At 63.5% G+C, this 56,402-nt stretch carries 56 protein-coding genes (2 of these 56 cut by a window edge); 31 read left to right on the forward strand and 25 right to left on the reverse strand.

Going from position 1 to position 56,402, the window contains the following annotated elements; all coding sequences use genetic code 11:
- Both IEV82_RS10380 and proS read right to left on the reverse strand, forming a co-directional pair.
- A protein-coding gene (locus IEV82_RS10380; RefSeq protein WP_188481962.1) for a serine hydrolase domain-containing protein crosses the window boundary here: on the reverse strand, nucleotides 1-298 show its 5' end (the start). 641 nt of this gene lie to the left of the window's left edge; 298 of the gene's 939 nt are visible here — the first part of the coding sequence; it begins with the start codon at nucleotides 296-298; its stop codon lies off the left edge, out of view.
- Nucleotides 299-347: 49 nt separating this feature from the next.
- The gene (proS, locus tag IEV82_RS10385) at nucleotides 348-1,691 is read right to left on the reverse strand and encodes a proline--tRNA ligase (protein ID WP_188481963.1); all 1,344 of its coding nucleotides are present in this window, start codon (nucleotides 1,689-1,691) and stop codon (nucleotides 348-350) included.
- Between the two features lie 234 nt (nucleotides 1,692-1,925).
- Between proS and IEV82_RS10390 the strand changes: the two genes are divergently transcribed.
- The 5 genes from IEV82_RS10390 to IEV82_RS10410 all read left to right on the forward strand — a co-directional run bounded on the left by IEV82_RS10390 (nucleotide 1,926) and on the right by IEV82_RS10410 (nucleotide 8,585).
- A complete protein-coding gene (locus IEV82_RS10390) occupies nucleotides 1,926-3,398 on the forward strand; it encodes a sensor histidine kinase (RefSeq protein ID WP_188481964.1) in 1,473 nt (490 codons plus the stop codon).
- 57 nt (nucleotides 3,399-3,455) lie between these two features.
- The gene (locus IEV82_RS10395) at nucleotides 3,456-4,406 is read left to right on the forward strand and encodes an ADP-ribosylglycohydrolase family protein (RefSeq protein ID WP_188481965.1); all 951 of its coding nucleotides are present in this window, start codon (nucleotides 3,456-3,458) and stop codon (nucleotides 4,404-4,406) included.
- A 167-nt stretch (nucleotides 4,407-4,573) separates the two neighbouring features.
- Nucleotides 4,574-5,641, forward strand: a complete 1,068-nt coding sequence (locus IEV82_RS10400; protein ID WP_188481966.1) for an AI-2E family transporter — start codon at nucleotides 4,574-4,576, stop codon at nucleotides 5,639-5,641.
- Complete coding sequence (locus IEV82_RS10405) at nucleotides 5,642-6,337, forward strand: P-loop NTPase family protein (RefSeq protein ID WP_188481967.1); 696 nt, start codon at nucleotides 5,642-5,644, stop codon at nucleotides 6,335-6,337. It abuts the gene before it with no gap.
- A gap of 67 nt (nucleotides 6,338-6,404) precedes the next feature.
- On the forward strand, nucleotides 6,405-8,585 hold the full coding sequence (locus IEV82_RS10410; protein WP_188481968.1) for an RNA degradosome polyphosphate kinase: 2,181 nt from the start codon (nucleotides 6,405-6,407) through the stop codon (nucleotides 8,583-8,585).
- A 3-nt stretch (nucleotides 8,586-8,588) separates the two neighbouring features.
- On the opposite strand, the gene IEV82_RS10415 is transcribed toward IEV82_RS10410, so the two are convergent.
- Entirely contained in the window at nucleotides 8,589-9,506 is a 918-nt protein-coding gene (locus IEV82_RS10415) for a ketopantoate reductase family protein (protein ID WP_188481969.1), read from the reverse strand.
- A gap of 188 nt (nucleotides 9,507-9,694) precedes the next feature.
- Between IEV82_RS10415 and IEV82_RS10420 the strand changes: the two genes are divergently transcribed.
- Nucleotides 9,695-11,242 carry a Ppx/GppA family phosphatase gene (locus IEV82_RS10420; protein ID WP_188481970.1) on the forward strand — a complete coding sequence of 516 codons (1,548 nt, stop codon included), beginning with the start codon at nucleotides 9,695-9,697 and terminating at the stop codon, nucleotides 11,240-11,242.
- A 51-nt stretch (nucleotides 11,243-11,293) separates the two neighbouring features.
- Here IEV82_RS10420 and IEV82_RS10425 read toward each other — a convergent pair whose 3' ends face one another.
- Nucleotides 11,294-12,592, reverse strand: coding sequence for a DUF3422 family protein (locus tag IEV82_RS10425; RefSeq protein WP_188481971.1), 1,299 nt, complete (start codon nucleotides 12,590-12,592; stop codon nucleotides 11,294-11,296).
- A 24-nt stretch (nucleotides 12,593-12,616) separates the two neighbouring features.
- Nucleotides 12,617-12,820 (reverse strand): hypothetical protein, encoded by a 204-nt coding sequence (locus tag IEV82_RS10430; RefSeq protein WP_188481972.1) that lies wholly within the window; start codon nucleotides 12,818-12,820, stop codon nucleotides 12,617-12,619.
- Nucleotides 12,821-12,879: 59 nt separating this feature from the next.
- Between IEV82_RS10430 and IEV82_RS10435 the strand changes: the two genes are divergently transcribed.
- Nucleotides 12,880-13,425 (forward strand): flavodoxin domain-containing protein, encoded by a 546-nt coding sequence (locus IEV82_RS10435; protein WP_188481973.1) that lies wholly within the window; start codon nucleotides 12,880-12,882, stop codon nucleotides 13,423-13,425.
- Nucleotides 13,426-13,497: 72 nt separating this feature from the next.
- Complete coding sequence (locus IEV82_RS10440; protein ID WP_188481974.1) at nucleotides 13,498-13,701, forward strand: YgaP family membrane protein; 204 nt, start codon at nucleotides 13,498-13,500, stop codon at nucleotides 13,699-13,701.
- 82 nt (nucleotides 13,702-13,783) lie between these two features.
- Here IEV82_RS10440 and IEV82_RS10445 read toward each other — a convergent pair whose 3' ends face one another.
- The 7 genes from IEV82_RS10445 to purD form a co-directional block, all read right to left on the reverse strand.
- Entirely contained in the window at nucleotides 13,784-15,280 is a 1,497-nt protein-coding gene (locus IEV82_RS10445) for an NAD(P)(+) transhydrogenase (Re/Si-specific) subunit beta (RefSeq protein WP_188481975.1), read from the reverse strand.
- Nucleotides 15,281-15,293: 13 nt separating this feature from the next.
- Complete coding sequence (locus IEV82_RS10450) at nucleotides 15,294-16,865, reverse strand: Re/Si-specific NAD(P)(+) transhydrogenase subunit alpha (protein WP_188481976.1); 1,572 nt, start codon at nucleotides 16,863-16,865, stop codon at nucleotides 15,294-15,296.
- Between the two features lie 137 nt (nucleotides 16,866-17,002).
- Complete coding sequence (locus IEV82_RS10455; RefSeq protein ID WP_188481977.1) at nucleotides 17,003-17,455, reverse strand: methyltransferase family protein; 453 nt, start codon at nucleotides 17,453-17,455, stop codon at nucleotides 17,003-17,005.
- A gap of 79 nt (nucleotides 17,456-17,534) precedes the next feature.
- A complete protein-coding gene (locus IEV82_RS10460) occupies nucleotides 17,535-17,732 on the reverse strand; it encodes a hypothetical protein (protein ID WP_188481978.1) in 198 nt (65 codons plus the stop codon).
- A 143-nt stretch (nucleotides 17,733-17,875) separates the two neighbouring features.
- Entirely contained in the window at nucleotides 17,876-18,793 is a 918-nt protein-coding gene (locus tag IEV82_RS10465) for a DMT family transporter (protein ID WP_229747753.1), read from the reverse strand.
- Nucleotides 18,794-18,856: 63 nt separating this feature from the next.
- A complete protein-coding gene (locus IEV82_RS10470; protein WP_188481979.1) occupies nucleotides 18,857-19,450 on the reverse strand; it encodes a LysE/ArgO family amino acid transporter in 594 nt (197 codons plus the stop codon).
- A complete protein-coding gene (purD, locus tag IEV82_RS10475) occupies nucleotides 19,443-20,711 on the reverse strand; it encodes a phosphoribosylamine--glycine ligase (RefSeq protein ID WP_188481980.1) in 1,269 nt (422 codons plus the stop codon). The genes IEV82_RS10470 and purD overlap by 8 nt, the downstream gene beginning before the upstream one ends.
- A 75-nt stretch (nucleotides 20,712-20,786) precedes the next feature.
- Between purD and xseA the strand changes: the two genes are divergently transcribed.
- From xseA to IEV82_RS10495, 4 genes are all read left to right on the forward strand, one after another.
- On the forward strand, nucleotides 20,787-22,337 hold the full coding sequence (gene xseA / locus IEV82_RS10480; protein ID WP_188481981.1) for an exodeoxyribonuclease VII large subunit: 1,551 nt from the start codon (nucleotides 20,787-20,789) through the stop codon (nucleotides 22,335-22,337).
- 97 nt (nucleotides 22,338-22,434) lie between these two features.
- Nucleotides 22,435-23,247, forward strand: coding sequence for a TIGR00282 family metallophosphoesterase (locus tag IEV82_RS10485; protein WP_188481982.1), 813 nt, complete (start codon nucleotides 22,435-22,437; stop codon nucleotides 23,245-23,247).
- Nucleotides 23,248-23,257: 10 nt separating this feature from the next.
- Complete coding sequence (locus IEV82_RS10490; protein WP_188481983.1) at nucleotides 23,258-24,181, forward strand: DMT family transporter; 924 nt, start codon at nucleotides 23,258-23,260, stop codon at nucleotides 24,179-24,181.
- 87 nt (nucleotides 24,182-24,268) lie between these two features.
- Nucleotides 24,269-25,984 (forward strand): SLC13 family permease, encoded by a 1,716-nt coding sequence (locus tag IEV82_RS10495; protein ID WP_188482142.1) that lies wholly within the window; start codon nucleotides 24,269-24,271, stop codon nucleotides 25,982-25,984.
- 46 nt (nucleotides 25,985-26,030) lie between these two features.
- Here IEV82_RS10495 and IEV82_RS10500 read toward each other — a convergent pair whose 3' ends face one another.
- Nucleotides 26,031-26,768 carry a glutamine amidotransferase gene (locus IEV82_RS10500; RefSeq protein ID WP_188482143.1) on the reverse strand — a complete coding sequence of 246 codons (738 nt, stop codon included), beginning with the start codon at nucleotides 26,766-26,768 and terminating at the stop codon, nucleotides 26,031-26,033.
- Between the two features lie 122 nt (nucleotides 26,769-26,890).
- Here IEV82_RS10500 and IEV82_RS10505 point away from each other — a divergent pair, with 122 nt between their 5' ends.
- Nucleotides 26,891-27,631: a YebC/PmpR family DNA-binding transcriptional regulator gene (locus IEV82_RS10505; RefSeq protein ID WP_188481984.1), complete on the forward strand. Its 741-nt coding sequence runs from the start codon at nucleotides 26,891-26,893 to the stop codon at nucleotides 27,629-27,631.
- 78 nt (nucleotides 27,632-27,709) lie between these two features.
- Here the strand turns inward: IEV82_RS10505 and IEV82_RS10510 are convergent, their stop codons facing one another.
- Both IEV82_RS10510 and IEV82_RS10515 read right to left on the reverse strand, forming a co-directional pair.
- Nucleotides 27,710-28,447, reverse strand: a complete 738-nt coding sequence (locus IEV82_RS10510) for an FG-GAP repeat domain-containing protein (RefSeq protein ID WP_188481985.1) — start codon at nucleotides 28,445-28,447, stop codon at nucleotides 27,710-27,712.
- A gap of 13 nt (nucleotides 28,448-28,460) precedes the next feature.
- A complete protein-coding gene (locus IEV82_RS10515) occupies nucleotides 28,461-28,784 on the reverse strand; it encodes a 2Fe-2S iron-sulfur cluster-binding protein (protein WP_188481986.1) in 324 nt (107 codons plus the stop codon).
- A gap of 227 nt (nucleotides 28,785-29,011) precedes the next feature.
- On the opposite strand from IEV82_RS10515, the gene IEV82_RS10520 reads away from it, so the two are divergent.
- The 3 genes from IEV82_RS10520 to prpE all read left to right on the forward strand — a co-directional run bounded on the left by IEV82_RS10520 (nucleotide 29,012) and on the right by prpE (nucleotide 32,114).
- Nucleotides 29,012-29,431 carry an OB-fold nucleic acid binding domain-containing protein gene (locus IEV82_RS10520; protein ID WP_188481987.1) on the forward strand — a complete coding sequence of 140 codons (420 nt, stop codon included), beginning with the start codon at nucleotides 29,012-29,014 and terminating at the stop codon, nucleotides 29,429-29,431.
- Nucleotides 29,432-29,473: 42 nt separating this feature from the next.
- On the forward strand, nucleotides 29,474-29,989 hold the full coding sequence (locus IEV82_RS10525; protein WP_188481988.1) for a peptidoglycan-binding domain-containing protein: 516 nt from the start codon (nucleotides 29,474-29,476) through the stop codon (nucleotides 29,987-29,989).
- 232 nt (nucleotides 29,990-30,221) lie between these two features.
- Nucleotides 30,222-32,114, forward strand: coding sequence for a propionate-CoA ligase PrpE (prpE, locus tag IEV82_RS10530; protein WP_188481989.1), 1,893 nt, complete (start codon nucleotides 30,222-30,224; stop codon nucleotides 32,112-32,114).
- A gap of 178 nt (nucleotides 32,115-32,292) precedes the next feature.
- On the opposite strand, the gene IEV82_RS10535 is transcribed toward prpE, so the two are convergent.
- The 7 genes from IEV82_RS10535 to IEV82_RS10565 form a co-directional block, all read right to left on the reverse strand.
- Nucleotides 32,293-33,687, reverse strand: a complete 1,395-nt coding sequence (locus IEV82_RS10535) for a Do family serine endopeptidase (RefSeq protein WP_373285206.1) — start codon at nucleotides 33,685-33,687, stop codon at nucleotides 32,293-32,295.
- A gap of 226 nt (nucleotides 33,688-33,913) precedes the next feature.
- Nucleotides 33,914-34,105 carry a DUF2065 domain-containing protein gene (locus tag IEV82_RS10540; protein WP_229747754.1) on the reverse strand — a complete coding sequence of 64 codons (192 nt, stop codon included), beginning with the start codon at nucleotides 34,103-34,105 and terminating at the stop codon, nucleotides 33,914-33,916.
- Complete coding sequence (gene hflC / locus IEV82_RS10545) at nucleotides 34,102-35,133, reverse strand: protease modulator HflC (protein ID WP_188481990.1); 1,032 nt, start codon at nucleotides 35,131-35,133, stop codon at nucleotides 34,102-34,104. The genes IEV82_RS10540 and hflC overlap by 4 nt, the downstream gene beginning before the upstream one ends.
- A complete protein-coding gene (gene hflK, locus IEV82_RS10550; protein WP_188481991.1) occupies nucleotides 35,133-36,317 on the reverse strand; it encodes an FtsH protease activity modulator HflK in 1,185 nt (394 codons plus the stop codon). The genes hflC and hflK overlap by 1 nt, the downstream gene beginning before the upstream one ends.
- Before the next feature lie 68 nt (nucleotides 36,318-36,385).
- On the reverse strand, nucleotides 36,386-37,825 hold the full coding sequence (locus IEV82_RS10555) for an FAD-dependent oxidoreductase (RefSeq protein WP_188481992.1): 1,440 nt from the start codon (nucleotides 37,823-37,825) through the stop codon (nucleotides 36,386-36,388).
- Between the two features lie 127 nt (nucleotides 37,826-37,952).
- The gene (gene rpiA / locus IEV82_RS10560) at nucleotides 37,953-38,735 is read right to left on the reverse strand and encodes a ribose-5-phosphate isomerase RpiA (RefSeq protein WP_188481993.1); all 783 of its coding nucleotides are present in this window, start codon (nucleotides 38,733-38,735) and stop codon (nucleotides 37,953-37,955) included.
- A gap of 123 nt (nucleotides 38,736-38,858) precedes the next feature.
- A complete protein-coding gene (locus tag IEV82_RS10565) occupies nucleotides 38,859-39,035 on the reverse strand; it encodes a hypothetical protein (protein ID WP_188481994.1) in 177 nt (58 codons plus the stop codon).
- 164 nt (nucleotides 39,036-39,199) lie between these two features.
- Here IEV82_RS10565 and IEV82_RS10570 point away from each other — a divergent pair, with 164 nt between their 5' ends.
- The 3 genes from IEV82_RS10570 to IEV82_RS10580 all read left to right on the forward strand — a co-directional run bounded on the left by IEV82_RS10570 (nucleotide 39,200) and on the right by IEV82_RS10580 (nucleotide 42,330).
- The gene (locus tag IEV82_RS10570; protein WP_308420422.1) at nucleotides 39,200-39,910 is read left to right on the forward strand and encodes a glutathione S-transferase family protein; all 711 of its coding nucleotides are present in this window, start codon (nucleotides 39,200-39,202) and stop codon (nucleotides 39,908-39,910) included.
- Nucleotides 39,911-39,912: 2 nt separating this feature from the next.
- Nucleotides 39,913-41,286, forward strand: a complete 1,374-nt coding sequence (locus IEV82_RS10575; RefSeq protein WP_188481995.1) for an L-serine ammonia-lyase — start codon at nucleotides 39,913-39,915, stop codon at nucleotides 41,284-41,286.
- 99 nt (nucleotides 41,287-41,385) lie between these two features.
- Entirely contained in the window at nucleotides 41,386-42,330 is a 945-nt protein-coding gene (locus IEV82_RS10580) for a DMT family transporter (RefSeq protein WP_188481996.1), read from the forward strand.
- Here IEV82_RS10580 and IEV82_RS10585 read toward each other — a convergent pair.
- The gene (locus IEV82_RS10585) at nucleotides 42,254-42,937 is read right to left on the reverse strand and encodes a thiamine diphosphokinase (protein WP_188481997.1); all 684 of its coding nucleotides are present in this window, start codon (nucleotides 42,935-42,937) and stop codon (nucleotides 42,254-42,256) included. The genes IEV82_RS10580 and IEV82_RS10585 overlap by 77 nt on opposite strands.
- A 139-nt stretch (nucleotides 42,938-43,076) precedes the next feature.
- Between IEV82_RS10585 and IEV82_RS10590 the strand changes: the two genes are divergently transcribed.
- On the forward strand, nucleotides 43,077-45,389 hold the full coding sequence (locus IEV82_RS10590) for a hypothetical protein (protein ID WP_188481998.1): 2,313 nt from the start codon (nucleotides 43,077-43,079) through the stop codon (nucleotides 45,387-45,389).
- A gap of 84 nt (nucleotides 45,390-45,473) precedes the next feature.
- Here IEV82_RS10590 and IEV82_RS10595 read toward each other — a convergent pair whose 3' ends face one another.
- Both IEV82_RS10595 and IEV82_RS10600 read right to left on the reverse strand, forming a co-directional pair.
- Nucleotides 45,474-45,695, reverse strand: a complete 222-nt coding sequence (locus IEV82_RS10595) for a DUF2842 domain-containing protein (protein WP_188481999.1) — start codon at nucleotides 45,693-45,695, stop codon at nucleotides 45,474-45,476.
- A 16-nt stretch (nucleotides 45,696-45,711) separates the two neighbouring features.
- A complete protein-coding gene (locus IEV82_RS10600) occupies nucleotides 45,712-47,007 on the reverse strand; it encodes an adenylosuccinate synthase (protein WP_188482000.1) in 1,296 nt (431 codons plus the stop codon).
- Between the two features lie 246 nt (nucleotides 47,008-47,253).
- On the opposite strand from IEV82_RS10600, the gene IEV82_RS10605 reads away from it, so the two are divergent.
- The 11 genes from IEV82_RS10605 to IEV82_RS10655 all read left to right on the forward strand — a co-directional run.
- Nucleotides 47,254-47,649 (forward strand): DUF6524 family protein, encoded by a 396-nt coding sequence (locus IEV82_RS10605; RefSeq protein WP_188482147.1) that lies wholly within the window; start codon nucleotides 47,254-47,256, stop codon nucleotides 47,647-47,649.
- A gap of 132 nt (nucleotides 47,650-47,781) precedes the next feature.
- Nucleotides 47,782-48,159: a preprotein translocase subunit SecG gene (gene secG, locus IEV82_RS10610; RefSeq protein WP_188482001.1), complete on the forward strand. Its 378-nt coding sequence runs from the start codon at nucleotides 47,782-47,784 to the stop codon at nucleotides 48,157-48,159.
- A 225-nt stretch (nucleotides 48,160-48,384) separates the two neighbouring features.
- Nucleotides 48,385-50,028, forward strand: coding sequence for a CTP synthase (gene pyrG / locus IEV82_RS10615; protein ID WP_188482002.1), 1,644 nt, complete (start codon nucleotides 48,385-48,387; stop codon nucleotides 50,026-50,028).
- A 7-nt stretch (nucleotides 50,029-50,035) separates the two neighbouring features.
- Nucleotides 50,036-50,755 (forward strand): DUF4145 domain-containing protein, encoded by a 720-nt coding sequence (locus IEV82_RS10620; RefSeq protein WP_188482003.1) that lies wholly within the window; start codon nucleotides 50,036-50,038, stop codon nucleotides 50,753-50,755.
- A gap of 278 nt (nucleotides 50,756-51,033) precedes the next feature.
- Nucleotides 51,034-51,801 carry a 23S rRNA (adenine(2030)-N(6))-methyltransferase RlmJ gene (locus IEV82_RS10625; RefSeq protein ID WP_188482004.1) on the forward strand — a complete coding sequence of 256 codons (768 nt, stop codon included), beginning with the start codon at nucleotides 51,034-51,036 and terminating at the stop codon, nucleotides 51,799-51,801.
- Between the two features lie 67 nt (nucleotides 51,802-51,868).
- The gene (locus tag IEV82_RS10630) at nucleotides 51,869-52,306 is read left to right on the forward strand and encodes a tellurite resistance TerB family protein (RefSeq protein ID WP_188482005.1); all 438 of its coding nucleotides are present in this window, start codon (nucleotides 51,869-51,871) and stop codon (nucleotides 52,304-52,306) included.
- A complete protein-coding gene (locus IEV82_RS10635) occupies nucleotides 52,303-53,040 on the forward strand; it encodes a phosphate/phosphite/phosphonate ABC transporter substrate-binding protein (protein ID WP_188482006.1) in 738 nt (245 codons plus the stop codon). The genes IEV82_RS10630 and IEV82_RS10635 overlap by 4 nt, the downstream gene beginning before the upstream one ends.
- Nucleotides 53,041-53,156: 116 nt before the next feature.
- Nucleotides 53,157-53,930 (forward strand): ABC transporter ATP-binding protein, encoded by a 774-nt coding sequence (locus IEV82_RS10640; protein ID WP_188482007.1) that lies wholly within the window; start codon nucleotides 53,157-53,159, stop codon nucleotides 53,928-53,930.
- Nucleotides 53,931-53,958: 28 nt separating this feature from the next.
- A complete protein-coding gene (locus tag IEV82_RS10645; RefSeq protein WP_188482008.1) occupies nucleotides 53,959-54,687 on the forward strand; it encodes a transporter substrate-binding domain-containing protein in 729 nt (242 codons plus the stop codon).
- A 79-nt stretch (nucleotides 54,688-54,766) separates the two neighbouring features.
- Entirely contained in the window at nucleotides 54,767-55,648 is an 882-nt protein-coding gene (locus IEV82_RS10650; RefSeq protein ID WP_188482148.1) for an ABC transporter permease, read from the forward strand.
- 91 nt (nucleotides 55,649-55,739) lie between these two features.
- Nucleotides 55,740-56,402 carry the 5' portion of an ABC transporter permease gene (locus IEV82_RS10655; RefSeq protein ID WP_188482149.1) on the forward strand. Its footprint extends 144 nt past the window's final position, so 663 of the gene's 807 nt are visible here — the first part of the coding sequence; its start codon is at nucleotides 55,740-55,742; its stop codon lies beyond the right edge, outside the window.

Raw genomic sequence — 56,402 nt, forward strand, 5'->3', positions numbered from 1 at the left:
GAGTGGCAGGCGGCGCATCCTCGCCAAGCACCTCGACCAGCGTGGTGTCCCAGCTCAGAGCCCCCGCATCGACAAGGCTCAGGATACAAAGCGCGGTGATCGCTTTCGAGTTGGAGGCAAGGTCAAACGGCGCGTCTGCATTGCTGGTCGCGTCGGGTGCGCCATCGGCAAGGATCGCGATCGCGGTCTGCTCGGCGCCTTCGTCTCGCGCCCAGTCCTCGAACAGGGCGATCGGATCAGCGGCCGCGACATGCGCGGCCGAAGAGAGGCCAAAGAAAAGTGCCAGAAGGCGGTTCATGCCCTCTGGCTAGCAAATCGCAAAGGTTCCGCGCAAGGGCAGCCCGGCGTCAGGCGACCGCCTTGCCGTAGATCGCGGCGACCTTGGCGATGGCCTGTTCCGGCGGCAGTTCCTCGCTTTCGCCCGTGCGACGCGAGGTGAGTTCGACAACCCCGTTCTTGAGCCCGCGCGGACCGACGGTGATGCGCCACGGCAGGCCGATCAGGTCCATCGTGGCAAATTTGCCACCTGCCCGTTCGTTTCGGTCGTCGTAAAGCGGCTCGAGACCCAAGGCGGTCAGGCTGGCATGAAGCGCATCACAGGCCGCGTCCGCCTCTGCGTCGCCCTGCTTGAGGTTGACGATTCCGCAATGGAACGGGGTCACGCCTTCGGGCCAGATGATGCCGTTATCGTCATGGCTGGCCTCGATGATCGCGCCCAGAAGGCGGCTGACGCCGATGCCGTGGCTGCCCATGTGCACCGGCACCTTGTTGCCTTCAGAGTCGGCCACGGTCGCGCCCATTGCGTCGGAATACTTGGTGCCGAAATAGAAGATCTGACCCACCTCGATGCCGCGCGCGGTGCGGCGGCGCTCTTCGGGGACCTTGGCGAACTCGGCCTCGTCATGGGTTTCATCCGTGCGGGCATAGCGCGAGGTGAATTCCTCGAGCACCGCCTGGCACTGGGCCTTGTCGTCATAGTCGATGGCGCGGTCACCAAATTTCAGATCGGTGATCTGGGCATCATAGAACACCTCGGATTCGCCGGTTTCGGCGAGCACGAGGAATTCATGGGTGTCATCGCCACCGATGGGACCGCTGTCCGCACGCATCGGGATCGCCTGAAGGCCCATGCGCTCATACGTGCGCAGGTAGCTGACCAGATGGCGGTTGTAGGCGTGCAGCGCGTCTTCCTTGGTCAGGTCGAAATTGTAGCCGTCCTTCATCAGGAACTCGCGACCCCGCATCACGCCAAAGCGCGGGCGGATCTCGTCACGGAATTTCCACTGGATGTGGTAAAGCGTCAGCGGCAGGTCCTTGTAGCTGCCGACATGGCTGCGGAAGATATCGGTGATCAGCTCTTCATTGGTGGGACCATAGAGCATATCGCGCCCGTGGCGGTCGGTGATGCGCAGCATTTCCTGGCCGTAATCGTCATAGCGCCCGGATTCGCGCCAAAGATCGGCCGATTGCAGCGTCGGCATCAGCATCGGGATGTGACCCGCGCGAATTTGCTCCTCGTGCACGATCTGTTCGATGTTGCGCAGCACCTTGTAACCCAGCGGCAGCCAGGAATAGATACCCGCGCTGGCCTGCTTGATCATGCCGGCGCGCAGCATCAGCCGGTGGCTGACGATCTGGGCCTCGGAGGGGGTCTCTTTCAGAACGGGCAGGAAATAGCGGGACAGGCGCATCTTGGTTCTCACATATGGCGTTTGCGCTGTCCTAGCCGGTTGCACCGCCCCGGACAAGGGCGGCGCGGTGGGATGTGGCGGGACTAGCGGGTCGTCTGCATGGGACCGGCACGGACGCAGCACGATACGGATGCACTCCGTGCAATCCTCCGCTCAAAGGGACTGGCAGGTGTGGACTTTGCCTCCGAATTCGCTCTACCTAGGGTCGAAACGGATTTCAGAGTGTGGCACGACATGACCAGTGACATTCAGGTGTCCGAACGGCCAGAGACCCTTGTCGAGATACTTTCCCTCGGGTTCGACGCAGTGCCCTTTGCTGCACTGTTCTACCTCCCCGATGACACGCTGACCCTGCTGTGGCGCAATGCGGCGCATGAGGTCATGTCTGACTCGGTTGGGGTTTCGGTTGCAGGACAGGGCATGTTCGAGGCCTTCCCCCCCAGCACCGAGGCCGATGGCGCGGATGCGGTGAACTTCATCCGCGAGGCCACCGACGCCATCCTGCGCACGGGCGAGCCGCAGGAGGTGGGACCGGCGCGGTTCGACCTCCTGAACGACGACGGCGTCTATGTCGAACACCATTGGCAGATGCATTTCGCGCCGGTGCGCAAGGAGGGTCGGATCATCGCGATCCTGCAGACCGCGCGCGATGTCACCGAAGCCACCCTGACCGCGCGGCTGGCCCAGAGCCACCGGCGGGCTGCGGCGTCGACCGCGTCGGTGGCCTATTTCAGCTATGATCCCAAAACCGACCTCTTCCTGCGCCACGAGGCGATCGACGCAATGTTCGGCTATGCTCCGGGCGAAGCGGGTCCCCTTGGCGAACCGTTCTTCGCGCGCGTCCACCCCGACGATGTCGACGCGGTCCATGCCGAGGTGGCGCGGGTGCTGGCTGCCCCTTTGGGCGAGGCGGCGTCGTTCGACTACCGTGTGCCGCTGCCGACCGGCGAAGAGCGGTTCATCCGCATTCGCGGCGAGATGGCCACCGATCCGGTGGACCGGCGCGCGAAACTGGTCGGCACCTTTGTCGACCTGACGGATATCGAGACCGCGCGCCGCGACTTGGAACAGGCGGTGAAGGTGCGCGAGGCGCTGGTGGTCGAAGCCAATCACCGGATCAAGAACAGCCTTCAGATCGCGGTGTCGCTGCTGCGCCTTCAGTCCAGCAAGCTGATGGTGGCGGGTGGACCTGCTGCCGAAGCGGCGCGCGAGGCGCTGCGGGCGGTGGAATCGCGTGTCCTTGCGGTGGCGGACGTCCATGCGGCGATCCAGATCGACGACGACGTGGCGCAGATCGACCTCGTGACCCTGTTCGACCGGCTGGTGCTCTCGACCCGCAAGAGCGCCGAACTGTCCCCTGCGGCGATGGTGTTCACCCATCCCGGTGACGCGATCCGGCTCAAGAGTGACCACGCCATGGCGCTGAGCCTGATGCTCAACGAATTGCTGACCAACGCGATCAAGTACGGCGCTCCGAGCGAGGACTCGCCGGTGACGCTGGAGGTGGAGGTCATGCACGGCGATGCGCTGCAGATCACCGTGTCCAATGCCGACCTGAACGCGACGTTCCCCGATAGGGACAGCCCGGCGTCGGGAACAGGCGAACGGCTGGTGCAGCAGTTTGCCACCCAACTCGACGCAGACGTGACCCGCGAGAGGGACGGCACACGGGTGGTGGCCCGTGTCAGGGTACCCCTCGGGGCATAGCTCGCCGTTGGAACCGGGCTCTCCGGTGCCACGTTGTGATGATCCAGGAGATCAAAGATGACCAAGACACCGACCTCTGCCCTGCTGCTGGGCGCGCTGGTGGCGGATGCCGCCAGCCTTGGACTGCATTGGCTGTATGATCCCGACCGGATCGCCAAGATCGCCGCCGAGCGCAATGGCTCCGCCGCCTTTGCCCCGGTGAACCCCGCCTTTTTCGACGGCGCGAAGGGTTATTTTGCCCATGGCGCGCGGCAGGCCGGGATGCTGACGCAATATGGCGAGGCGCTCTACCTAACCATGCGCTGCATGATCGACAGTGGCGGGACCTTCGACGCCGACGCACAGCGCAGCGCCTTTGCCGCGCATTTCGGCGCGGGCGGTGCCTATACCGGCTATATCGACCGTCCGACGCGGGGCGCGCTGGAGCGGATCGCCAACGAAAAACTGCCCTCGGGGATCGACGACGATCAGAACCCGGCGCTGACCCGCCTGCCCGCCATTGTCGCGACCAGCCACGGCGCGCCGGAATTACTCCAGACCGCCACAGAAGCGATGCAGATCACCAATGTGAACGAGGTGGCCGAGGCGTATAACGCTGTTTTCGCCGACCTGCTGCGCCGTGTGGTGACGGGAACGCCAGTGCAGGACGCTCTCGACGCCGCCGCCGACACCGCCAGTGGCGACGTGCGGGACGCGCTGAAGGATGCGCTGACCACCTCCGAGACCGACACGACCGTTTACGCGGGCGAGGTTGGGCGCGCCTGCCATCTGCCCACGGCGGGCCCGGTGATGTTCCATGTGCTGCGCCATAGCACCAGCTACACCGACGCGGTGGAGCGCAACATCCTCGCAGCCGGAGACAGCGCCGGGCGCTCCCTGATGATCGGCGCGGCACTGGGCGCGGCCCACGGGGTCGCAACGCCAAAGGGCATCCCGCTGGCCTGGATTCTGGAATTGAGCGACGGTGCCGCGATCTGGAAGGCCTGCCGTACGTTGGGCACTGCCTGAGCGCAGTCTGAAAACGCTTGGACCTCAAGACACACTTCAGGCCAGGGTGGCGGATTTTGCGTCGTCGCAAAATCGCGATGCGACGACGCATCATGGCCGGTGCGCCTTCCTCTTGAAACCCCGCAACGGACAGGCGATGTAGGGTCAAGATCACAGGGGCGCATGACATGGCACTTCCCGCGCGGGAACAGGTGAAATATTGGGGCATTGCCGCTGCAGTCCTTGTGGTGGTGCTCTGGTTCCTTGGCGACGTCCTTCTGCCCTTCGTGCTGGGCGGCGCGATTGCCTATTTCCTCGATCCGGTTGCCGACCGTCTGGAACGTCTTGGCTTCAGCCGTGTCATGGCCACTGCGGTTATCACCATTTTTGGGATCGTGGCCTTCGTGGTGCTGCTTCTGCTGGTGATCCCGTCGCTGATCGATCAGGCGCTGGATCTCTTTGACGTGGCACCTACCCTCTTTGGCAATCTGCGGGATTTCCTGATCGAACGGTTTCCTGAAATCATGGACACCGGAAGCCCGCTGCGGCAATCGCTGATCACGGTCGGCGAGACCATACAGTCGCGCGGCGGCGAATTGCTGAACACCGTGCTCAGTTCGGCGGCCGGGATCATCAACATCATCATGCTCTTCGTGATCGTGCCGGTTGTGGCGGTCTATCTGCTGCTGGACTGGGACAACATGGTCGCCCGCGTCGACGAGCTGCTGCCGCGTGATCATGCGCCCACCATCCGCAAGCTGGCCGCCGATATCGACAAGACGCTGGCCAGCTTCATCCGCGGCATGGGCACGGTCTGCATCATCCTCGGCACCTATTACGCCGTGGCGCTGATGGTGATCGGGCTGCAATTCGGTCTCGTGGTCGGGTTCGTCGCGGGGCTTGTGACCTTCATCCCCTACCTGGGCGCGCTGATCGGCGGGGCGCTGGCCATCGGGCTGGCGCTGTTCCAGTTCTGGGGCGACTGGCTGACCATCGGACTTGTGGCGGGCGTGTTCGTTCTGGGTCAGGTGATCGAAGGCAATGTGCTCACGCCCAAGCTGGTGGGATCCTCGGTGGGGCTGCACCCCGTTTGGCTCATCCTCGCGCTGTCAATCTTCGGCACATTGTTCGGCTTTGTCGGCATGCTTGTCGCGGTGCCGGTCGCCGCGTCGATCGGCGTGGTCACCCGCTTTGCGGCAGACCGATATCTTCACAGCCGCCTCTACCGCGGTCTGAGCGACCGGGACACGGAATAGATGGCCCTTCAGATGAAATTCGACATTCCGGCGCGCACCGCGCTGGGGCGCGGGGACTTTTATGTTACCCACAGCAATGCCGTGGCGCTGGGGCTGGTGGACACATGGCCAAACTGGCCCAACAGCAAGATGGTACTGGTCGGCCCTCACGGGTCCGGCAAGACGCATCTTGCGCATGTCTGGTGCACCGACACCGGAGCGCAGATCATCGCGGCACAGGATATCGCCTCTGCGGACGTGCCGTCCCTGGCCGAGAGTCCGATCTGCGTCGAGGACGTGGAACAGATCGCGGGCGACACCGCTGCCGAAGAGGCGCTGTTCCACCTGCACAACCTGTTGCTGGCCAATGGCCATTCGATGCTGCTGACCGCCCCCCGGCCCCCGTCGGCATGGGCGATCCGCCTGCCCGATCTGGCCAGCCGCATGGAGGGCACGACAGTGGCAAAGATGGCCACGCCGGACGATATCCTGCTGTCAGCCGTTCTGGCCAAGCTGTTCGCCGACCGCCAGATCGTGCCGATGCCGGATGTGATTCCCTATCTCGTGCGCTGGATGCCGCGAACTTTCGAGGCGGCAGGTCAGGTCGTTGCGCATCTGGACACCGAGGCACTGGGAACCCCCAAGGGTGTGACGCGCATGCTGGCCCGGACAGCGCTGGCCGACCTTGAATTCCACGAAGAAACGGCGTCAAACTAGTGGTTTAGGGTGATGCCCCGAGGCAAGGTGTCACCAAACTGTCACGCGCCACCGCTAAAGGACCCCCATGAACAGCGCCGATTTCCTCAACGCCCCCCTGCCCGACCCGACGGTTCTTGCCGATCTGGACATGACCGGCCCCGGTCGTTTCTTCAACCGCGAGATGTCGTGGCTGGGCTTCAACTGGCGTGTACTTGAAGAGGCCGAGAATCCGCGCGTGCCTCTGCTCGAACGGCTGCGTTTCGTCTCGATCTCGGCTGCCAATCTTGACGAATTCTACACCGTGCGCGTGGCCGGTCTGCGCGAACTGGCGCAGGCGGGCAACGTGACACCCGCCGATGACGGTCTGACCCCGGCGGAACAGCTGGTGCTGATCAACGAGGACGCGCGCAAGCTGATGGCGTCGCAGCAGCGCGTGCTGGCCGATCTGCGCAGCAAGATGGAGGCCGAGGGCATTTCCATCGTCTCGCGGGAGGGGCTGAGCGACCCGGATCTGGCCTACCTCGAAGACGTATTCCTGAATCAGGTCTTCCCGGTCCTGTCGCCGCTGGCCATCGACCCGGCCCACCCGTTCCCGTTCATCGCCAACAACGGCTATTGCCTCGCCCTTCAGCTGGAGCGGCGCAAGGACCGGACCGGGTTGCAGGCGCTCTTGCCGATCCCGGCTCAGGTCGCGCGTTTCGTGGCGCTGCCACCCGAAGACGGCGCGCGCCGGTTCCTGTTTCTCGAAGACGTGCTGCTCTTGCATTTCGACCGGCTGTTTCCCGGCTACAAGCTGCGCGACCATTTCGGCTTCCGGGTGCTGCGCGACAGCGATATCGAGGTCGAGGAAGAGGCCGAAGACCTCGTGCGCGAATTCGAAGTTGCGCTGAAGCGGCGCCGCCGGGGTGAAGTCGTGCGTCTGACCATCACCAGTGGAGCGCCCGATGCCCTGCGCGGGACCGTGATGCGCGAATTGCGGGTGCGCGAAGACGATGTGATCGAACTGAACGGCATGATCGGTGCCGCCGATCTCAAGGAACTGGTGCTCGACAGCCGTCCTGACCTGCTCTGGCCCCTATTCACGCCGCGCGTGCCCGAACGGGTGCAGGATTTCGACGGCGACATGTTCGAAGCGATCAAGCAGAAGGACATGCTGCTGCACCACCCCTACGAGACCTTCGATATGGTGGTGCGGTTCCTGTCGCAGGCCGCCCGCGACCCCGATGTGGTGGCGATCAAGCAAACGCTCTACCGCACCTCGCGCCAGTCGCCCATCGTGGCCGCTCTGTGCGAAGCCGCCGAGGATGGCAAATCCGTCACCGCGCTGGTCGAGCTGAAGGCCCGTTTTGACGAGGCCGCCAATATCCGCCAGTCGCGCAGGCTGGAACGGGCGGGCGCGCATGTGGTTTACGGGTTCCTGGACTGGAAAACCCACGCCAAGATCTCGGTCGTGGTGCGCCGCGAAGGTGAAAAGCTGGTCACCTATACCCATTACGGCACCGGCAACTACCACCCGATCACCGCAACCATCTACACCGATCTGAGCTTTTTCACCTGTGACGCAGCCCTCGGGCGCGATGCGACCAAGGTGTTCAACTACCTCTCGGGCTATGCGCTGCCGGACGGGCTGGAAAACCTCAGCATCTCGCCGCATTCGCTCAAGCCCAAGATGCTCGAAATGATCGCCGCAGAGGCCGCCCACGCCCGCGCGGGCAAACCGGCTCAGATCTGGATCAAGATGAATTCGCTGATCGAGCCCGACATGATCGACGCGCTCTATGCAGCCAGTCAGGCCGGGGTGAAGATCGACTGCATCATCCGCGGCATCTGCGGCGTGCGTCCGGGCGTCAAGGGACTGAGCGAGAACATCCGCGTCAAATCCATCGTCGGGCGGTTCCTCGAACATTCGCGCATCGCGTGCTTCGGCAATGGCTACGGGCTGCCGCACAAGAAATCACGGGTCTTCATGTCCTCGGCGGACTGGATGGGCCGCAACCTGACCCGCCGCGTGGAAACGCTGGTCGAGATCGAGAACGCAACCGTCAAGGCGCAGATCGTCAGCCAGATCATGGCCGCCAACCTCGCCGACGTGGCGCAAAGCTGGGTGATGCAGCCCGATGGCCGGTTTGTCCGCGCCACATGGGACGAGGGCGATTTCGCCTTCAACTGCCACCGCTTCTTCATGGAGAACCCGTCGCTGTCGGGCCGCGGATCGGCAGGCGCATCAGACGTGCCCAAGCTGACGCACACCGAGGACCAGGGCTGAAGATCAACGCCCCTGTTTGTGGGGCAAGAGGATCGCATAAAGCGCGGCATTGACAGGGGCATCGACACCCGCCTGTGCCGCCAGCCGTGCTGCCGCCCCCGACACCCAGTCGATCTCGAGCGGGCGACCATGTTCGATGTCGATCGCCGTCGAGGCCCGACCTTGCGCCGGGAAGGACAGCATGCTGGCCCAGACCTGCTCTTCGATGTCGTCATCCAGCGCCACGCCGAGCGCCCGGCCGATCCCGGCAGTCTCTGACAGCGCGCGTTTGAACAGCGCCTCCAGTTCGGGCGTGTCGCGCAGCTCCCCCACCGTGCAGCGCCCAGCCGCCGTCACACCGGACAGCGCTGAAAACAGAACGAATTTCGACCACAGCTCCTTGACGACATCGTCGGTCTGGGGCGCGGAAGACCCCGCATCGTTGATCGCCGCACGCAGCGCGTCGACCCGTGCAGACGGGCGGCTGTCGCGTTCGGCAAAGATGAAGGAATGGAACGCGCCGGTCTGGGTGATGACACCGGGGGTGAAAATGGTGGTCGAGACCCGCGCCACGCCATTGCCGACATTGTGCTCCGGCAGGATGCGGATCAGCCGGTCGGACGCTTCGACCCCGTTCAGGAACGGCACCACGAGGGTCTCCGGCCCGAGCATCGGCAGACAGGCCCGCGCCGCGTCTTCAAGCGCATCGCCCTTGACGCCAAAGAGGACGGCATCAACGGGGCCCACGTCTTCGGGCCGGTCGGTGGCGATGTCGGGATGGGCGGTCTCGGACCCCGTAGCACTGTCCAGCCGCAGACCATTTTCGCGGATCGCGGCAAGATGCGCCCCCCGCGCGATCGTCGCGACGCTGTGACCTGCAAGGGCCAGCTTGACGGCCAGAAACCCGCCTATCCCGCCCGTGGCCATGGTGGCAATACGCATCCGGTCCTCCTTGCGACACCCTCGTTTCACACGCCCCAGCATGGCGCATAATCATTTGCTCGGAAAGGCTTTGATTGCCCCTACGTCCCATCGCTTTGCCCCTGAGAAAGCCAAGATCACGCATCGAGTTTTCTTGACCTTCCGCCCCCTCTTTGACACGGTGCCCGCGACCTTGACCGGGAGGCCCCATGGACGGAACCATCGACTCCGATCACGACCCGTCCGCCCCGTTCGGGCGCCCCCTGTTCGCCGATCCGCAGGCGCGTGCATTGTCGCGGGTGGGGGTGATCGACATCGGGTCGAACTCGGTGCGGCTCGTGGTGTTCGACGGTGCGGCGCGGTCTCCAGCCTATTTCTACAACGAAAAACTGATGTGCGCCCTGGGCGCCGGCATGTCCGAAACCGGGCGCCTGAACCCCGAAGGGCGCCACCGCGCCTTGCAGGCGCTCAAGCGGTTTCAGGCCTTGGCCCAAGGCATGAACCTGCCGCCGCTCAGCGTCGTGGCGACGGCGGCAGTGCGCGAGGCCGAGGACGGGCCCGACTTTCTGGAAGACGTGCTGCGGGAAACCGGCTTGCGGATCTGGGTGATCGGTGGCGACGAAGAGGCGCGGCTTTCGGCACAGGGCGTGCTGCTGGGCTGGCCGGGCAGCTACGGGCTGGTCTGCGACATCGGCGGGTCGTCGATGGAACTGGCCGAGATCTCGGGGGGCCGTGTCGGACGCCGGATCAGCTCCAACCTCGGGCCGCTCAAGCTGCGCGACCTCAAGGGCGGTCAGAAAGGTCGTGACCAGTACATCAAGGACGTGATGGCCAAACTGGCCACCCATATGGGACCACAGCGCGACCGGCTGTTCCTTGTCGGCGGATCCTGGCGCGCGATTGCGCGGATCGACATGCACCGGCGGAACTACCCGCTGCACGTGCTGCACGAATACCGGATGGACAAGAAAGCGGTGAACCAGACCGTGAAGTTCATCAAATCCTGCGATCTGGAAGAACTGCGTCAGGCCTGCGGCGTGTCCAACGCGCGCATGGAACTGGTGCCCTACGCGGTCGACGTTCTCAAGCGGCTGGTGCAGACGTTCAAACCCAAGGACATCGCGATCTCCAGCTATGGCATCCGCGAGGGGCTGCTTTACGAACAGATGCCGCAGGAACTGCGCGACCGCGATCCGCTGATCGAGGCCTGCCGCTTTGCCGAAGCCAAGGATGCGCGCCTGCCGGGGTTCGGCAAGAAACTGTTCCGCTTTGTCACGCCGCTGTTCTCCGGTGCGGACCCGGCGCGGATGCGGCTGATCAAGGCCGCCTGCCTGCTGCATGACGTGAGCTGGCGCGCCCATCCCGATTACCGTGCGGAGACCTGTTTCGACAACGCCACACGCGCCAATCTCGGCGGGCTCAAGCATGCCGAACGCGTGTTCCTCGGGCTGGCCCTGCTGCACCGCTACAAGAACAAGCGCGAAGGCACGCGGTTCGAGGAACTGGAGGGGCTGCTTTCCGAACGGGCGACCCAAGAGGCCGAAGTGCTGGGCAAGGCGCTGCGGTTCGGGTCGATGCTGTGGATGTCGGATGCCAGCGCGGACGGCACCGCGCTTGAATGGCGGCCGCGCAAGAAATTGCTGCGGCTCAAGCTGACACGCGCCTCGGCCCCGCTGTATGGCGAAGTGGCCGAGGCCCGGTTTCTGTCTCTGGCCACTTCGCTTGGCGCGCAGACCGAGGTCGTGCATCAGCGCTAGTCAAGGCGTCCATTGACGGAAACGACCCATGAATTTGCCGATTGGCAAAGATCAGAGATCCGGTCCGCCCTGTTCGACCACGCGACGGATGCGACGCACGGCAAACCAGACGAGCAGCACCACGGGCACCGTCGCCACGGCCGTCACCGCCCCCTTGGTGATGCCAAGCAGATCGGCAACCGGGTAAAGCAGGTATCCCGCCAGCGACACGGCGTAATAGCTGATCGCCACCACAGACAGACCTTCGACGGTCTTTTGCAGACGCAGCTGCATGTCAGCGCGCTGGTTCATGCTTTCGAGCAGTTGCTGGTTCTGCGCCGAGCGCGCCACCTCGACCCGCGTGCGCAGCAGGTCACCGGCGCGCACCGCCCGCGCGGCCATCGCCGACAGGCGCCGTTCAGCGGATTTCACCGTGCGCATTGCCGGATCGTAGCGGCGCGTCATGAATTCGGCAAAGGTCTGACGGCCCTGAAACCGCTCTTCGCGCAACACCGACACACGCTGTTCGACAATGGCTTCGTAGGCGCCGGTCGCGCCAAAACGGAACGAGGTCTGCGCAGACAGGCTTTCCAGCTCGGCCGACACCGACAGAAGCGATTTCAGACGGTCCTCTTCCTGCCCGTCGCCATGGGTCATCGCCGCCATCAAGCGGTTCAGTTCATTGTCGATCTCGCCCATCCGCGAGCCCATTTCGCGCACGCGGGTGAAGCCCAGCATGGACATGGTCTTGTAGGTCTCGATCTCGCAGAGCCGTTGCACGATGCGCCCCACGCGACGGCGGCCGATACCTTTGCTGACGAAGCAGCCAAAGCGCAGATGACCCGCCGGATCGATGCGGAAATCCCCCGCCACGATGGCGTCGTCATCGAGCACGCGGCTGACCGCGAGGCTTTCGGGGACGAACCAGTCGGACAGGTTTTGCGAAATCGTCGCCTCGTCCGGACGGTCCTCGACACGGATCAGCGCCGAGGTGATACGCACGCCGGGGGCCGAGGCCAGCCACGGTTCGGGAAACACGTCCATATCCGCCGGATCGAAGGGCCGGTCGGACATGCCGTTGATAAACACCGTATAGGTCACGAATTCGGTGTGCTGTTCCCATTTCAGCGTGTGCTGGCCGATCTGGCCGGAAAAATGCGTGGCACCCGGCTGCGGATGTGTGGTGCCGTAGCGATCCAGCAGCGCCTTGAGGTGGTCAAGATCCAGCGTCTTGTCCCGCGCAGCCGCCGCCTTGGGCTTTTTCAGCGCAAGATACACCGCGCGACAGGGCGCTTCGAGCGACGGGAACGGTCGGGCGTGGAGTTCGTTCGAAAGCGCATAGCGCAGCGGATGATCTTCGATGGGTGCCATGGGTCGGTCTTTCAGATTTTGGATTCACTTAGGCCTGACATTTCGCCAAGTAAAGAAAATTTCCTGAATTTTCAGTATTTTACCAGTATTCAACAGTATGCATTGCGCCACCTGCCGCAGCGCTGCGCAGGATGCCCGCGCAACAGGCGGGATGGAAAACACTTCCAGTTCAATGATCTGAAACAGTTTTTGCGCTGTATCAACGCGCGCTGTTTCGGGGTGGCCCATGATCGCTGCGTCCAGCGGGGTGTTTCTGCTGTGACACATCGGCAGCAACGGAGCGGATCATGAAACTGTTCATCGGCTATGCAAGTTCGGAAGGGCAAACGCGCAAGATCGCGCGGCACATCGCGGATCGCCTTGTCGATCAGGGCCACAGCGTCGAGTTAAGCGCTCTTGGCGAGGCGGGACCCGTCGATCTGGCGAGGTTCGACCGGGCCGTTCTGGGCGGATCGCTGCATGCCGGGCAGTACCAGAGGGTGCTGTCGGAGTTCGCGGCAGACCATGCAGAAGCGCTCAACACCATGCCGACGCTGATGCTGTCAGTGTCACTTGCGGCAGCCGGTCATGACGCCGAAGATTGGCGCGGGCTGGACCACATCCTGTCAGATTTCACCAAGGCGACGGGTTGGACCCCCGGCAAGGTGGTGCAGGTGGCAGGAGCGTATACGCCCGCGCAATACGACGTGTTCCGCCGCTTCATCATGCGCCGCATCATCGCCGCAAAGGACCCGGAGGCCGATCCGGGGCACGCCATCGAATATACCGACTGGGACGCGCTTGATGCAAAGATGGACGCCTGGATTGGGGATTTCGAAGAAAAGCTGGGCTGACCGCAAAAAATCCTTGTCAGGCCGGCTTTGGCGGAGGTTCATAGCTGGCATTGAAAAAACGGAGGATTATCCATGACCGTCGAACGCTCAATTCTTCTGATTGTTGGTATCATCGTTCTGGGCAGCGCGTTGCTTGCCGCGTTTCACAGCCCGAACTGGCTTTGGCTCACCGGGATCATGGGGGCGCATCTGATCCAGGCCTCCTTCACCGGCATGTGCCCGGTCGTCATGACGCTCAAGAAACTGGGGTTGCCGACAAAGCCCGGTTTTACCTAGTCACGTCACAATAAGCGGCCATGTAGCCCCGGAATGAAAAGGCCCCGCCAAGGACGGGGCCTTTCTTGTTTTCGGATCGAGATCAGCTGATGCGCGTCAGCAGATCCTCGAGCGACTTCTTGGCGTCCCCGTAGAACATCCGCGTGTTGTCCTTGAAGAACAGCGGGTTCTCGATGCCCGAATAGCCGGTACCCTGCCCGCGCTTGGACACGAAGACCTGCTTGGCCTTCCAGCATTCCAGAACCGGCATGCCGGCGATGGGGCTGTTGGGGTCGTCCTGAGCGGCCGGGTTCACGATGTCGTTCGAGCCGATGACGATGGCGACATCCGTGTTCGGGAAGTCGTCGTTGATCTCGTCCATCTCGAGCACGATGTCGTAGGGCACCTTGGCCTCGGCCAGAAGCACGTTCATGTGACCGGGCAGACGCCCGGCAACCGGGTGGATCGCAAAGCGCACGGACTTGCCCTTGGCGCGCAGGCGGCGGGTCAGTTCGGCCACGTTCTGCTGCGCCTGTGCCACCGCCATGCCGTAGCCCGGAATGATGATGACGCTGTCCGCCTCATCCAGAGCGTTGGCAACGCCGTCTGCGTCGATGGCGATCTGTTCGCCTTCCACGGCCATCTGCTCGCCTGCCGGGCCACCGAAGCCGCCCAGGATCACGCTGATGAACGACCGGTTCATCGCCTTGCACATGATGTAGGACAGGATCGCACCGGACGAACCGACAAGCGCGCCGACCACGATCAACAGGTCATTGCCAAGGCTGAAGCCGATGGCCGCAGCCGCCCAGCCGGAATAGCTATTGAGCATGGAGACCACGACCGGCATGTCGGCCCCGCCGATGCCCATGATCAGGTGGTAGCCGATGAACAGCGCCAGCACGGTCAGCAGAACCAGTGTCCAGCTTCCTGCACCGCCCAGATACATCGCCGCCAGCAGCAGCGACAGGGCCGCCGCACCGGCATTGAGCATGTGACCGCCCGGCAGCTTGTTCGCGCCGGTGTCGACCTTGCCCGCCAGCTTGCCATAGGCGATGACCGAGCCCGTGAAGGTCACGGCACCGATCCAGATGCCAAGCACCAGTTCGACCTTGAGGATGTTGATCTCGACCGATGTTTTCTTGGCGATCAGTTGGCCAAAGGACGACAGACCGTCATAGACCTCTTTCGGCAGGCCAATGGCGCTGTAGCCGTCGTCTGAAACGGCACCCATGACAAGGTTGTTGGCCTCGTAGATCGCCGCAATGTCGTTGATCATGATGTCGGCGTTGAAGCCCACGAATACCGCCGCAAGACCGACGAGGCTGTGCATGATGGCGACAAGCTCGGGCATCTGGGTCATCTGAACGCGCGTGGCCAGTTGATAGCCGACGCCCGCACCCAGTGCGATCAGCACGAGAGAGGCGACGAACAGCCCCTGCCCCGGTCCGATCAATGTGCCGACAATAGCGATGGCCATGCCGACAATGCCGTACCAGACCGCGCGCTTGGCGCTTTCCTGACCGCTCAGACCGCCCAGCGACAGGATGAAGAGAACCGCTGCGACCGCATAGGCCGCGATGGTGAATCCGTATTCCATGGTGCCTGCCCTCTTAGGATTTCTGGAACATGGCGAGCATGCGCCGTGTCACGAGGAAGCCGCCGAAAATGTTGATCGAGGCCATGAAGATACCCAGCGCCGCCAGAAGCGTGATCAGCATCGAACTGGACCCGATCTGGATCAGCGCGCCGAGGATCACGATGGACGAGATCGCGTTGGTGACGGCCATCAGCGGTGTGTGCAGCGAATGCGCCACATTCCAGATCACCTGGAAGCCGATGAAGACCGACAGCAGGAACACGATGAAGTGCTGCATGAAACTGGCAGGAGCAACCAGACCGACCGCCAGAACCAGAGCGGCCCCGATGCCCAGCAGGGTGACCTGCTGCTTGGTCTGCGCCTTGAACGCCGCCACTTCGTTGGCGCGCTTTTCCTCGGGCGTCAGTTCCTTGACCTTTTCCTTGGGCTTGGCGGCAATCGCGTTCACCTTTGGCGGGGGTGGCGGGAAGGTCACGGCCTTTTCATGCGCGATGGTCGCGCCACGGATCACGTCGTCTTCCATGTTGTGCACGACCTTGCCGTCTTTTCCCGGCGTCAGGTCGGTCAGCATGTGACGGATGTTGGTGGCGTAGAGGTTGGACGACTGCGTGGCCATCCGCGACGGGAAGTCGGTGTAGCCGATGATCGTGACACCGTTGTCGGTGACGATCTTCTCGTCCATCACGGTCAGCTTGCAGTTGCCGCCCTTTTCGGCAGCAAGGTCGATGATCACCGATCCGGGCTTCATCGCCTCGACCATGTCCTTGGTCCAAAGCTCGGGCGCTTCGCGGTTCGGGATCAGCGCCGTGGTGATCACGATGTCGATATCGGGGGCCAGTTCGCGGAACTTGGCAAGCTGGGCTGCGGTGAATTCCGGTGAGGACACAGAGGCATAACCGCCGGTCTTGGCACCGTCCTGCTGCTCTTCCTCGAAATCGAGGAAGACGAATTCCGCGCCCATGCTCTCGACCTGCTCGGCCACTTCGGGGCGCACATCGAAGGCGTAGGTGATCGCACCAAGAGAAGTCGATGTGCCGATGGCGGCAAGACCCGCCACACCGGCACCGACCACCAGAACCTTGGCCGGGGGCACCTTGCCCGCAGCGGTGATCTGACCGGTGAAGAAGCGGCCAAAATTGTTGCCCGCCTCGATCACGGCGCGGTAGCCCGCGATATTCGCCATGGACGACAGCGCATCCATCTTCTGGGCGCGGGAAATGCGCGGCACCATGTCCATCGCGATGACCGATGTGCCCTGATCGGCCGCCATCTTCATCAGCGTTTCGTTCTGTGCGGGCCAGAAGAACGAGATCAGCAACTGGCCGTCCCGCGATTTCTTCAGTTCGGCTTCGGTCGGCGGGCGCACCTTGGCGACCACGTCTGCCGCTTTCCAGAGGGCTTCGGCGGTTTTGACAACCTCGACGCCGGCTTCTGTGTAAGTGGCGTCATTGTAACCTGCCGCGTCGCCTGCGCCGCTTTCGATGATGCAGTCATACCCAAGCTTTTGCAGCTGGCGGGCGGAATCCGGGGTCATGGCAACGCGCGCCTCACCCTTCATCACTTCCTTTGGCGTCCCGATTTTCACCTGAGCCGTCCCCCTTATGGTTCGTTCCGAAGTGCCGTAGCGGCATGTTTACCGGCGATGGGTCTACAATGCTGACCTAAAGCGCACAATGCTCCCCCACCGCGAAACGCTGATCTAGAACAGATGGGCACGATGGGCTAGAGCCAACGTCGCGTTTGTTTCTCGTATCTTGCATAATTCGCACGAAAATTTCGCCTCAACCGCTTTTCCTCGGCAAGAATGAAGTGTTTCTCGATCCACCATACAAAGACCGGGATCAATGGGAGCGATAACACCGCATCCCAATAAAGGATCAGTCCCGTAAGGATCAGCGAATCAGCGAGATAGATGGGATTGCGCGAGCGTTTGAAGATGCCACTGGTCACCAGCGCATCGGGGGTTTCATGCGGCATGACCGTCGTGCGGTGGCGACGCATCTCGTAGACCGCGAGCGCGGCCATAACCAGCCCCGCCCCTACCAGAAGCCCACCCGCAAGGTCGGCCCAGACCGGGCCGAAACTCAGCCCGTATGCAAAATGGGTCTTTTGCAGCCAGGCCGCGACAAGTGTCGCGGCAAGCCAGACCGGGGGGATATCGACATATTTCATCATGCGCCGGACATAGCAAAGCCCTTTCCCCTGCGCGAGATGGATCAGATGGACAAAAGGCCGCTTTGGCGCGGCCCCTGGATCACATCTTGACGCAGCCGAGGATCTCGTTCTTGGGGATACGCGCCACCATCACGCCGCCCTCGACGCGCTTGACGTGAAATCCGTACCCGCGCATGCGGAATTTCCATTCGGCATCCGACAGTGTTTTCTGACGCTCCGCCACGAGAAAGTGGCGCAAGGCACCAAGATCGGCGCTGGTATAGGTTTCGGCAAACATGGGTGTCTCCTCGTATGTGAACCACCCTGTTTGTCGTCCCGGATTGTGACCAATTTTGGAACCAATCCCGGTTTTTTGCGGGACTCGAAACAATGCGGGCTCAAAGCTGCCCGGAATGGGGCGCAGCTTGTCGCAAGGTCACCCTAACCCTTTGTTTCATTGACCAACGGCGTGCGGTGCGACTTGCGCAGCCGGGCCTCGCGCCATGTGATGAAGATCACCGATGCCATGATTATGCCACCTCCAAGGATCACCCACGGATCCGCCGGTTCACCGAAAAACGCCATGCCCAGAAGCACCGACCACACCAGTTGCAGAAAGGTCACCGGCTGGGTCACCGTCACGGGAGCCGCCGCAAAGGCCAGCGTCATGGTGTAGTGACCCGCCGTTGCAAAACAGGCCACAGCAGAAAGCACCGCAAGGTCGGCAAGGCTGGGCGTGACCCAGACCGCGAAGGCGAAGGGCGCCAGACCGATGGTCACCGTGATCGACAGCAGCGCCACCACCATGCTTGCCGGGAGTTCGCCCGACACGATCTTGGCGATCAGGTAGCTGCCGGCGAACAGAACGGCAGTGCCCAGCATCGCGATATGGCCAAGGTCCAGTTCTCGGAAACCCGGCCGCAGGATGATCAGCGACCCGATCAGCGCCGCGATCACCGCCAGCACCCGCCGCAGCGCCATCCGTTCACCCAACAGGAAGACGGCAAGGATCGAGACATAGACCGGGTTGAGGTAATTCATCGCCGTCACCTCGGCGATCGGGATGCGCGTCATGGCAAAGAACCACAGGATCACGCCCAGCGAATGCACAAGGCCGCGCAGGGCGAACAGCTTTTTCTGCCGCGTGGTCAGCGTGATCGCCATCAATTCGCGCCAGACCGGGATCAGGAACACCAACCCGATGACGTAGCGCAGGAAGGCCGACTCGGCTGCAGGGATGCGTTCGCCCAGCGTCTTGACCAGCGCGGTCACCGCCACAAAACACAGCCCTGTCACGATCATCCAGAAGATGCCTCTGACCGGATTGCCGCCGCTGATGTCTGCCGGGGGTGCCTTCATGCCCATACTGGAGCGCAAGGCGCAGGGATGTGCAAGGGGGCGCTTGGTCGGATATGCAGCCGCCTACATCAGCAGCAGCTTGACCGCCAGCGCCAGCATCGTCACGCCCACGATCACGTCGAGGACCTGCCACGCCCTCGGCTTGGCAAAGAGCGGAGCAAGCAGCCGTGCGCCATAGCCCAGCCCAAAGAAGTACAGGAAACTGGCCGCCGCAGCCCCGCCCCCAAAGGCGATCGTGTTGTCATATTGGGCAGACACCGCGCCGAGCAGCACAACTGTGTCCAGATAGACATGCGGATTGAGCCAGGTCAGCGCGAGGCAGGTCAGAACCGCAACCCGCAGCGATCCGGCGGGCTGTGCCATCTCTTGCGTCTGCCCGCCGCGCCATGCCGCTTGCAGCGTGCGGATGCCGTACCACGCGAGGAACGCCGCCCCGAAAAGCCGCATGAAGACCTCGAGCCCCGGCAGCGCATCGCTCAGCGCGCCGAACCCCGCGACACCCGCCACGATCAGCAACAGGTCCGAGACCGAACAGATCAAACAGACGGCAAAGACATGCGCCTTGAGCAGGCCCTGCCGCAGGACAAACGCGTTCTGCGCACCGACCGCGAGGATCAGGGAAAAGCCAAGCGCGAACCCGGCAAGCGCGTCAGTCACTCAAGGCCCGCCAGCCGATATCACGACGACAGAACCCTTCGGGCCAGTTCACCTGATCGACCATGCCGTAGGCCCGGTCGCGCGCCTCCTGCAGCGTCGCGCCCCGCGCAGTGGCGTTCAGAACGCGGCCACCCGTCGCGGTGATCTTGCCGTCTGCCTCGGTCGTGCCCGCATGGAACATCATGTGGAAACTGTCCTCGGGCAATCCGTCCAGACCGCCGATCACGCTGCCCTTCTCGTAAGTGCCGGGATAACCCTCTGTCGCCAACACCACGGTCATCGCGTGGTCATCGGCCCAGTTCACATGGGCCTCGGCCAGACGCCCCTCGGCGCAGGCATGCATCAGGTCCACCGCCTGCCCGCCCAGCCGCATCATCAGCACCTGGCACTCCGGATCGCCGAACCGGACATTGTATTCCACCAGCCGGGGCTGGCCGTCTTCGATCATCAGACCGGCAAAGAGGATGCCCTGAAACGGCGTGCCGCGCCGTGCCATTTCGGCCATTGTCGGCTTGATGATCTGCTCCATCGCCTTTTGCGTGACCGCATCCGTCATCACCGGTGCGGGCGAATAGGCGCCCATGCCACCGGTGTTGGGGCCGGTGTCGCCTTCGCCCACGCGCTTGTGGTCCTGCGCGGTGCCGATGGGCAAAACGTCGGTGCCGTCGCACAGCACGAAGAACGACGCTTCCTCGCCCGTCATGAACTCCTCGATCACCACCTCGGTGCCCGCACCGCCGTACGCCCCGCCGAACATGTCGTCGATGGCGGCTTCGGCCTCGGCCACGGTTTCGGCGATGATCACGCCCTTGCCAGCGGCCAGCCCGTCGGCCTTGACCACGATGGGCGCGCCACGCTCCCGCACAAAGGCCCGCGCGCTGGTCGCGTCGATGAAGTGACCATAAGCAGCGGTGGGGGCGCCCGCCGCGACGCAGATCTCCTTGGTGAAGCTCTTGGAGGCTTCCAGCCTGGCCGCCTCGGCGGACGGGCCGAACACCAAGAGCCCCGCGTCGCGCAGCCTGTCCCCGACCCCGGCGGCCAGGGGCGCTTCGGGGCCGATGATGATGAAATCAATCGAGTTTTCCTCGGCGAAGGTGACCACCGCGCCGCCGTCCTCGATATCGAGCGACGCACATTCCGCAATCATCGCGATGCCCGCATTGCCGGGCGCCACGATCAGCCTGTCGCATTTGGGGTTCTGCAACGCGGCCCAGGCCAGCGCGTGTTCGCGCCCGCCACTGCCAAGGATGAGAATGTTCATGGCGCACGCTCCGTCTTCACCTTCGGTTGCGCGCGTTCTAGGGTCGGTCCGACTGAAGCGCAAGCGAGGCGAGCCGTGTCCGACCTGATCGACGATCCCCGTCCGGGGCAGAACCTGCCGGAATATTCCGTGTCCGAAGTGTCGGGCGCGGTGAAGAAGACGCTGGAGGACCAGTTCGGCCGCATCCGCGTGCGCGGCGAGGTGGGGCGCGTGTTCACGGCGCGGTCGGGGCATCTCTATTACGACGTCAAGGATGACCGGTCGGTGCTGGCCTGCACAACGTGGAAAGGTCAGGTGTCACAGCTTTCGGTGGTGCCCGAGGAAGGGCTCGAAGTGGTTGTCACAGGCCGCATGACGGCGTTCGGCGGGCAGTCCAAGTACAATCTCAACGTCGATGAGGTGACCGTCGCCGGTGAAGGCGCACTGATGGCGATGCTGGAAAAGCGCAAGAAGGCGCTGGCCGCCGAAGGTCTGTTCGATCCGGCGCGCAAGCAAAGGCTGCCCTACCTGCCGGACGTGATCGGAGTGATCACCTCACCCTCGGGGGCGGTTATCCGCGACATCCTGCACCGGCTGCGCGACCGCTTTCCGCGCAAGGTGCTGGTCTGGCCGGTGGCGGTGCAGGGCGCGGCCTGCGCCCCCGAAGTGGCCCGCGCGATTGCGGGGTTCAATGCGTTGTCGCCTGGCGGTTCCCTGCCCCGGCCCGACCTGCTGATCGTGGCGCGTGGCGGGGGCAGCATCGAAGACCTCTGGGGCTTCAACGAAGAAATCGTGGCGCGCGCCGCTGCGGCGTCGGAGATCCCGCTGATCTCGGCCGTGGGGCACGAGACCGACACGACGCTGATCGACTTCGTGTCCGACCAGCGGGCACCGACTCCCACGGCTGCGGCGGAAATCGCGGTGCCGGTGCGGCTTGACCTGCTGGGCTGGGTCGGGGACCAACAGGCGCGCATGACCCGCGCAGTGTCGCAGCGGATGCAGACCCGTGACCAGCGCCTGCGCGATCTGGCGCGCGCCCTGCCCCGGCCCGACAGCCTGCTGTCCGGCCCGACGCAGCGGCTCGACCTGATGGCCGACCGCCTGCCGCGTGCTCTGACCCGATCGGTGGACCTCCGGCGCGGACGGCTCATCGAGGCGGCCGCGTCCCTGCGCCCATCCTTGCTGGCTCGTGCGCTGGCCGAGCAACGGCGGCGGTTCGACCAGAGCGCCACACGACTGGCCCCCGGCCTTGCCCGCGTCGTCGACACCAAGCGCGAGGCGCTGGCGCGTCGTGCCGACCGGCTGTCGGTCAAACCGATCGAGCGTGATCTGGCGGCCAAGCGCGACCGGCTGGAGGCACTGAACCGGCGTCTTTCGGGGGCGGGACAGGCGCAGCTCAAGGACTGGGGGTCGCGGCTGACGGCGCTGGACCGGCTGCGCGAAACCCTGGGCTACAAGGAAACGCTCAAGCGCGGCTATGCCGTGGTGCGGGGCGATGGAGCTGTCGTGACGACGCAGAAGGCGGCCCAAGCAGCAACCGCGCTCGAGATCGAGTTTGCCGACGGGCGCATGACCGTGGGTGCGGCAGGGTCCAAACCCGCAACCAAACCCAAGCCGAAACCGCCGCAGCAGGGTTCGCTGTTCTGAGAGTCGGGCAGGGTTCAAGCCGCGTTTCAAAACTCGGTGCCGCGCGCGACCGGTTTGACCCTTTGCTTTCCCGCGATGCCGCTCTAATCCTCTGTCCATGAGAACACTTTTTCTGGGCGACATCATGGGCCGCGCGGGGCGTGCCGCCATCACCGACCGGTTGCGCGGCCTGCGCAACCGGCTCAAGGTGGATTTCTGCGTGGTGAACGGCGAAAACGCCTCGAGCGGCGTCGGCCTGTCGGGTGAGCATGCCAAGGCGCTGCTGGATGCGGGCGTCGATTGCCTGACGCTGGGCGATCACGCGTTTGATCAGAAGGACATGCTGGCCTTCATCGAGACCGAGTCCCGCGTTCTGCGCCCGTTGAACTTTGCCAAGGTCGCGCCCGGTCGGGGTCATCGCCTCTTCACCGATGCGCGGGGGCGCAAGATCCTCGTGCTTCAGGTGCTGGGACAGGTGTTCATGAAGCGCGCCTTCGACGATCCCTTCTCGGCGGTCGATGCGGTGCTGCGCGCGCATCCCTTGGGCGGTCAGGCGCAGATGGTCCTCGTGGACATGCATTGCGAAGCCACATCGGAAAAGATGGGCATGGGCCATTTCTGCGATGGTCGCGCCAGCCTTGTCGTGGGCACCCACACCCATGTCCCCACCGGCGACGCCCAGATCCTGCCCGGCGGCACCGGCTACCTGACCGATGCGGGCATGTGCGGCGACTACAATTCGGTGATCGGCATGGACAAGGTCGAACCGATGCGCCGCTTCGTGACGGGCATGAGCAAGGGCCGGTTCCAGCCCGCGCTGGGAGAGGCCACGCTGTCGGGCGTGCTGGTCGAAACCGATGACCGCACCGGCAAGGCGACCGCCATCCACATGATCCGCGATGGCGGACGGCTTCAGGCCAGCGCGCCGTGAAAGCCGTGACATGACACGCGCCCTGCCGCTGATCGTCCTGATCCTTGCGGGGGCGGCCTGGGGCGCGACACAGCCGCTGGCCAAGACCATCGTGAGCGAGGGGTACCGCCATTTCGGCATCCTGTTCTGGCAGATGGGCCTTGGCGCGGCTGTTCTTGGCCTGATCTGCGTGCTGCGCGGCAAAGGCATGCGCTTTGGCAGGCGCGACCTGACGCTGTACCTTGTGCTGGCGCTGATCGGATCGGTCCTGCCCGGCATCGCGTCCTATTCGGCGGCGATCCACCTGCCCTCGGGGGTGCTGTCGATCCTGCTCAGTTCGATCCCGATGCTGGCCTTTCCCATCGCGCTGGCCTTCGGGCTGGAGCGGTTCCGCTGGCGCAGGTTGGCGGGGCTCAGCCTTGGCTTTGCCGGCATCTGCCTGCTGATCCTGCCCGAGGCCAGCCTGCCCGCCTCGGTGCCGGTGATCTGGGTCTTCATCGCTCTGATCTCGTCGCTGTTCTATGCGCTGGAAAGCAACGTGGTGGCGCGCTGGGGCCTGAACGGTCTGGACCCGGTGCAGGTGCTCTGCGGCGCATCCCTGGTGGGCACCGCGATCACCCTGCCGCTGGCGGTGGTGACCGGCCAGTTCATCGACCCGCGCGGGCCGTGGGGAGCGCCCGATCTGGCCCTCATCGCCTCGGCGCTGGTCCATGCGGCGGCCTATGTCGCCTATGTCTGGCTGGTCGGGCGCGCAGGCGCCGTGTTCACCGTGCAGGTCAGCTATTTCGTGACGCTCTTCGGCGTGACCTGGGCCATGCTGTTTCTGGGCGAGACCTATTCGCCCTATTTCTGGGCGGCGTTGGCGGTGATGCTGGCCGGGCTGGCGCTGGTGCAGCCGCGCCCCAAGACAGCCCTTGTCCCGCCACTTCAACCCGACCAGAGTGAGGCAGCCTGACATGAAGGACGCACCGACGTGCTCACCGCGCTGATCGACCTGGACCAGACATCACAGGCCCTGCTGGCCCTTGGCACCGTCGTGGTGATGTTCGCGCTCTTCGTGCGCGAAACCTACCCGACCGAGGTGGTGGCCATCGGTGGCGTGGCGTTCCTGCTGGCGACCGGAGTGCTGCCCTATGGCGACGCGCTTGCGGTCCTGTCGAACCCCGCGCCCTGGACCATCGCCGCGATGTTTCTGGTCATGGGGGCGTTGGTGCGCACCGGGGCGCTGGCCGCCTTTACCACCGCCGCGCAATCGGCGGTCGAGAAGCGCCCGAAACGCGCCATGGCGGGCATTCTGGGTGTGGTCATCGTGGCCTCGGCCTTCATGAACAACACCCCCGTGGTGGTTGTGATGCTGCCGCTTTTCGTGCAATTGTCCAAGACGCTAGGGCTTGCCCCGTCGAAACTGCTGATCCCGCTCAGCTATGCGGCGATCCTCGGCGGCACCCTGACGCTGATCGGCACCTCGACCAACCTGCTGGTGGACGGCGTGGCGCGCGCACAGGGGCTCGAGCCGTTCTCGATCTTCGAGGTCACACCGCTGGCAGTGGTGCTGATCGCCTGGGGAATGTTCTACCTTTGGGTGTTCGGACGGTTCCTGCTGCCCGAACGCACCAGCATGGCGGGCATGCTGTCGGACCGGTCCAAGATGAAGTTCTTCACCGAGGCTGTGATCCCCCCCGACAGCAACCTGATCGGGCGCGAGGTGCAGGGCGTGCAGTTGTTCAAACGCGACGGGGTACGCCTGATCGACGTGGTGCGCGGCGATGCCTCGCTGCGGCGCAACCTCGAGGGGGTGACCCTTCAGGTGGGCGACCGCGTGGTTCTGCGGACCCAGATGACCGAACTTCTGAGCCTGCAGAACAACAAGGAACTGCGCCGCGTCGACCAGCTTTCGGCGGTCGAAACCACCACGGTCGAAGTGCTGATCACGCCGGTCTGCAAGATGGTGGGCCGCCGCCTTGGCGCGATGCGGCTGCGGCGGCGCTACGGGGTTTACCCGCTGGCGGTGCACCGGCGGAACCAGAACATCGGTGGGCAACTCGACGAGTTGGTGGTGCGTGTGGGTGACACGCTGCTGCTCGAAGGCGCGCCCGAGGACATTCAGCGCATGGCCGAGGAACTGAACCTTGTGGACGTGGCCAAACCCTCGGCCCGCGCCTACCGCCGCAGCCATGCGCCCATCGCGATTGCCGCGCTGGCCGGGCTGGTGCTGCTGGCAGCCTTTGGGGTCGCGCCGATCCTCGCGCTGGCGATCATCGCGGTGGCGGTGGTGCTTCTGACGAAATGCGTCGATTCCGACGAGGCGTTTTCATTTGTCGAAGGCCAGCTTCTGGCACTGATCTTTGCCATGCTGGCCATCGGTGCGGCGCTTGAGGCGTCCGGCGCGGTGACCCTGATCGTCGAGGGGGTGGCCCCCTACCTGATGAACCTGCCGCCCTGGACCATCGTCTGGCTGATCTATCTCATGACCAGCGTCCTGACTGAACTGGTGAGCAACAACGCGGTCGCGGTCGTGGTCACCCCCATCGCCATAGGCCTCGCGCAGACCATGGGCTTCGACCCGAGACCGCTTGTCGTGGCGGTGATGATCGCGGCCTCCTGCGCCTTTGCCACACCCATCGGATACCAGACCAACACGCTGGTCTACGGGCCAGGCGGATACGCGTTTTCGGATTTCCTCAAGGTTGGCGTGCCGCTGAACCTGACCGTGGGCATGCTGGCCTCCGCGCTGATCCCGATGATCTGGCCATTGTAAGCCCGCCGATGCGTCGACGCATCGGGCGTTTCCGTCGACGGAAGCGTCACCCGCCATAACGCGCCACGAACCGGCGCAGGATTTCCACGGGCACGGTCACATCGCTCGCGTGACACATGGCGATCAGGTCATCGGCGGTTTCGGGCGCGAAATAGCCCTTGTGGCGATAGATGCGGATGCGCGCCTCGAAGACGCCCGCATCGGCCTCGGGATGAAACTGCGTCGCATAGACATTCTGGCCGTAGCGGATCATCTGGTAGGGGCACGGATCCGACGCCAGCAGGTGCGTGCAGCCCTCGGGCAAATCCTGCACCGCCTCCTTGTGCCCGACAAAGGCATCGAACGCCTGCGGCAGATCTGCCACCAGCGGATCATCAGCGCCGTCGGCGGTCACCCGGCAGGTCACCGGGCCAACCGGCTCGCCATACCGGCGTTTTGACACCTCGGCCCCCAGATGATGGCCGAGGATGCCGATACCATAGCAGCACCCCATGAAGGGCAGGTCGCGGCCGGTGATCTCGGGCATGAGCGACAAGATTTCTGCCTCGATCCGCGCCTCCACCGGGTCCTTGCCCGCCGGATCGTCCGACACGCAGCCCGGTCCGCCACCGACGATCACCCCGGCATAGTCGTCAAGCTGCAGGTCCTCCGGCAGCGGCTGCCGGTCCAGACAGATGCGGTGCACGCGGTCCTCGGACAGCCCGCCCTTGGACAGGAACGCGGCGAACTCGCCATCGCTGGCCTCGGCCTCGGGGCGCAGTTGCAGGATCAGGAACGGTTTCATCCCGGTGACATATCCAAAGCGCCCCCGCGCGCAAAGCACGAAAACGCAACTTGCTCCCGCCCCCGCCTCTGCGCTAAAGACGCGCGAAACTTTCGACATCCGAACATCAAGGACATGTACCAATGGCCGGCCATTCCAAATGGGCAAACATCCAGCACCGCAAGGGCCGTCAGGACAAGATGCGCGCCAAGCTGTTTTCCAAGTTCTCCAAGGAAATCACCGTCGCCGCCAAGATGGGTGACCCCGATCCCGACAAGAACCCGCGCCTGCGTCTGGCGATCAAGGAAGCCAAGTCCAACTCCATGCCCAAGGACAACATCGAACGCGCCATCAAGAAGGCGTCGGGCGGCGAGGGCGAGGATTACGAGGAAATCCGCTACGAGGGCTATGGCCCCGGTGGCGTCGCTGTGATCGTCGAGGCGATGACAGACAACCGCAACCGCACCGCGTCAAACGTGCGCTCCACCTTCACCAAGGCGGGCGGCAACCTGGGCGAAACAGGGTCGGTCGGGTTCATGTTCGACCGCAAGGGTGAAATCACCTATCCCGCCAGCGTGGGCGACGCCGACACGGTGATGATGGCCGCGATCGAAGCCGGGGCCGAGGACGTGGAGACCACCGAAGAAGGCCACGTGATCTGGTGCGCCGACACCGACCTGAACGAGGTCGCCACCGCGCTCGAGGCCGAATTGGGCGAGTCGGATTCGACCAAGCTGGTCTGGAAACCCACCACCACCACCGAGCTCGATCTCGACGGCATGACATCGCTGATGAAGCTGATCGACGCGCTGGAGGATGACGACGACGTGCAGCGCGTCACCGCCAATTTCGAAGCCAGCGACGAGGTCATGTCTCAGCTTTGACATGTGCGCCAAGGGCGGTCGACCGCCCTTGGCTGCATTTTCGAAAATGCAGCAAGCGCCTTCGAAGGCGCTTTCCGCTCAACAGCCCAGCGCGCGCTCCAGAGCCTCGGCGCTGTAGGACCCCAGCGCCCGCCGTGTGAGCGACGTGCCATCGAAGCGCACCGCCACAACCTCGGACCAGCCGCCATCCGCCAGCACCAACTCCGGCCCCTGCCCGCAGTCACGCAGGCCGCCCGCGATGTAATCCCAGCCGATGCGGTGATTGCTCAGACCGTCGAGCGAGGCCACTTCGGTCATCCGTCCGCGCCCGTCCGAAAGCGGCGCATAGCGCCAGACCCGCAGCACCTTGGCCAGATGGGGCCGATCCACATAGGCCAGCTCCACAGCGCCATCGCCATCCAGATCGGCAATCGCCACCGGGGCCAGCCAGCGGAACCGCGTGCCGATATGCGGCGTCGCGGCCAGCTGCACCAGCGCGCCGTCGACCAGACCCCAGACCGCGAGCCGTGCGCCTTGGGTCTCGTGGCTTTCGATGGTCACCACCTCGGGGGCGCCATCGCCATCCACATCGACCACACGCGGCGCGAGGTCTTCGAACACGATGTCCTGCGCCCAGCGCACCGCGATCTCGCGCCCGTCGCTCAGCCGCACCGCGAGCGTATCGTACTCGATGTCATCGCCAAGGACATTGTGCGGATAGCGCGTGGTCGGCCCGTCGTAGCGCGCCGACACGATCTCTTGCGCCGCGACCTGCGTCGCCATCCCAAGAGCAAGCGCGAGGCCCACACCGCGGGCAAACCAGGCCCGTACACACATCACGTGCCTCGTCTCAGATCTGCTTTTCGGGCATCTGGACCACAAGGCCGTCCAGCGCATCGCTGACTTTGAGCTGGCATGTCAGGCGCGACCGCTCGGGGTTCGGCTCATAGGCAAAATCGAGCATGTCCTCTTCCATGTCTTCCTTCGGCGGCAGCTTGCCGACCCAGTCGGGATGCACGTAGACATGGCAGGTCGAACAGGCGCAGGCCCCGCCGCAATCCGCCTCGATGCCCGGAATGCCGTTGTCGCGCGCGCCTTCCATCACGGTCAGCCCGTTGGCCACGTCCACGACATGCTCGGTGCCGCCATGCTCAATATAGGTGATCTTTGCCATTACAGCGCTCTCCGTCTGATAAATCGTGTCTTACCTAGTCTGGCTCAGTCAAACCCGCCAGCCCCTTTTGACCTCAAATTGGTGTCAGGCCTTTAGCGGTCCGAAAAGACAGGCTTTTCCGACCCTCCCGAGGGTCTGAACGAACAAGAGATGGGCAGGGCATGAACAGCGCGTGGCATGTGGGCGCAGAGCTTGCGCGCGCCTGCAGTTGTTCTATGTTTGTTCACATGCGTATCGTCACCCCCCGCCCCGCCCAGACCGACTGGCCCCGTCCGCCATCCTGCCTGCGGGCCGACCAGTTGCGCCTGCCGCCTGACGGCGCGCGGATCGCGGTGGCGGGGCTCGTGATCCTGCGGCAGCGGCCCGGCACGGCCAAGGGTGTGATCTTTCTCACACTCGAGGACGAGACCGGCACGGTGAACATCATCGTCTGGCGCAAGCTCTATGAACGTTACCGCCGCGCGGTGATCGCCGGGCGGATGCTGCGCGTGACCGGACGGCTGCAAAGCGAAGGCGACGTGATCCATGTCATCGCCGAGGTGATCGAGGACATCTCGCCCCTGCTGGACCAGCTTCTGGCCCCCGCGCCGGAGGACTCTGCAGAGGATCGACCAGAGGCGCTTTCACGAGGCCCGCAAACAGGCTAGACTGCGCCCGAGCAGAAACAGTCAAACAGGCGCACATTCTCCGTGACCCCCCTCCCGTCAACGATCCGGGCATTGTGGGCCGTGGCCTTGGCCACCCTCGCAGCCTGTTCCGGACCGCTGCCCTTGGGTGAGGATGCCGCCACCCCGCCGGTGCCCGATTTCGCCTCGGCGCAGATCGCCCCACCCCCCGGCGTCAATCCCGACGGCTGCTGGGTACGCGACATAGCCCCGGCCGAATTGGAAACCGTCACCCGTCAGATCGAGGTCGCGCCCACGCGGTTCCGCACCGAAACGGTTCAGGTGATCAAACGCGAACGGCAAGAGCTGATCTTCGAGACCCCCTGCCCCGATGCGCTGACCCCCGATCTGATCTCGACCCTGCAACGGGCACTGGACGCACGCGGGCTGTACCGGGGTCCTGTCACCGGGGTGATGGATGTCCGCACCCGGCAGGCCGTGCGCCGCTACCAGTCGGGCCGTGGCCTGCCCAGCGGGCTTCTGTCGATCCAGTCGGCCCGCGGCCTCGGGCTGCTGGCGACACCGCGCGACCAGCTTTGAGCGCGGCGACTCGGGACAGGCAAGTTTGCACAAAGGGGTTTGCAACTTTGCAAAATCGACATTTGGCAAAAGAAACTCTGCATAATGGGGCGAGGTTTGCAAAAGTTTGCAAGATGGTAGCGCCGGAACTGCAAAGTTTTTGCGGCCTTCTGCCGCGCGATTGATCCAGAAGCTTGCCGCAGCGCTGCGCGCGGCGTACCCCAAAGGTCACAGGTCACAGGAGGAGATCGGGATGGGCTATCAAGAGGTCTACGAACGCTGGAAAACCGACCCGGAAGGGTTCTGGATGGAACAGGCCGAGGCGATCGATTGGGACCGCAAACCCAGCAAGGCGCTGTTCGACAAGGGCAACGACCTGTACGAATGGTTTGCCGATGGCCTGACCAACACCTGCTGGAACGCCGTCGACCGCCATGTCGAGGCCGGGCGCGGCGGACAGGTGGCGATCATCCATGACAGCCCGATCACCGGCACCCTGCACAAGATCACCTATGCCGAACTGCGCAACCGCGTGGCCCGCCTTGCCGGAGCGCTGCGCGCCAAGGGCATCGAAAAGGGCGACCGGGTCATCATCTACATGCCGATGGTGCCCGAGGCGCTGGAGGCCATGCTGGCCTGCACCCGGCTTGGCGCGGTGCATTCGGTTGTGTTCGGCGGGTTTGCCGCCAACGAACTGGCGGTGCGCATCGACGACGCCAAGCCCAAGGCGATCATCGCCGCGTCCTGCGGGCTCGAGCCGGGGCGCGTGGTGCATTACAAGCCGCTGCTGGACGGGGCCATTGATCAGGCCACCCACAAGCCCGACTTCACCGTCATCTTCCAGCGCGAGGAAGAAGTGGCCCATCTCGAAGAGGGCCGCGATTTCGACTGGCACGGCTTCCAATACGGGGTCGAACCAGCCGAGTGCGTGCCCGTCGAGGGCAACCACCCGGCCTATGTGCTCTATACCTCCGGCACCACGGGCGCACCCAAGGGCGTGATCCGTCACACGGGCGGGCATCTCGTGGCGCTGAACTGGTCGATGAAGAACATCTACAATGTCGATCCCGGCGACACGTTCTGGGCCGCGTCCGACGTGGGCTGGGTCGTGGGCCACAGCTATATCTGCTACGCGCCCCTGATCCACGGCAACACCACAATCGTATTCGAGGGCAAGCCCGTGGGCACGCCCGACGCCGGCACGTTCTGGCGGGTGATCTCGGAGCACAAGGTGCGCAGCTTCTTCACCGCGCCGACGGCGTTCCGCGCCGTCAAGCGCGACGACCCCAAGGGCGAGTTCCTCAAGCAATACGACCTGTCCTGCCTGAACGCGATCTATCTTGCGGGTGAACGCGCCGATCCCGACACGATCGAATGGGCGATGAACGTCACCGGAAAACCGGTCTATGACCATTGGTGGCAGACCGAAACCGGCTGGACCATCGCGGGCATGCCTGCGGGGATCGAAAAACTGCCGGTCAAGATCGGCTCTCCGTCGGTACCGATGCCGGGTTACGACGTGCAGATCCTCGACGAGGCCGGACACCCCCTGCCGAATGGTGAACTGGGTGCCATCGCGGTCAAGCTGCCACTGCCTCCGGGCACGCTGCCGACACTATGGAATGCCGAGGACCGGTTCCGCAAATCCTACCTGTCGCGCTTCCCCGGCTATTACGAGACCGGCGACGCGGGCATGATCGACGAGGACGGATATCTCTACATCATGGCGCGCACCGATGACGTGATCAACGTCGCGGGCCACCGCCTGTCCACAGGCGGCATGGAAGAGGTGCTGGCAGCGCATCCGGACGTTGCGGAATGTGCGGTGATCGGCGTTGGCGACGCGTTGAAGGGCCAGCTGCCGATGGGGTTTGTCTGTCTCACCAAAGGCGTGGACCGGCCGCACGAGGAGATCGTCAAGGAATGTGTGAAACTGGTGCGGGACAAGATCGGACCGGTGGCGGCGTTCAAGCTGTGCGCCGTGGTGGACCGTCTACCAAAGACCCGGTCGGGCAAGATCCTGCGGGCAACGATGGTCAAGATCGCCGACAGTGACGAATTCAAGCTGCCCGCGACGATCGACGATCCGGCGGTCCTCGACGAGATCAAGGTGGCGTTGCAGGGCATGGGCTACGCCAAGGGGTAAGAACGGCGGATGCGTTGACGCATCCGGTTTTTCCGTTGACGGAAAAAACCGCGCCTGCGGCGCGCGTGAGGGCTCTGCCCTCACACTCCCGAGGTATTTTTCAACCAGAGAAGACCGGTCAGTCAAAAGGAAAGGGCGCCTCGTAGGGCGCCCTTTGTCGTGATCGTTTATGGAAGGCTCATTCGGCGTCGGCGATGTTCAGCGCGACGAAGCGGGGATCGCCAGCACGGCGCACCAGCAGAAGGATCGACTTGCGGCCTGCCTCTTTCGCCTCTGCGATCCGGTCTTCGAGATCGGTCAGAGCCAGCACCGGCGACTGACCTGCTTCGGTGATCACGTCACCTGCGCGCAGACCCTTTTCGAACGCCTCCGTGGTTTCGTCCACATCCATCACGGCCAGACCCTTGGCGGTTTCTGGCAGTTCAAGCTGTTCCCGGATCTCGGTGGTCAGCGGGCTGAGCGTGAGACCCATGAGATCCATAGACTGCGGCGTGTCTTCGACGTCGGGTCCGGGCTGCGATGCCGGTACGGAACTTTCGGCCTCTTCGCGGCGACCCAGTGTGACCATCAGCGTCTGGGTTGCACCATCGCGGTTGATGACGACACGGACGGCCTTGCCGACCTCGGTGTTGCCGACCTGGCGCACGAGACCCCGTGTGTCTTCGACATCACGGCCATCGAAGCTGATGATGACATCACCCGCCTGCAGACCTGCGTCCATAGCCGGACCTTCCGGCACGTCGGAAATGAGCGCGCCCTCGGCAGACGCCAGACCCAGCGCTTCGGCCATGTCTTCGGTCACGTCCTGAATGCGCACGCCAAGCCAGCCACGGCGGGTTTCGCCGAATTCCTGAAGCTGATCGATCACACGGGTGACGACATTGGACGCCATCGAGAAGCCGATGCCGATGGAACCGCCATTGGGCGACAGGATCGCGGTGTTCACGCCGATCACGTCACCGTTCATGTTGAACAGCGGACCACCCGAGTTGCCGCGGTTGATGGCGGCGTCGGTCTGGATGTAATCGTCATAGGTGCCGCTGAGCGCGCGGTTGCGGGCGGACACGATACCTGCGGATACAGAGAACCCCTGCCCCAGCGGGTTGCCCATGGCCATGACCCAATCGCCGACGCGGGCGGTGTCACTGTCGCCAAAGGTGACGAATTTCAGAGGTGTGTCGCTTTCCACCTTGAGCAGCGCGATATCGGTGTTCGGATCGGTGCCGACGATCGTTGCGGGCAGTTCGAAACCTTCGAAGAATTCGATCAGGACCTCATCCGCGCCTTCGATGACGTGGTTGTTGGTCACGATATAGCCGTCTTCGGAGATCACGAAACCCGATCCCAGCGCCGAGGAGCGGCGGGGGCGATCACCCTCGCCGTTGCGGTCCTGGAAATCACGGAAGAAATCCTCGAAGGGGGAGCCTTCGGGGACGATGCCCTGCGGGCCGGTGCGGCCTGCCACGGTTGTGGATGTGGTGATGTTGACCACCGCCGGGCTGATCTTTTCGGCGAGGTTCGCAAAGCTTTCCTGCGCCTGCCCCATCAAGGATTGTGCAACGATGAGGATCATGGACAACGAGGTCAGCCAGAACATGCGCAGCGGCGTGCTCTGGTCCCGTTGAATGGTTTTTGCCTGAGAGGTCAAGGGAAACTCCTTCGTCTTTGGTGCGGTTCAGCGCCCTGCACCTGTCTGTCATGCCTTCAATGTAGGTGCGCGGACGCAACACGCAAACAGGAAAGCTGCAGATCAAGTGCATGTGACTTGAACGTGAAAGGGGACGCCGGGTTCCGGTCGGTCAAAAGCTCTGCAATATCCACAACATGGCCACGCCGGTGGCCAGAGAGGAGACGCCGATCAACCGCCGCATGTCCAGCGGCATGGCGCGCATCGCCTCAAGCATGCGCTCCAAAAGCGAAGGGGCCAGCGCATAGGCCAGCCCCTCGATGATCATTACAAGCGCCAGCCCGTGGATCACGGTCTCGATCAATTGGTCGCGTCCTCGGCCGGAGCCTGGTTTTCCAGCTCCTCTTCCAGACGTTCACGCTCGGCTTCGGGCAAGTTCGGCGAAATCGTCGCCTCGGGCGCCATGTCCCGCAGGCGTTCCATGTCGAACTCCTGTTCCTCGATCCGGCCCAGCCCCTCGGCGCGGATGGCACCGAACATCTGGCCAAGAAACTGGCTTTCCGGCGAGAAGACCAGCGTGGAATTGTCCTTGTTCAACGACCGTTCCATCGCCGCGAGCGACCGATAGAAGCCAAAGAACTCGGGGTTGGACCCATAGGCTTCGGCATAGATCTGGTTGCGTTCGGCATCGGCCTCACCTTGCGTGATGCTGGCTTCCCGCCGCGCGTTGGACACTGTTTCGACCACGGTCCGGTCGGCAGCCGCACGCACCCGCTGAGCGGCTTCGTTACCGCGGGCGATTTCGTCGGCCGCTTCGCGTTCACGTTCGGCTCGCATCCGGGCAAAGGTCGCTGCAAGGTTCTGTTCCGGCAGGTTGGTCTGCTTGAGGCGAACGTCGACGATTTCCAGTCCGAGACCGGCCGCGCTTGTGCGGGCCTGGTCGCGGATGCGCAGGGCCAGATCACGCCGCTGCGGCGACAGGATGGTGTCTGAGGTCACCTGGTCGGCACCCAGAACTTCGCGGATCTGGGCGTTGAGAACCGAGGACAGACGATCTTCAGCAACCCGTGTGCCGCCGATGCCGACAGCCTGACGGAATTGCACCACATCAGCGATCCGGTAACGGGTGAAGGCATCGACCACGAGACGGCGGTCATCGGACGGCGTGACCTCGATCGTGTCGGTATCGAGCGACAGGATGCGGCCATCATACCGCACGACTTCCTGGATCACGGGGATCTTGAAGTTGAGGCCTGGCTCTTCAATGACTTGCTTGATCTGGCCGAATTGCAGGACAAGCGCCTTTTCGCGTTCATCGACGATGAAAATCGACGACAGCACACCGACAAGGGCAATAACGCCGATCGGAAGAAGGAAAGCGGATTTACGCATCAGTTCGACCCTCCCGTGCTGGTCTGGCCGGACCGGCGCAGTTCATTGAGCGGCAGGTAGGGCAAGACGCCCTGCCCGTTCGAACTTCCGGCTTCGTCGAGAAGGATTTTGTCCATGTCTCCCAATGTCCGTTCGATTGTCTCGAGATAGAGGCGCCGTTGTGTGACTTCCGGTGCCTCATTGAATTCCTGAGCCACAGCGATAAAGCGGCTGGCTTCACCGATCGCCTCGTTGACGACACGCGCCCGGTAACCTTCGGCTTCTTCGAGGATCTGGGCGGCAGCGCCGCGCGATTCGGCGAGAACGCGGTTTGCATAGGCATCCGCCTGACGCTGCAAGCGGTCGCGTTCCTGTTCGGCAGCCTGCACTTCACGGAAGGCGTCGATCACTTCGCTGGGCGGATCGGCCGTATCGAGGTTGACCCGTACGACAGTGATCCCGCTTTGGTATTCATCCAGCGTCGACTGGATGTTCTCGCGCGCGGTGTCGGCGATCAGGCCACGGTCGCGGTTGAGGATCGGCGCCAGGTTGGTTGCCGCGATGATTTCCCGCATCACCGCCTCGGACACCGCCTGCACGGTCACTTGCGGATCCCGCAGGTTGAACAGAAGCTTTGCGGGATCGCTGATATTCCAAACCACCTGGAAATTGATGTCCACGATGTTGGCATCCGTGGTCAGCATCAGACCATCGCCGCCGACACCGCCACGACCGCCGCCGCCGATGTTTTCGGTGCGTTCAGACGTGACGTTCACTACCTCGGCGGTCACGAATGGCCAAGGCGCAAAGTTCAGGCCCGGATTGCCGGTAGAAGAATATTCGCCAAGGAAAAGCTCGACCGACTGTTCTTCGGGACGCACGGTGTAAAAGCTCGAAAACGCCCAGAGCGCGACCAAGCCCAGCGCGGCCAATCCGACCGTGCCGCGCGTCAGCTTGAAGCCGTCGCCGCCGTCGCCGCCGCCAGAGCCATTGCTCCCGCCATTGCCGCCACGGCCCCCCATCAGAACGCGCAGGCGCTCCTGGCCCTTTCTCATCAACTCGTCAATTTCGGGAATCTGCGGTTGGTTGCCGTCACCGGGACGCCGCCCTCCCCCATTGTTGCCGCCGCGCGGGCGATCGTCGCCACGGTCTCCACCGTTGTTGCCGCCACCGCTGCCCCACGGGCCGCCACTGTTACCTGCCATCTCGTCTCTTCCCCTCTCGGATCATTCCGTCTTTCGTTACTGCATACCTGTGGGCAAAGCTTGGAAATTCAAGCCGTGCGCATCGGTTTGCGCATGGTCACGATTTCTTCAGACATGGTCGGGTGAACCGCGACCGTGCGGTCGAAATCCTCTTTTGTTGCGCCCATCTTGATCGCGATGCCCGCCATCTGGATCATCTCGCCCGCACCGGGCGCGACGATGTGACAGCCCAGAACCTTGCGGGTTTCCTGGCTGACGATCAATTTCATCAGCACGCGGCTGGGTTTGTTGGCAAAAGCGGTCTGCATCGGCCGGAACGAGGTGCAATAGACCTCGATCGGTTCCTGGTCGCGCGCCGCTTCCTCGGTCAGGCCCACGGTGCCCAGTTCGGGCTGGGTGAACACCGCCGACGGGATCAGCGCGTGATCGACCGGGGTCGGATTGCCGTGGAAGACGGTCTCGACAAAGGCCATCGCCTCGCGGATCGCCACGGGCGTGAGGTTCACGCGGTCGGTCACGTCGCCGATGGCATAGACCGAGGGCACCTTGGTCTGGCTGTACTCGTCCACCTCGATCGCGCCGCCACGGCGCAGGGTGATGCCCAGATCCTCGAGCCCCATGTCGTCGCTGTTGGGGCGGCGTCCGGTGGCCAGCAGGACGCGGTCGAACACCTTGATCTGTCCGTTGGTCGATTTGACGCGCACCGGCCCATGCTGCGGCGCATCCTTTTCGGGCAGGGCAAACTTCTTGGCCTCGACTGGAACATCAAGCCCAACTTCGTCTTCGCCCTCGTAGCCTTCCATTTCGACGATATTGGTGCCGGTGTGCAGATCGACGCCCAGATCGCGCATGGATTCCGCGATCAGGCCCCGCGCTTCTTCGTCAAAGCCGCGCAGGATCTGCGCACCGCGATAATATTGCGTCACTTCCACGCCCAGCCCGGCAAGGATGCAGGCGAATTCACACGCGATATAACCGCCACCGATGATCAGGATGGATTTCGGCAGCGTTTCGAGGTGGAAAATATCGTCGGACACGATCGCCAGCTGAGCGTTCGGCAGGTCGGGACGGATCGGACGTCCACCCGTGGCGATCAGGATATGCTTGGCGGTGACCGTCTCGCCGGTCGACAGTTCAACCGTGTGGGGGTCTTTCAGCCGCGCGCGGGCATCGTAGGTGGTCACCCCCGAGTCCGCGAGCAGCTTGCGGTAGACCCCTTCGAGCCGGTCCAGTTCCTTGTTCAGGTGGCCGGAAAAGGTCGGCCAGTCGAAACCCCGGTTCACCATGTCCCAGCCATAATGCGTGGCCTCTTCGACCATTCCGCCATAGCCGCTGGCGAAGACCATCAGCTTTTTGGGCACGCAGCCCCGGATCACGCAGGTGCCGCCATAGCGGTCTTCTTCGGCCAGAGCGACCCTGGCCCCGGCCTCGCCTGCTGCCACGCGCGCCGCGCGCACGCCGCCAGAGCCGCCGCCAATCACAAAAAGATCGTAATCGAATGTGCTCATGGTCGGTTCCTTCTGATTGCGGGCTGAGATATTTCATATGCCGGCAGGGAAAGCCAGAGAGCGGCACCGCATTTCATGTGATGCGATGCCGCGCGCTGGGACATGGAATTCGGGGCGAAGTGCGGGGTCAGATGTCTGAAAACAGATTCTCGCTCTCGGCAAGGTCGATGCGATCTTCGCTGACCGTGCCTTCATTGATGTCGCGGGTTTCGACTCGGCCATCGCTGTAGCCGATGATCACCTTGTCGCACAGATCGACGAACAATCCGTTTTCCACCACGCCCGGCATCTGGTTCAGCGCCATGGCCAGTTGGCGGGCATTGCCGATCCGGCTCAGGTGCAGATCGAGGATGTGGTTGCCCTCGTCGGTGACAAAGGGCTTGCCCCCGTTCATCCGCAGGGTGATGCGACGCCCCATCACGTCGGCCGAGACCAGCAGTTCCTCGACCAGCATCTGGGTCGTGGTCCAGCCAAAGGGCACCACCTCGATCGGCAGGGGAAAAGCGCCCAGAGTGCCCACTTCCTTGGCGGCGTCAGCGATGATCACCACCTCTTCGCTGGCGGCTGCGACGATCTTTTCGCGCAGGAGCGCGCCACCGCCACCCTTGATCAGGTTGAGATCACCGTCGAATTCATCGGCCCCGTCGATGGTGATGTTGAGCGTTCCGGCCTCGTCCAGTGTGATCACCTCGATCCCGAGGTCGCGCGCCAATTGGCCGGTGCGCGCGGAGGTCGGAACACCCTTGATGCGCAGGCCTTCGTCGCGGACGCGGTCGCCGAGGTGGCGCACCAGCCATGCAGCGGTCGATCCGGTGCCCAGCCCGACGCGCATGCCGTCCTCGACCATGCCTGCCGCACGCTTGGCAGCGACGAACTTGGCCTTGTCGATGGGCGACAGATCTCCGGTCATGGGACGGCTCCTCGGGCAGTGCTGTCGCAACTTATAGGACGTCGCGCGGCGCGGTGCGAGACAGAATTCATACGGAAAGGATGCGCCAGCGCGACTATGTCAGCCGTGTCGCCCGCTGTTGGCCTAGCGATCCGCCTCTGCCAGATCGTTGGAGGGCACGGGCGGCAAGGGCTGACTGTCCACCACGGGCACCTTGGGCATCATCACCGGATAGGCCATCGCCATCTGTGGCACAAAGGCCCACAGCACGATTGTCAGCAGCGCGAGGCCCCAGGCCAGTCGGTCAAGATAAGTCGTCATCAGCAGTCCTTTCGCATCCTGTCTGCCAAACCCGTGCAGCTGTGTTGCAGCGTCTTTGCAGCAAATGAGCCAACATCCTGACCCACGCGGGTAAAGACCCGGTTAAGCGCATCGCTTTTTCGCTGCCACGCGCCGCTTTCGCTGCTTTCGACCGGAGCGTGCCGTTGTACATCTGGCGCATGAGCCATGTCCTGCATTACGCGCCCGACAACGCATCCCTGGTCGTCCGGCTGGTGCTGGAGGAATTGCGCCTGCCCTACCGCACCGCACTGGTCGACCGCAGCGTTTCGGCGCAGCAGGGTGCCGCGTACAAGCGCCTGAACCCGGTGGGGCGCATCCCGGCGCTTGAGACGCCCGACGGCCCGATCTTCGAGACCGCCGCGATCTGCCTGTGGCTGGCGGACCGGCACCGAGAGGGTGCCTGCCTGTCGCCGGACCTGACGGACCCGCAGCGCGGCACGTTTCTGAGCTGGCTGTTCTTTCTGTCCAACACCGTTCATGCAGAGATGCGGATGCTGTTCTACCCCTCGCTGGTCGCGGGGACAGATCCGCAGATGCAAGCGGTTGTGAGCCAAAAGACACAGGCCTCGCTGACCGGGCATTTCGATCTCTTGAACGACGCCCATGGCAACAGTGATATCGATGTGACACTGTGTCATTTATACCTGTCGGTGCTGCTGCGCTGGCCCGCCTTGTATCCGGTGGCAGGGGATCGCAGCTGGTTCGACCTTGGCCGTTGGCCCAACCTGCATGTCCTTGCCCGGCGGATCGAAGCGCGCGAGAGTGCGCAGGCCGCCGCTTTGGCCGAAGGGCTGGGGCCGACACCGTTTTCCAATCCACACCCGGCCACGCCACCTGAAGGGAGCGCGCTTTAATCATGTTTCTGTCCGTCTTCGACATGTTCAAGGTCGGGATCGGCCCGTCCTCGTCCCACACGATGGGCCCGATGGTCGCCGCCGCGCGGTTCCTCGACCAGCTGCGCGCCGCCCCGTTCAGCGCCTCCGGGGTCAAGGTCTCGCTGCATGGCTCGCTGGCCTTTACCGGGGTCGGCCACGCCACCGACCGCGCGACGATCCTTGGCCTGGCCGGGTTCCTGCCGGAAACCTACGACCGCGACGCAGCGAATGCGGCGCTGGACCGGATCAGAGACACCAAGACCGTCGAACCCGAGGGTATGCCCGCGCTGCGCTTTGATCCACAAACCGACCTGACCTTCAATTTCGGCCCCAACCTGCCCGGCCATGCCAATGGCATGATCCTGAGCGCGACCGACGCCCAGGGTGACGTGATCCTGCAGGAGACCTTTTATTCCATCGGCGGCGGTTTCGTGATGACACAGGCCGAGCTGGACGCAGGAAAAGACACCGATGACGGCCCGCGCGTGCCCTACCCGTTCAAATCCGCTGCCGAAATGCTCGAGATGGCCAAGGCGTCGGGACTGAGCATTGCCGAGATGAAGCGCGCCAACGAGCTGTCGCGCCGCTCTGCCGCAGATCTGGATGCCGGGATGCGCCGCCTGTGGCAGGTGATGACCGATTGCATCGACCGGGGGCTGGAAAACGACGGCATCCTGCCAGGCGGACTGAACGTGAAACGCCGCGCCAAGGGCATTCACGAGAAACTGCTGGCCGAGCGCGGCATGAACCTGACGCCGCCGCACACGATCAACGACTGGATGAGCGTCTACGCGATGGCGGTGAACGAGGAAAACGCCGCCGGGGGTCAGGTGGTGACCGCGCCCACAAATGGTGCGGCGGGCGTGGTGCCTGCGACGCTGCGCTATTACCTCGACCATGTGCCGGGCGCGACCACGACGCGGGTGCCGGACTTCCTGCTGACGGCGGCGGCCATCGGCGGGTTGGTCAAGTTCAACGCCTCGATCAGCGGGGCCGAGGCCGGGTGTCAGGCCGAAGTGGGCAGCGCCAGCGCGATGGCCGCAGCGGGGCTGTGTGCCGTGCTGGGCGGATCACCCGAACATATCGAAAACGCGGCCGAGATCGCGCTGGAGCATCACCTTGGCATGACCTGCGATCCGGTCAAGGGGCTGGTTCAGGTGCCCTGCATCGAACGCAACGGGCTGGGCGCGATCAAGGCAGTCAGCGCCGCGAGCCTTGCCCTGCGCGGCGACGGCACCCATTTCGTACCGCTTGATTCGGCGATTGAGACCATGCGCCAGACCGGGGCCGACATGCACGAGAAGTACAAGGAAACGTCGCTGGGCGGCTTGGCGGTGAACGTTCCGAACTGCTGATCGCCGCGCAACGCCTTGGAAACCAGCGGTTTTCGGCTTCGCCAAGCACGGATCAAGGAGAGCGTTGACAGGCGAACTCAACCAAGGGTAGCGTTTGTCATGACACAAGATCGCCCCACCTTCGGAATTGCGCTCATGCTCGGTTTTTGCGTCGTGGCTCCGATGGGGGATGCGATTGCAAAACTGCTCTCTGACAAGGTTGCGCTTGGACAATTGCTGCTGGTCCGCTTTGGGCTTCAGGCGCTTGTGCTGATCCCGATCATCGCCCTGACGGGCCGTGTCTGGCGCATGTCGAACCGGGTGTTCGGGCTGACCCTGCTGCGCACGGTGATGCATATCCTCGGGATCGGCATGATGGTGTCGGCGCTCTACTACCTGCCGCTGGCCGATGCGATCGCGATTGTCTTCGTGATGCCGTTCATCATGCTGATCCTCGGTCATTACGTTCTGGGTGAAGAGGTCGGCTTCCGCCGCATGATCGCCTGCGCGGTCGGGTTCTTCGGCACCGTGCTGGTCATCCAGCCCTCGTTCCAGCAGGTCGGCTGGCCTGCCCTGCTGCCTTTGGGCGTGGCGGTCAACTTTGCGCTGTTCATGCTGGTGACGCGCAAGATCGCCAAGGAAACAGACCCCATCGGATTGCAGGCGGTGTCGGGCGTGATGGCTCTTGTCATGCTGGTGCCGGTGATCGCTCTTGTCCCGCACACGGCGGCACCGATGCTCGCCTGGGACAGCATGTTGCCCGCGGGCACCTGGGCGCTTTTGGTGGCCATCGGATTGTCCGGCACATTGGCGCACCTTCTGATGACATGGTCTCTGCGCTATGCGCCCTCGGCCACGGTCGCGCCGATGCAGTATCTCGAGATCCCCATCGCCACGGTGATCGGGTTTGCCGTGTTCGGGGATCTGCCAAACACGATGGCCTCGATCGGGATCGCGATCATCGCCGCCTCGGGTCTCTACATCGTGATCAGAGAGCAGGCCATGAGCCGTCGCCCTGCACCAGCGCCCGTTCAAGACCGTTCCGTTCTGACAGCGGCAGAATGATCAGCAAGCCCGGCCCTTCCGGTTTGATCGACACCGGACCATCGGCGCGGTTCGACGTGCCGACGCGCCCGCCCGGTGACATCTCCAGCCCGTCGATCGGCCAGTGCAGTCCGAGCGACGCGCCCCGAACAGGCCGCATCGGGTAGAGCGACACGCGCGTGCCCGCCGCCAGGGGCAGGTCGATATGCGGCGGCAGATGGGCCACCACGTCCTCATCACCCACGAGGATGATCGCCCGATCCGGATAGCGCGACAGCACGGTCATGGCCGCCAGCATATGATCCACCTGACCACCCAGAAACCCGATGCCAAGGATCAGCGGTGCCTGGATCGACCGGATCGCCTTGTCGAAATCGGTGCTGTTCTGCTCTGTGATCGGATGGACCCGTTCAGGCGGGATAGCAGCGCGCGTCGCCTCGGACACCGAATCAAGATCACCGATCAGCACATCCGGAAGCCGCCCGACCGCGCGCAGCCAATCCGCCCCGCTGTCCGCCGCGACCACAACGTCGAACTCGGTCAATAGCGCCGAAAGCTGCGCATTGTCGCCATGCGCGCCACCGACAAGCAGGACTGGTTCCTGTGAGAGGACAATGGGGTGATTCATGCGCGATTAATGACGAATGCCGAAACAGATCACAATCAGGTCACGAAATGATACCGTAAGGGGCACAGATTCGATGCGCTTTGGTCTTGGTAAACATGCTAGCAAGTCCTTCGCAGAAGTTTGGAAAGCGGGTGATATTATGGTGAGTTCGAACAAGATACTCACGGTATCCTACGGGACTTTTTCATGCACGCTCGAAGGATTCGACAATTCCTTCGACACCATGAAGGCAATCGCGGAGTATTTTCGCGATCTCGCACAGGATGACCGATATTTTGGTGCAGAACCTCCGACGCCCGACGCGGAGATGTTGGCCCGGATCGCGGAGCGAGAGATCGCACGCCGGGTCGAAGCCCGCTTTGAGAAAGGCAATTTGGTTCTGCGTGCCAGTGATGATGCCGAGCCGCCGCATGGGGATGTCGCGCCGCAGCCGTCACGGGACGCAGCTCTGGACGCGACAGCTGGCGTGGCTGCCACTGCACTGGCTGTCGCGGCCCATTCGGCGGAGGCGCAGGTCGTCGAGCCGGCAACGGCCCAGACCCATGACACCGAGATTGAAGATGACATCGCGCTGGAGACAGCCGATCTGGACCTGTCCGATCTCGATACCGCAGACGAGGCAGACGACGTGTCGGTCGATCTGTCAGACATGGACCTGTCGGACATCGACCTGTCCATCGAGCCGGCGGATTTGGACGAGGAAGAGGCCATCGCCGACGAAGACGTCGACGATGAGCAGGACGCCGCATTCAGCGCCGATGATGTTCTCAACGTCGACGAACCGGTCAACACGGAATCGAGCATTGACGCCCTGATCGCCGAACAGGGCGTGAAGGCCGATCGCCGCGCCGCAGAGGCCCGCGCGATCGAAGCCGCCGAAGACATCGCCGAGACCGGGATTGCCCCGGCCGTGACCGACAGCGTTGCCGACAAGCTGCAGCGCATCCGCGCAGTCGTGGCTTCCAAATCGCAGGCGACGCCGGAATATATCGAAGACGAACACGCCATGTCCGCCCCCGAAGGTGACGGCATCGACGAGAACGACGCCATCGACATCGCGAGCGAGGTCAGCGCATCGCTCGACGACAACCTGTTCACCGACACCATTGCGGCGCTTGTGTCCGATCAGCTCGACTTTGAGGACGACGACGACGACGACGCGTTCCTGCCCGAGATGTCCGATGACGACGAGGATGACGAGGACGTGGCGCCGGTTGCCGCGCCGCAGGCCGACGCGCCAAGCGAACTCGACATCCTGCGCGCCAAGATCGCCGAGCTGGAGGCGCAAGCCGCCGCAGCCGCCCGCGCGACCGAAACCATCGCGGAGGCAGACCCGCTTCCCGAACCTGTCGCAGAGCTGGACGACGAAGACGATCTGGACCTCTTCGACGAGGACGACGAGGACGAAGATATCGCGCCGCAGCCGCTTGTTGCCCGCGTCACCAAGGCCAAGCGCGCCGATTTCGATGCGGCCATCGCCTCGGGTGACGTCGAAGAATACGACGACGAGGACGAGGACGAAACACCTGTCGCCGCGCTCAAGCCCGTGCCCGGCCTCGAGGACAGCACTCTGACTCCCGAACAGGAGGCTGAACTGGCCCGCGAACTGGCGGACCTGCACGCCGAGATCGAGGAAGATGACTGGGATTTCGACGACGACGAGGACGACGCGCCGATCCTGTCGGAAGCCGAGGAAGAGGCCGCGCATGCCAGCATCCGCAAGGCGGTCAAGCTGACCAGCCCGGCCCGCGCGATGCTGACCGACACCTCGATCGAGGAAGACACCGAATCCGTCGAACGGCTTGTCGACAAGACCGACACCGCGATGGAAGAGCCAGAAGGCAACCGCCGCCGCAGCGCCATCGCGCATCTGCGCGCCGCCGTTGCCGCAACCAGGGCGGACCGCATTCTCGGCTTCGGCAAGAAGACCGTCAACGAGGAAGAGCCTTACCGCGAGGATCTGGCTGATGCGGTGCGTCCGCGTCGCCCCAAGATCACCGAAGCGCGTTCGGCCCGCCCCGCGCCGGTGCGCCCTGCCCCGCTCAAGCTTGTGGCGGAACAGCGGATCGACACGGACGCGGCGTCCTATGCCACACCGGTCCGCCCGCGCCGCGTGACACGGAATGTCGATCCGGTGGAAACGGCCGACACGCTGACGGGCAGTGACACCGGCTTTGCCGAATTTGCCGAGAACCAGGGCGCGCATACCCTGCCCGAACTGCTCGAAGCGGCGGCGGCCTACATGTCCTTCGTCGAAGGCCATGACCAGTTCTCGCGCCCGCAGCTCATGACCAAGCTGCTGCAGGCCGAAGGCGAGGCCAGCTCTCGCGAAGAGCGGCTGCGCAGCTTTGGCCAGCTGCTGCGCGACGGCAAGATCGAAAAAAAGGGCGGCGGTCGGTTTGCCGCGTCCGACAACATCGGGTTCAAGCCCGACGCCCGTGCCGCCGGCTGATCCCGGCACACCCAGACATGACAAAGGCCGGACATCCCAGTCCGGCCTTTGCTCGTTCAGTGGCTTGCGGAAATCGGTTCCGTGTCAGTCCTTGGCGTCGGGGTCCGGCTGACCGACCCCCTTGAACACGAATTTGAACGGTACGGCCCACAGGATGCCCAGAACCACGTAGACCAGCAATTCGACCAGCAGAGAGGGTCGGTCCAGCATGTTGATCACGGTCACGCAGGCAATGATGTAGGCTGGCAATCCCACCAGCAGGATCACCAGTGACCAGCGTTTGCGGGCCTTGTAGCTCAGCGCCATGCGCGTCTCCTTTTCCTCAGTCCGCGAACGGATCGGTCACGAGGATCGTGTCCTCCCGTTCCGGTGAGGTGGAAAGTAGGGCGACCGGGCAGTCGATCAATTCCTCGATCCGGCGCACGTACTTGATCGCCTCGGCGGGCAGATCGACCCAGGACCGCGCGCCTTCGGTCGATTCCGACCAGCCGGCCATTTCCTCGTAGATCGGCGTACAGCGCGCCTGCTCCTCGGCCGCCGTGGGCAGGTAGTCATAGCGCGTGCCATCCAGATCGTAGCCGACGCAGATCTTCAGCGTCTCGAACCCGTCCAGCACATCCAGCTTGGTCAGGGAAATCCCGTTCACGCCACTGGTCGCGCAGGTCTGACGCACAAGGCAGGCATCGAACCAGCCGCAACGCCGCTTGCGCCCGGTGGTGGTGCCGAATTCGTGCCCTCGCTCGCCCAGGCGCTGGCCGTCTTCGTCGTGCAATTCCGTCGGGAACGGGCCCTCGCCCACGCGGGTCGTGTAGGCCTTGACGATCCCCAGCACGTAATCAATCGCGCCCGGCCCGAGGCCGACCCCCGTCGCCGCCTGCCCGGCAATGACGTTGGAGGAGGTCACGAACGGATAGGTGCCGAAGTCGATATCGAGCAAAGCGCCCTGCGCGCCTTCGAAAAGGATGCGCTTTCCGGCCTTGCGCTTTTCGTTCAGCACCTTCCAGACCGGTGCGGCGAAGGGCAGGATGTGACCTGCAATCTCGATCAGCTGAGCCAAGAGCGCATCGCGGTCCACCGGCTCGAAACCCAAACCCTTGCGCAGCGGATCATGGTGCTGCAATGCGCGGTCAACACGCGCTTCCAGCGTGGCGCGGTCAGCCAGATCGGCCACGCGCACCGAGCGGCGCCCGACCTTGTCCTCGTAGGCCGGGCCGATGCCGCGCCCGGTGGTGCCGATCTTGGTGCCCTTGCTGGCCGCTTCTTCACGCGCCCGGTCCAGTTCGCCGTGAATCGGAAGGATCAGTGGCGTGTTTTCCGCGATCATCAGTGTCTCGGGCGTGATTTCCACACCCTGCCCGCGAAGGGTCGCGATCTCTTTCATGAGGTGCCAGGGGTCCAGAACGACCCCGTTTCCGATCACCGAAAGCTTGCCGCCGCGCACCACACCCGAAGGCAGCGCGTGCAGCTTGTAGACCTTGCCATCAATGACAAGCGTGTGACCGGCATTGTGCCCACCCTGGAATCGGCAGATCACATCCGCCCGCTCCGAGAGCCAATCCACGATCTTGCCTTTGCCCTCGTCGCCCCACTGGGCGCCCACGACCACCACGTTTGCCATGTCTTTAGACCTTTGCTGGAGTTCATACCGTCAAACCCGCGCCCGTATAGTGCGCAATGCTGGCGGGGGGAACCGGTTTTCGGAACGATCTGCGCGACATCTCGCAATTCAGCCCTCGCCACGGCGCACAGCCCGCTTCGGCTGCCCGTTTGCCACAGCCGCCGCGCCACGTGCCACATCCCACTGGACAGGCCGCACCGCTTGGGGTCATGACATCGCAACAGCTGTGACGAAAGGCCGAACATGATGGGATTCCTGCTGCGCTGGCTCTTTGCCTTCGTCCTCGTTGCGGCCACCTACAACCCGACGCCCTACAGCTTTGTCCGCTGGGCGCTGACCGATGGGCAGGACCGGCTGTCGATCACCGTCCTGACCGGGCTGGTTCTGCTGGTGGGCTACATCATCTACCTGCGCGCCACGCTCCGCTCTATCGGAGCGTTCGGGATGATGCTGATCCTCTCGCTCGTCGGGGCGCTCTTGTGGGTGGCCTATGATTTCGGACTGCTCGACCTGCAGAACCGGGCGCTGACCATGTGGATCGGCATTTTCGCCCTGTCGCTGGTGCTGGGCATCGGCCTCAGCTGGTCGATCATCCGCCGCAAGCTGTCGGGTCAGGCGGATGTGGATGACGTGGACGAATAGCTGCTTCTTCTTTTTCCAAGTATGCACACGCAGCGGTGACCAAAGGCGCGCGACCAGATACTGCAACACGGGTTGCGCGGCGCGCCGCTTGCCCTTAGATACCCCCCATTCACGAAGAGATCCGGGACAGCCATGGAAAACGTCGTTCTCATCATCCACCTTCTTCTTGCGCTCTCGCTGATCGGCGTCGTGCTGCTGCAGCGCTCCGATGGCGGTGGGCTGGGCGCCATGGGCGGCGGTGGCGGTGGTTCCGTCAGCAGCCGCAGCGCGGCCACCGGGCTGGGCAAGCTGACCTGGATCCTCGCCATCGCGTTCATCTGCACCTCGCTCACGCTGACGGTGATCGCGGCCCAGAACGCCTCGGGCAGCTCGATCATGGACCGCCTGACCACGGGCGGCGATGGCGCATCCGAAGAAGACACAGGCACCGACCCGCTCGATGCGGACGGCCTCCTGCCGCCGCCGGCGTCAATCGATCCGAACGCCCCGCTGGTGCCGCGCGCAGACTGACGCTGCACGCCGTTCGAACCGACGCGCGGTCGCACCCGGCCGCGCGTATTTCTTTGCGCCCCAAGCCCACCATCCCTTGAGGCGCAGCAATCTGACGTAACATCATCTTGGGGTTCGGCCTTGCTTTTTGCCGCCGAATCCTCTACCGCTCAAATCCCGTGATGCTGCGTTCCTTCGGGTGCGCGGATGGCTTGATTTGCAGCGCTTCGCGGGAGGTTTCCACACATGGCACGCTTTATCTTCATCACCGGCGGCGTGGTGTCTTCCCTCGGCAAGGGTCTCGCCTCTGCCGCACTTGGTGCGCTGTTGCAGGCACGCGGCTTCTCGGTGCGTCTGCGCAAGCTTGACCCCTATCTGAACGTCGATCCCGGCACGATGTCGCCGTTTGAACATGGCGAGGTGTTCGTCACCGACGATGGCGCGGAAACCGATCTGGACTTGGGCCATTACGAACGCTTCACCGGCGTGCCTGCCCGCAAGACCGACAGCATCTCGTCGGGGCGCATCTACACCAACGTGCTCGAGAAGGAACGCCGCGGCGACTACCTTGGCAAGACGATCCAGGTGATCCCGCACGTCACCAATGAAATCAAGGACTTCATCTCCATCGGCGAGGATGAGGTCGATTTCATGCTCTGCGAGATCGGGGGCACGGTGGGCGACATCGAAGGCCTGCCCTTCTTCGAGGCGATCCGCCAGTTTTCCCAGGACAAGCCGCGCGGCCAGTGCATCTTCATGCACCTGACGCTGCTGCCCTACATCAAGGCGTCGGGCGAGTTGAAGACCAAGCCGACGCAGCACTCGGTCAAGGAACTGCGCTCCATTGGCCTCGCCCCCGACATCCTTGTCTGCCGCTCCGAAGGGCCGATCCCGGCCAAGGAACGCGAGAAGCTGGCGCTGTTCTGCAATGTGCGCCCCGATTCCGTGATCGCGGCACAGGACCTCAAGTCGATCTACGAAGCGCCGCTGGCCTATCACCGCGAGGGGCTGGATCAGGCCGTGCTCGACGCGTTCCAGATCACGCCCGCGCCGAAGCCCAACCTCGAAAAATGGGAAGACGTGGCCGACCGCATCTACAACCCCGAGGGCAACGTGAACGTCGCCATCGTCGGCAAATACGTGCAGCTTGAAGACGCCTACAAGAGCATCGCCGAGGCGCTGACCCACGGCGGCATGGCCAACCGGGTCAAGGTCAACGTGCAATGGGTCGATGCCGAGATCTTTGAGCGTGAAGACCCCGCCCCCCATCTCGAAGGCTTCCATGCCATCCTTGTCCCCGGCGGCTTTGGCGAGCGCGGCACAGAAGGAAAGATCAAGGCGGCGCAATTCGCCCGCGAACACAAAGTTCCCTATCTGGGCATTTGCCTTGGCATGCAGATGGCGGTGATCGAAGCCGCCCGCAACGTCGCGAAACTCCCCGATGCCGGGTCCGAGGAGTTTGACCACGAGGCCGGCAAAAAGCGGTTCACGCCCGTGGTCTACCACCTCAAGGAATGGGTGCAGGGCAACCAGACCGTCAACCGCACCGTCGCCGACGACAAGGGCGGCACCATGCGCCTTGGGGCCTATGACGCGGTGCTGACCGAAGGCTCAAAAGTGGCCGGCGTTTACGGCACCACCACCATCACCGAACGCCACCGCCACCGCTACGAGGTCGACATCAAGTACCGCAAGGCACTTGAGGAAGGCGGGCTCTGCTTCTCCGGCATGAGCCCCGACGGCCGCCTGCCCGAAATCGTCGAATGGCCCGACCACCCGTGGTTCATCGGCGTCCAGTTTCACCCGGAACTGAAGTCGAAACCGTTTGACCCGCACCCGTTGTTCAAGGATTTTGTGCGGGCGGCGAAGGATGTGTCGAGGTTGGTTTGAGGTCAGAATGCCTTCAAGCGAAGACATTATTTCTGCATATTGCCCAAAGTGCGGCGACATGCGCCGCGCCTTTGTTCATGGCAAACGTGAAATTGAATGGCACGACGATCATTTGCCCATTCACGGTAGCGAGACTGGTTACTTATTAGAGTGCTGTGGTTGCCAAGAACTTTATTTCCGAAAGGATTCGTTTTTCTCTGAGGCTGGCCACTTCTCCTACAACCCCATTACTCACCAAGAAGAATATGATCCTGCTATCGAAGTGACATACTTTCCTTCGATCAAGAAACGCCCAAAACCCGCTGCTTTATCGAAGATGCAAATACAAGACCGGATTTTAGATTCTATCCTAGATGAACTTTATGTAAGCTTGGACAATAACTTAAATTTACTGGCTGCAATTGGTATACGCACGGCCTTTGACAGAGCCACTGAGCTAATGGGGATTGATCCGAACCTGCGCTTTAATGAAAAACTGTCGAAGCTTCAAGATGAAGGTTTCATCGGTGAAACTGAAAAGGATATTTTATCCTCCTTGATTGATGCTGGAAACGCGGCAGCACATCGAGGATGGAAACCGTCCAATGACGATCTTCATTTGATGCTTGATATTTTTGAACCATTTTTGGAAAGAAATCTACTAACCCGGCATGCGTTCAAGTCTCTGCATGGAAAAGTTCCAAAACGTTCAAAAAAGAAGAGTGATGCCCCCAAAAAACAGACATAGCAAACTTCACGCTTATACTCGCTCGTATAACACCCGCCAAATACCCAGCCATCGCCAGACCGCGGGATGGCGATCCTCCCGTCGAACGACGGCGCTTTATTCCTGCCACTCCCGCGCGCAGAACGAACGCAGCGCCCAGACCTGCCAAATCGCCAGCCCGGGGGGCGGTCTGGCGATGGCGCGGCACCTTCGGTGCTATTCGCGCCAGGCGCTTAGCTCCACCACCCCAAACACAAATCCCCCTACCCGTTCCCCGCCATCTGCCCTATCACGGGCGCATGCTGTCCTATCAACACCTCTATCACGCGGGCAATGCCGCCGATGTCCACAAGCATGCCGTCCTCGCGCTGGCCCTCGACCGCATGGTGCAAAAGCCCAAACCGCTGAGCTATATCGAGACCCATGCCGGGCGTGGCCGCTATGACTTGCGCGCGCCCGAAGCGGTCAAGACCGGCGAGGCGGCGCAGGGGATCGCGCGGCTGCGCGACGGGTTTCCCAAGGATCACCCCTATATCACGGCGCTGAACGCCCAGCCGGGTGGTCTCTATCCCGGCTCACCCGCTATCGCGCAGGCGTTGTTGCGACGTGAAGACAGCCTGCACCTCGCCGAACTGCATCCGCAGGAACACGCCGCCCTGTGCGATGCCCTGCGCGCGCCCAACACCCATATCCACCAGCAGGACGGGCTGGCGCTGGCGCAAAGCCTCTGCCCGCCGACGCCGCGCCGCGGGCTGATGCTGGTGGACCCCAGCTACGAGATCAAGGCCGACTATACCCAGATCCCCAAATGGCTGGCCGCGATCACCCGCAAGTGGAATGTCGGCGTGGTGATGATCTGGTACCCGATCCTCACCTCTGGGGCGCACCGCCCCATGCTGCGGGCGTTGCAGGCCGATCACCCGCAGGCATTGACCCACGAGGTCAGCTTTCCGCCCGCACGCGAGGGGCACCGGATGGTGGGGTCGGGCCTCTACATCGTGAACCCGCCTTTCGGGCTGGAGGCGGGGCTGAAGCCGCTCTCCGCCGCGTTCCGCCGCCTGCGTTGATCTCCATGACCGCGCTATCGGGGATGACCCATTGGCGAAGGCCGCACTTCGACATATATATCCGCGCATGTTTGCAGATTTCCTCAAGCGGCTGACCGCACCCGACCCCGCCCCCTTGCCCGACACAGACGCGCGGCTTGCGCTGACAGCGCTTCTGGTGCGCGTCGCGCGCACCGATGGTGATTACGACGAGAGCGAGAAAGCCCGCATCGACCGGATCGCCACCACACGGTATGGCCTGTCGCCCTTCGAGGCCACGAAACTGCGCTCTGAGGCCGAGACACTGGAATCCGAGGCCCCCGACACAGTCCGCTTTACCGGCGCGATCAAGGATTCCGTGCCTTACGAGGACCGGATCGGTGTCATCGAGGCGCTTTGGGAAGTGGTGCTGGCCGATGGCGTGCGTGAGGCCGAGGAAGACGCGCTCTTGCGGCTGGTGTCCAAGCTGCTGGGCATCAACGACCGCGACAGCGCACTGGCCCGGCAACGCGTCACCAAGGAATGAGCACAGCCAGCCTGCCGATGTACTGGCGGCCGGAAAACGCGGATCTCTGGCGCGCCTTCTGGGCAGTGGTGCAGGACTGCGCGCAGGCCGAGGGCGTGACCCTGCCGGATCTGACACCACCTGACGCGCTGCCCGAGGAGTGGTATGCGCATTGGCAGTCGCCCGACCTGGCGCTGTCCCTGACCTGCGGCCTGCCCTTTCGCAGTAGGCTGCACGACAAGGTGCAGTATATCGGCACGCTGGATTTCGGCCTTGGCGGCCCGGCCGGACATTATCATTCCCGGATCATCACCCGGCGCGACCTCTCGGGACCACCGCGCGTGCTGGCCTACAACAGCGCCGACAGCCAGTCGGGCTGGGCCGCGGCGCAGGACATTCCCGACCGCGCATCGCTGACCGCCTACCTGCCCACGGGTGCCCATGACGCGTCGCTGGCCGCAGTGGCCGAAGGCCGTGCCGACATCGCCTGCCTCGACGCGGTGACATGGCGCATCCTGCAAGAGTTCGATCCCAACGCAGCGCACGTCGCCCCTGCCGGGATCACGCGCCCCACCCCCGGCCTGCCGCTGATCGCGGCAAAAGCCACCGATCCCGCACCGCTGCGCCGCATCCTGCAGAACGCCACCAACGCCTTTGCCCCCGAAGATCCCATGCGCATGGGCGGGCGGATGACCTTCCACGTTCTGCCGCTGGACGCCTATCTCGCCCAGCCCATTCCCGCGCCACCTGAATGAGTGACGCGGCGTTATCGCGCGGGTTCGGACGGCTCAAGTCCAGTTTCTCATTGCATCGCCCGCGATTTTGGCCCCATCCTGCCCTCCATCCCTGACCCAACCGCTCAGAGAGCACCGTGACAGACACGCCGGTCCTAGACATTCGAAACCTGCACAAGCAGTACGGAAACCTTGAGGTCATCAAGGGTGTCGACATCACCGCACGTCGCGGCGACGTGGTGTCGCTGATCGGATCGTCCGGGTCGGGCAAATCAACCCTGCTGCGCTGCGCCAACCTGCTCGAGGACAGCCAGCAGGGCGATATCCTGTTCAAGGGCGAAGCGGTGACGTGGAAAGGCTCGGGCCTTGGCCGTCACCCCGCCGATCCCAAACAGGTCCTGCGCATCCGCACGAACCTGTCGATGGTGTTCCAGCAGTTCAACCTGTGGGCCCACATGACGATCCTGCAGAACGTGATGGAAGCCCCCGTGACCGTGCTGGGCCGCGACAAGGCCGAGGCGGAACAGGCGGCGCGCGGGTATCTCGACAAGGTGGGGATCGGCGACAAGTGCGACGCCTATCCCGCGATGCTGTCCGGTGGCCAGCAACAGCGCGCCGCGATCGCCCGTGCGCTCTGCATGGAGCCCGAGGCGCTTCTGTTCGACGAACCGACCTCGGCGCTGGACCCTGAACTGGAACAGGAGGTCGTCAAGGTCATCAAGGATCTGGCTGCCGAAGGCCGCACGATGCTGATTGTCACCCATGACATGAAAATGGCCCGTGACGTGAGCAACCACGTGGTGTTCCTGCACCAGGGCCTGATCGAAGAAGAAGGCGCGCCGGATGACCTGTTCGGCGCACCCAAATCAGAACGGCTGCGGGGATTCCTGTCCTCGACAATGGCCGATTAACCACCCCAAAAACCGGGAGACCAAAATCATGAAAAAAATCATCCTCGGCAGCGCCGCACTGGCCCTGACCGCCTCGATGGCGTTTGCAGGCAGCCACTCCGTTGTCCGACTGGGCACCGAAGGCGCCTACCCTCCGTACAATTTCATCAACGATGCGGGCGAGGTCGATGGCTTCGAGCGCGAACTGGGCGACGAGCTGTGCACCCGCGCCGGGCTGACCTGCGAATGGGTCACGAACGAATGGGACAGCATCATCCCGAACCTCGTGGCGGGGAACTACGACGTCATCATCGCGGGCATGTCGATCACCGATGAACGCGACGAAGTCATTGATTTCACAGCGAACTACAGTCAGCCCGATCCCTCGGCCTACCTCGCGCTCGACGGGGCCGACGTGGATTTCGACGGCGGTGTGATCGCGGCACAGGCGGGCACCATCCAGGCGGCACAGATCGCCTCTTCGGGCGCCACGCTGGTCGAATTCGCCACGCCCGATGAAACCGTCGCCGCCGTGCGCAGCGGCGAGGCCGACGCGGTTCTGGCCGACAAGGCCTACCTCCTGCCCATCGCTGAAGAAAACGCCGATGTCGCCATTGTTGGCGAAGACGTGCTGATCGGCGGCGGCATCGGCATGGGCATCCGCGAAAGCGACACAGAGCTGCGCGACAAGTTCACCGCGGCGATCGAGTCGATGAAGGAAGACGGCACGCTCAATGCGCTGATCGTGAAATGGCTGCCGGGTTCGGCAACCTTCTGAAACCGTTCGAAGGGGGCGCACACGCCGCCCCCTTCATCTTGCAAGGTAAACTCAATTTCCAGCCCACCAGAGGCGCGCCATTTTCAGCTTTTGCACAGATCCTGACACGCTCGGCACGGCCCGCTGGATGGCGTGTTACCTCACGACCGGCAAACATATGGGCCTTTACTGGTCCTTCGGCACGGTTCTGCTTCTGCTCGCCATCACCGCGCCCGCGGCGCTTGCCTTCGGCTTTGGCGGAGCCTCTGCCGCGCGGTCGAAAATCGCGCCCCTGCGCTGGTTCGGCAAGGGCTACATCGCCATCGTGCGCGGCGTGCCGGATATCGCGTTTTTCCTCTTCTTCGTGCTGGCACTCGACATCTTTTTTGAGTGGGTCCGCCACGAGATCAAATGCCCCGACTGGGACCAGGAGATCTGGCAGGGCAATGATTTTGTCGTCTGCGATATCGCCAAGCTGCCGATGAACAACGCGCCGCAATGGGTGCATGAAAGCTACGGCTTCCTGCTGGCGGTTCTGACCTTCGCCATCGTCTTCGGCGCATTCGCAGCCAACGTGCTTTACGGCGCCATGCGCGCCGTGCCGCACAACCAGCTCGAAACCGCCGAAGCCTACGGCATGTCGCGCAGGCAGGTCTACTGGCGCATCCTCGTGCCGCAGATGTGGGTCTTTGCCCTGCCCGGCCTGTCGAACCTGTGGCTCGTGCTCATCAAGGCAACGCCGCTGCTGTTCCTGCTGGGGGTCGAGGATATCGTCTACTGGGCGCGCGAACTGGGCGGCGCGAAGACACCGCGCTTCACCGATTACCCGCATGGCGACTGGCGCATGTGGTACTTCCTCGGGCTGCTGATCTTCTACCTCGCGTTCACACGCGTGTCGGAAATCGTCCTCGACCGGGTGATGCGCAAGCTCACGCATGGTCAGGCGACGCTTGCCGGCGAAGCCCAAAGGAAAGCGGCATGATCCTGGTATGCGCCATATCCCGATGGTGCCGGAACGCGTCCGCTTTGCGGACGCTGCCTCAGGCGCGCCGCCGCCTTCGGAGGCAGCGGGCATGAGCTGCTGGGAGACCATTGCGGATTACAGCTTGCGCTCCATCGGCATCGGCGAACGCGCCCTGCCGCGCGAGGGTTTCACGCTCTGCCAGCAATTCACCCTGATCGGGTCGGGGATGATCTGGAACGTCTATTTCGGCGTACTGGCCTTGTCGGCCGGGTTCTTCCTCGCCACCGCCGTGGCCTTGGGCAAGGCCTCGAACAATGTGGTGATCCGCAAGGCCAGCGCGTGGTTCATCTTTCTCTTCCGTGGCTCGCCACTCTTCATCCAGTTCTTCTTTGCCTACTTCCTGTTCCTCAGCCTCAAACCTGTCTCGCCGATCTTCGATCCCTTCACCTCGGCCTGGCTGGGCGCACTGATCGTGCTGTTCCTCAACACCGCCGCCTATTCCGGAGAGATCTTCTACGGTGCTCTGCAATCGGTCCCGCGCGGCGATATCGAGGCAGCCGATGCCTATGGCATGACCGGCTGGACCCGGTTCAGGCGGGTGACATGGCCCACCATGCTGCGGCTTGCCTGGCCTGCCTACACGAACGAGGCGATCTTTCTCTTTCACGCCACCACCCTAGTCTATTTCTCGGGCTTCCCGGCGTGGCAGCAAAAGGGTGACGCGCTCTATTATGCGAATTTCTTTGCCGACAAGACCTTCAACCCGTTCATC

It is taken from the genome of Marivita lacus (genome assembly GCF_014637725.1).
GTDB classification, from domain to species: domain Bacteria; phylum Pseudomonadota; class Alphaproteobacteria; order Rhodobacterales; family Rhodobacteraceae; genus Marivita; species Marivita lacus.

Bases quoted from the DNA above. Each gene is read 5' to 3' on its own strand.
- IEV82_RS10430 (WP_188481972.1), bottom strand. From the start codon at position 12,820: ATGGGCCACCCCGAAACAGCGCGCGTTGATACAGCGCAAAAACTGTTT.
- IEV82_RS10500 (WP_188482143.1), bottom strand. From the start codon at position 26,768: ATGAAACCGTTCCTGATCCTGCAACTGCGCCCCGAGGCCGAGGCCAGC.
- IEV82_RS10460 (WP_188481978.1), bottom strand. From the start codon at position 17,732: ATGTTTGCCGAAACCTATACCAGCGCCGATCTTGGTGCCTTGCGCCAC.
- IEV82_RS10465 (WP_229747753.1), bottom strand. From the start codon at position 18,793: ATGAAGGCACCCCCGGCAGACATCAGCGGCGGCAATCCGGTCAGAGGC.
- hflK (WP_188481991.1), bottom strand. From the start codon at position 36,317: ATGGCAGGTAACAGTGGCGGCCCGTGGGGCAGCGGTGGCGGCAACAAC.
- IEV82_RS10535 (WP_373285206.1), bottom strand. From the start codon at position 33,687: ATGATCCTCATCGTTGCACAATCCTTGATGGGGCAGGCGCAGGAAAGC.
- IEV82_RS10630 (WP_188482005.1), top strand. From the start codon at position 51,869: ATGTTTGCAGATTTCCTCAAGCGGCTGACCGCACCCGACCCCGCCCCC.
- IEV82_RS10505 (WP_188481984.1), top strand. From the start codon at position 26,891: ATGGCCGGCCATTCCAAATGGGCAAACATCCAGCACCGCAAGGGCCGT.
- IEV82_RS10510 (WP_188481985.1), bottom strand. From the start codon at position 28,447: ATGTGTGTACGGGCCTGGTTTGCCCGCGGTGTGGGCCTCGCGCTTGCT.
- IEV82_RS10395 (WP_188481965.1), top strand. From the start codon at position 3,456: ATGACCAAGACACCGACCTCTGCCCTGCTGCTGGGCGCGCTGGTGGCG.
- IEV82_RS10585 (WP_188481997.1), bottom strand. From the start codon at position 42,937: ATGAATCACCCCATTGTCCTCTCACAGGAACCAGTCCTGCTTGTCGGT.
- secG (WP_188482001.1), top strand. From the start codon at position 47,782: ATGGAAAACGTCGTTCTCATCATCCACCTTCTTCTTGCGCTCTCGCTG.
- IEV82_RS10555 (WP_188481992.1), bottom strand. From the start codon at position 37,825: ATGAGCACATTCGATTACGATCTTTTTGTGATTGGCGGCGGCTCTGGC.
- IEV82_RS10420 (WP_188481970.1), top strand. From the start codon at position 9,695: ATGGACGGAACCATCGACTCCGATCACGACCCGTCCGCCCCGTTCGGG.
- hflC (WP_188481990.1), bottom strand. From the start codon at position 35,133: ATGCGTAAATCCGCTTTCCTTCTTCCGATCGGCGTTATTGCCCTTGTC.
- IEV82_RS10565 (WP_188481994.1), bottom strand. From the start codon at position 39,035: ATGACGACTTATCTTGACCGACTGGCCTGGGGCCTCGCGCTGCTGACA.
- IEV82_RS10620 (WP_188482003.1), top strand. From the start codon at position 50,036: ATGCCTTCAAGCGAAGACATTATTTCTGCATATTGCCCAAAGTGCGGC.
- IEV82_RS10440 (WP_188481974.1), top strand. From the start codon at position 13,498: ATGACCGTCGAACGCTCAATTCTTCTGATTGTTGGTATCATCGTTCTG.
- prpE (WP_188481989.1), top strand. From the start codon at position 30,222: ATGGGCTATCAAGAGGTCTACGAACGCTGGAAAACCGACCCGGAAGGG.
- IEV82_RS10625 (WP_188482004.1), top strand. From the start codon at position 51,034: ATGCTGTCCTATCAACACCTCTATCACGCGGGCAATGCCGCCGATGTC.
- IEV82_RS10495 (WP_188482142.1), top strand. From the start codon at position 24,269: ATGTTCGCGCTCTTCGTGCGCGAAACCTACCCGACCGAGGTGGTGGCC.
- IEV82_RS10455 (WP_188481977.1), bottom strand. From the start codon at position 17,455: ATGATGAAATATGTCGATATCCCCCCGGTCTGGCTTGCCGCGACACTT.
- purD (WP_188481980.1), bottom strand. From the start codon at position 20,711: ATGAACATTCTCATCCTTGGCAGTGGCGGGCGCGAACACGCGCTGGCC.
- rpiA (WP_188481993.1), bottom strand. From the start codon at position 38,735: ATGACCGGAGATCTGTCGCCCATCGACAAGGCCAAGTTCGTCGCTGCC.
- IEV82_RS10595 (WP_188481999.1), bottom strand. From the start codon at position 45,695: ATGGCGCTGAGCTACAAGGCCCGCAAACGCTGGTCACTGGTGATCCTG.
- IEV82_RS10575 (WP_188481995.1), top strand. From the start codon at position 39,913: ATGTTTCTGTCCGTCTTCGACATGTTCAAGGTCGGGATCGGCCCGTCC.
- IEV82_RS10405 (WP_188481967.1), top strand. From the start codon at position 5,642: ATGGCCCTTCAGATGAAATTCGACATTCCGGCGCGCACCGCGCTGGGG.
- IEV82_RS10485 (WP_188481982.1), top strand. From the start codon at position 22,435: ATGAGAACACTTTTTCTGGGCGACATCATGGGCCGCGCGGGGCGTGCC.
- IEV82_RS10490 (WP_188481983.1), top strand. From the start codon at position 23,258: ATGACACGCGCCCTGCCGCTGATCGTCCTGATCCTTGCGGGGGCGGCC.
- IEV82_RS10515 (WP_188481986.1), bottom strand. From the start codon at position 28,784: ATGGCAAAGATCACCTATATTGAGCATGGCGGCACCGAGCATGTCGTG.
- IEV82_RS10635 (WP_188482006.1), top strand. From the start codon at position 52,303: ATGAGCACAGCCAGCCTGCCGATGTACTGGCGGCCGGAAAACGCGGAT.
- pyrG (WP_188482002.1), top strand. From the start codon at position 48,385: ATGGCACGCTTTATCTTCATCACCGGCGGCGTGGTGTCTTCCCTCGGC.
- IEV82_RS10400 (WP_188481966.1), top strand. From the start codon at position 4,574: ATGGCACTTCCCGCGCGGGAACAGGTGAAATATTGGGGCATTGCCGCT.
- proS (WP_188481963.1), bottom strand. From the start codon at position 1,691: ATGCGCCTGTCCCGCTATTTCCTGCCCGTTCTGAAAGAGACCCCCTCC.
- IEV82_RS10445 (WP_188481975.1), bottom strand. From the start codon at position 15,280: ATGGAATACGGATTCACCATCGCGGCCTATGCGGTCGCAGCGGTTCTC.
- IEV82_RS10390 (WP_188481964.1), top strand. From the start codon at position 1,926: ATGACCAGTGACATTCAGGTGTCCGAACGGCCAGAGACCCTTGTCGAG.
- IEV82_RS10435 (WP_188481973.1), top strand. From the start codon at position 12,880: ATGAAACTGTTCATCGGCTATGCAAGTTCGGAAGGGCAAACGCGCAAG.
- IEV82_RS10590 (WP_188481998.1), top strand. From the start codon at position 43,077: ATGGTGAGTTCGAACAAGATACTCACGGTATCCTACGGGACTTTTTCA.
- IEV82_RS10425 (WP_188481971.1), bottom strand. From the start codon at position 12,592: ATGGCACCCATCGAAGATCATCCGCTGCGCTATGCGCTTTCGAACGAA.
- IEV82_RS10580 (WP_188481996.1), top strand. From the start codon at position 41,386: ATGACACAAGATCGCCCCACCTTCGGAATTGCGCTCATGCTCGGTTTT.
- IEV82_RS10520 (WP_188481987.1), top strand. From the start codon at position 29,012: ATGCGTATCGTCACCCCCCGCCCCGCCCAGACCGACTGGCCCCGTCCG.
- IEV82_RS10600 (WP_188482000.1), bottom strand. From the start codon at position 47,007: ATGGCAAACGTGGTGGTCGTGGGCGCCCAGTGGGGCGACGAGGGCAAA.
- IEV82_RS10410 (WP_188481968.1), top strand. From the start codon at position 6,405: ATGAACAGCGCCGATTTCCTCAACGCCCCCCTGCCCGACCCGACGGTT.
- IEV82_RS10645 (WP_188482008.1), top strand. From the start codon at position 53,959: ATGAAAAAAATCATCCTCGGCAGCGCCGCACTGGCCCTGACCGCCTCG.
- IEV82_RS10605 (WP_188482147.1), top strand. From the start codon at position 47,254: ATGGGATTCCTGCTGCGCTGGCTCTTTGCCTTCGTCCTCGTTGCGGCC.
- IEV82_RS10415 (WP_188481969.1), bottom strand. From the start codon at position 9,506: ATGCGTATTGCCACCATGGCCACGGGCGGGATAGGCGGGTTTCTGGCC.